Annotated in this window: 59 protein-coding genes, 1 tRNA gene, 1 other RNA gene and 1 pseudogene (2 of these 62 cut by a window edge); 33 read left to right on the plus strand and 29 right to left on the minus strand. The window is 51.8% G+C overall.

Translation table 11 applies throughout. The features are described from left to right. The 3 genes in view from ubiH to FE839_RS10600 are tightly spaced (at most 28 nt apart) and all read right to left on the minus strand, a layout consistent with a single transcriptional unit that may run on beyond the window. A protein-coding gene (ubiH, locus tag FE839_RS10590; RefSeq protein ID WP_138360788.1) for a 2-octaprenyl-6-methoxyphenyl hydroxylase crosses the window boundary here: on the minus strand, positions 1–1,042 show its 5' portion. 137 nt of this gene lie to the left of the window's left edge; the window shows 1,042 of its 1,179 coding nt (coding positions 1–1,042); it begins with the start codon at positions 1,040–1,042; its stop codon lies beyond the left edge, outside the window. After that, entirely contained in the window at positions 1,039–2,355 is a 1,317-nt protein-coding gene (gene pepP, locus FE839_RS10595) for a Xaa-Pro aminopeptidase (protein ID WP_138360789.1), read from the minus strand. Before pepP ends, ubiH begins: the two co-directional genes overlap by 4 nt. A gap of 28 nt (positions 2,356–2,383) precedes the next feature. Beyond that, entirely contained in the window at positions 2,384–2,962 is a 579-nt protein-coding gene (locus tag FE839_RS10600) for a YecA/YgfB family protein (protein WP_138360790.1), read from the minus strand. A gap of 164 nt (positions 2,963–3,126) precedes the next feature. Between FE839_RS10600 and zapA the strand changes: the two genes are divergently transcribed. The 3 genes from zapA to FE839_RS10615 all read left to right on the plus strand — a co-directional run bounded on the left by zapA (position 3,127) and on the right by FE839_RS10615 (position 4,391). Continuing rightward, on the plus strand, positions 3,127–3,456 hold the full coding sequence (gene zapA / locus FE839_RS10605) for a cell division protein ZapA (protein ID WP_004105598.1): 330 nt from the start codon (positions 3,127–3,129) through the stop codon (positions 3,454–3,456). A 41-nt stretch (positions 3,457–3,497) separates the two neighbouring features. Beyond that, positions 3,498–3,681: non-coding RNA, 6S RNA (ssrS, locus tag FE839_RS10610), on the plus strand. A 113-nt stretch (positions 3,682–3,794) separates the two neighbouring features. Next, positions 3,795–4,391: a 5-formyltetrahydrofolate cyclo-ligase gene (locus FE839_RS10615; protein ID WP_138360791.1), complete on the plus strand. Its 597-nt coding sequence runs from the start codon at positions 3,795–3,797 to the stop codon at positions 4,389–4,391. 112 nt (positions 4,392–4,503) lie between these two features. On the opposite strand, the gene serA is transcribed toward FE839_RS10615, so the two are convergent. Next, the gene (serA, locus tag FE839_RS10620; protein WP_138360792.1) at positions 4,504–5,736 is read right to left on the minus strand and encodes a phosphoglycerate dehydrogenase; all 1,233 of its coding nucleotides are present in this window, start codon (positions 5,734–5,736) and stop codon (positions 4,504–4,506) included. Positions 5,737–6,004: 268 nt separating this feature from the next. Continuing rightward, positions 6,005–6,664: a ribose-5-phosphate isomerase RpiA gene (gene rpiA, locus FE839_RS10630; protein WP_138360794.1), complete on the minus strand. Its 660-nt coding sequence runs from the start codon at positions 6,662–6,664 to the stop codon at positions 6,005–6,007. Positions 6,665–6,833: 169 nt separating this feature from the next. Here rpiA and argP point away from each other — a divergent pair, with 169 nt between their 5' ends. Further along, positions 6,834–7,727: a DNA-binding transcriptional regulator ArgP gene (argP, locus tag FE839_RS10635; protein WP_138360795.1), complete on the plus strand. Its 894-nt coding sequence runs from the start codon at positions 6,834–6,836 to the stop codon at positions 7,725–7,727. 187 nt (positions 7,728–7,914) lie between these two features. On the opposite strand, the gene FE839_RS10640 is transcribed toward argP, so the two are convergent. From FE839_RS10640 to tkt, 7 genes are all read right to left on the minus strand, one after another. Continuing rightward, positions 7,915–8,682 (minus strand): oxidative stress defense protein, encoded by a 768-nt coding sequence (locus tag FE839_RS10640; protein WP_138360796.1) that lies wholly within the window; start codon positions 8,680–8,682, stop codon positions 7,915–7,917. Between the two features lie 91 nt (positions 8,683–8,773). Then, a complete protein-coding gene (argO, locus tag FE839_RS10645; RefSeq protein WP_138360797.1) occupies positions 8,774–9,409 on the minus strand; it encodes an arginine exporter ArgO in 636 nt (211 codons plus the stop codon). 189 nt (positions 9,410–9,598) lie between these two features. Beyond that, positions 9,599–10,456 (minus strand): small-conductance mechanosensitive channel MscS, encoded by an 858-nt coding sequence (mscS, locus tag FE839_RS10650; RefSeq protein WP_138360798.1) that lies wholly within the window; start codon positions 10,454–10,456, stop codon positions 9,599–9,601. Positions 10,457–10,644: 188 nt separating this feature from the next. Continuing rightward, positions 10,645–11,724 (minus strand): class II fructose-bisphosphate aldolase, encoded by a 1,080-nt coding sequence (gene fbaA / locus FE839_RS10655; protein ID WP_009654956.1) that lies wholly within the window; start codon positions 11,722–11,724, stop codon positions 10,645–10,647. Positions 11,725–11,821: 97 nt separating this feature from the next. Beyond that, on the minus strand, positions 11,822–12,985 hold the full coding sequence (pgk, locus tag FE839_RS10660) for a phosphoglycerate kinase (RefSeq protein ID WP_138360799.1): 1,164 nt from the start codon (positions 12,983–12,985) through the stop codon (positions 11,822–11,824). A 51-nt stretch (positions 12,986–13,036) separates the two neighbouring features. Then, a complete protein-coding gene (gene epd, locus FE839_RS10665) occupies positions 13,037–14,056 on the minus strand; it encodes an erythrose-4-phosphate dehydrogenase (RefSeq protein WP_138360800.1) in 1,020 nt (339 codons plus the stop codon). A gap of 326 nt (positions 14,057–14,382) precedes the next feature. After that, a complete protein-coding gene (gene tkt / locus FE839_RS10670; RefSeq protein WP_138360801.1) occupies positions 14,383–16,374 on the minus strand; it encodes a transketolase in 1,992 nt (663 codons plus the stop codon). A gap of 277 nt (positions 16,375–16,651) precedes the next feature. Here tkt and loiP point away from each other — a divergent pair, with 277 nt between their 5' ends. Next, positions 16,652–17,410: a metalloprotease LoiP gene (gene loiP, locus FE839_RS10675; RefSeq protein ID WP_138360802.1), complete on the plus strand. Its 759-nt coding sequence runs from the start codon at positions 16,652–16,654 to the stop codon at positions 17,408–17,410. A gap of 111 nt (positions 17,411–17,521) precedes the next feature. Here loiP and speB read toward each other — a convergent pair whose 3' ends face one another. From speB to FE839_RS25085, 4 genes are all read right to left on the minus strand, one after another. Then, a complete protein-coding gene (gene speB, locus FE839_RS10680; RefSeq protein ID WP_138360803.1) occupies positions 17,522–18,442 on the minus strand; it encodes an agmatinase in 921 nt (306 codons plus the stop codon). Between the two features lie 227 nt (positions 18,443–18,669). Continuing rightward, positions 18,670–20,646, minus strand: coding sequence for a biosynthetic arginine decarboxylase (speA, locus tag FE839_RS10685; protein WP_138360804.1), 1,977 nt, complete (start codon positions 20,644–20,646; stop codon positions 18,670–18,672). 8 nt (positions 20,647–20,654) lie between these two features. Continuing rightward, positions 20,655–20,786, minus strand: a complete 132-nt coding sequence (gene yqgB, locus FE839_RS10690) for an acid stress response protein YqgB (RefSeq protein WP_138360842.1) — start codon at positions 20,784–20,786, stop codon at positions 20,655–20,657. Between the two features lie 85 nt (positions 20,787–20,871). Further along, entirely contained in the window at positions 20,872–21,084 is a 213-nt protein-coding gene (locus FE839_RS25085) for a hypothetical protein (RefSeq protein ID WP_421808390.1), read from the minus strand. 502 nt (positions 21,085–21,586) lie between these two features. On the opposite strand from FE839_RS25085, the gene metK reads away from it, so the two are divergent. The 8 genes from metK (at position 21,587) to ruvX (ending at position 28,982) form a co-directional block, all read left to right on the plus strand. Continuing rightward, the gene (gene metK / locus FE839_RS10695) at positions 21,587–22,741 is read left to right on the plus strand and encodes a methionine adenosyltransferase (RefSeq protein ID WP_138360805.1); all 1,155 of its coding nucleotides are present in this window, start codon (positions 21,587–21,589) and stop codon (positions 22,739–22,741) included. Between the two features lie 390 nt (positions 22,742–23,131). Further along, positions 23,132–24,526, plus strand: coding sequence for a sugar porter family MFS transporter (locus tag FE839_RS10700; RefSeq protein ID WP_138360806.1), 1,395 nt, complete (start codon positions 23,132–23,134; stop codon positions 24,524–24,526). A 75-nt stretch (positions 24,527–24,601) separates the two neighbouring features. Next, positions 24,602–25,102, plus strand: coding sequence for a SprT family zinc-dependent metalloprotease (locus tag FE839_RS10705; RefSeq protein ID WP_138360807.1), 501 nt, complete (start codon positions 24,602–24,604; stop codon positions 25,100–25,102). 223 nt (positions 25,103–25,325) lie between these two features. Then, positions 25,326–26,033, plus strand: a complete 708-nt coding sequence (gene endA / locus FE839_RS10710) for a deoxyribonuclease I (RefSeq protein ID WP_138360808.1) — start codon at positions 25,326–25,328, stop codon at positions 26,031–26,033. A 90-nt stretch (positions 26,034–26,123) separates the two neighbouring features. After that, a complete protein-coding gene (gene rsmE, locus FE839_RS10715; RefSeq protein ID WP_138360809.1) occupies positions 26,124–26,855 on the plus strand; it encodes a 16S rRNA (uracil(1498)-N(3))-methyltransferase in 732 nt (243 codons plus the stop codon). Positions 26,856–26,875: 20 nt separating this feature from the next. Then, a complete protein-coding gene (gene gshB / locus FE839_RS10720) occupies positions 26,876–27,823 on the plus strand; it encodes a glutathione synthase (protein WP_138360810.1) in 948 nt (315 codons plus the stop codon). Between the two features lie 179 nt (positions 27,824–28,002). Beyond that, the gene (locus FE839_RS10725; RefSeq protein WP_138360811.1) at positions 28,003–28,566 is read left to right on the plus strand and encodes a YqgE/AlgH family protein; all 564 of its coding nucleotides are present in this window, start codon (positions 28,003–28,005) and stop codon (positions 28,564–28,566) included. Next, on the plus strand, positions 28,566–28,982 hold the full coding sequence (ruvX, locus tag FE839_RS10730; protein ID WP_138360812.1) for a Holliday junction resolvase RuvX: 417 nt from the start codon (positions 28,566–28,568) through the stop codon (positions 28,980–28,982). Before FE839_RS10725 ends, ruvX begins: the two co-directional genes overlap by 1 nt. Positions 28,983–29,077: 95 nt before the next feature. On the opposite strand, the gene FE839_RS10735 is transcribed toward ruvX, so the two are convergent. Then, the gene (locus tag FE839_RS10735; protein ID WP_138360813.1) at positions 29,078–30,058 is read right to left on the minus strand and encodes a type IV pilus twitching motility protein PilT; all 981 of its coding nucleotides are present in this window, start codon (positions 30,056–30,058) and stop codon (positions 29,078–29,080) included. Positions 30,059–30,074: 16 nt separating this feature from the next. Here FE839_RS10735 and FE839_RS10740 point away from each other — a divergent pair, with 16 nt between their 5' ends. The 8 genes from FE839_RS10740 to FE839_RS10775 all read left to right on the plus strand — a co-directional run bounded on the left by FE839_RS10740 (position 30,075) and on the right by FE839_RS10775 (position 36,529). Continuing rightward, on the plus strand, positions 30,075–30,779 hold the full coding sequence (locus FE839_RS10740) for a YggS family pyridoxal phosphate-dependent enzyme (protein WP_138360814.1): 705 nt from the start codon (positions 30,075–30,077) through the stop codon (positions 30,777–30,779). Positions 30,780–30,796: 17 nt separating this feature from the next. Next, positions 30,797–31,363 carry a YggT family protein gene (locus FE839_RS10745; protein ID WP_138360815.1) on the plus strand — a complete coding sequence of 189 codons (567 nt, stop codon included), beginning with the start codon at positions 30,797–30,799 and terminating at the stop codon, positions 31,361–31,363. Beyond that, the gene (gene yggU / locus FE839_RS10750) at positions 31,360–31,650 is read left to right on the plus strand and encodes a DUF167 family protein YggU (protein ID WP_138360816.1); all 291 of its coding nucleotides are present in this window, start codon (positions 31,360–31,362) and stop codon (positions 31,648–31,650) included. Before FE839_RS10745 ends, yggU begins: the two co-directional genes overlap by 4 nt. Positions 31,651–31,662: 12 nt before the next feature. Continuing rightward, entirely contained in the window at positions 31,663–32,256 is a 594-nt protein-coding gene (locus FE839_RS10755) for an XTP/dITP diphosphatase (protein ID WP_138360817.1), read from the plus strand. Next, positions 32,249–33,385 carry a radical SAM family heme chaperone HemW gene (gene hemW / locus FE839_RS10760; protein WP_138360818.1) on the plus strand — a complete coding sequence of 379 codons (1,137 nt, stop codon included), beginning with the start codon at positions 32,249–32,251 and terminating at the stop codon, positions 33,383–33,385. The genes FE839_RS10755 and hemW overlap by 8 nt, the downstream gene beginning before the upstream one ends. Positions 33,386–33,690: 305 nt before the next feature. Next, the gene (locus FE839_RS10765; protein WP_138360819.1) at positions 33,691–34,677 is read left to right on the plus strand and encodes a TRAP transporter substrate-binding protein; all 987 of its coding nucleotides are present in this window, start codon (positions 33,691–33,693) and stop codon (positions 34,675–34,677) included. Between the two features lie 47 nt (positions 34,678–34,724). Next, entirely contained in the window at positions 34,725–35,228 is a 504-nt protein-coding gene (locus FE839_RS10770) for a TRAP transporter small permease (protein ID WP_138360843.1), read from the plus strand. Next, the gene (locus tag FE839_RS10775; RefSeq protein WP_138360820.1) at positions 35,228–36,529 is read left to right on the plus strand and encodes a TRAP transporter large permease; all 1,302 of its coding nucleotides are present in this window, start codon (positions 35,228–35,230) and stop codon (positions 36,527–36,529) included. Before FE839_RS10770 ends, FE839_RS10775 begins: the two co-directional genes overlap by 1 nt. A 105-nt stretch (positions 36,530–36,634) precedes the next feature. Here FE839_RS10775 and FE839_RS10780 read toward each other — a convergent pair whose 3' ends face one another. From FE839_RS10780 to trmB, 3 genes are read right to left on the minus strand one after another with little or no spacing between them, the layout of a single operon-like run. Then, positions 36,635–37,354: a YggN family protein gene (locus FE839_RS10780; protein ID WP_138360821.1), complete on the minus strand. Its 720-nt coding sequence runs from the start codon at positions 37,352–37,354 to the stop codon at positions 36,635–36,637. A gap of 50 nt (positions 37,355–37,404) precedes the next feature. Beyond that, the gene (locus FE839_RS10785; protein ID WP_138360822.1) at positions 37,405–37,731 is read right to left on the minus strand and encodes a YggL family protein; all 327 of its coding nucleotides are present in this window, start codon (positions 37,729–37,731) and stop codon (positions 37,405–37,407) included. Next, positions 37,731–38,450, minus strand: a complete 720-nt coding sequence (gene trmB / locus FE839_RS10790) for a tRNA (guanosine(46)-N7)-methyltransferase TrmB (protein WP_138360823.1) — start codon at positions 38,448–38,450, stop codon at positions 37,731–37,733. The genes FE839_RS10785 and trmB overlap by 1 nt, the downstream gene beginning before the upstream one ends. Before the next feature lie 136 nt (positions 38,451–38,586). Here trmB and mutY point away from each other — a divergent pair, with 136 nt between their 5' ends. The 3 genes from mutY to mltC are packed head-to-tail and all read left to right on the plus strand — an operon-like array spanning position 38,587 to position 41,080. Continuing rightward, positions 38,587–39,645: an A/G-specific adenine glycosylase gene (gene mutY, locus FE839_RS10795; protein WP_138360824.1), complete on the plus strand. Its 1,059-nt coding sequence runs from the start codon at positions 38,587–38,589 to the stop codon at positions 39,643–39,645. Positions 39,646–39,672: 27 nt separating this feature from the next. Continuing rightward, positions 39,673–39,945 (plus strand): oxidative damage protection protein, encoded by a 273-nt coding sequence (locus FE839_RS10800; RefSeq protein WP_138360825.1) that lies wholly within the window; start codon positions 39,673–39,675, stop codon positions 39,943–39,945. Between the two features lie 52 nt (positions 39,946–39,997). Continuing rightward, positions 39,998–41,080: a membrane-bound lytic murein transglycosylase MltC gene (mltC, locus tag FE839_RS10805; RefSeq protein WP_138360844.1), complete on the plus strand. Its 1,083-nt coding sequence runs from the start codon at positions 39,998–40,000 to the stop codon at positions 41,078–41,080. A 179-nt stretch (positions 41,081–41,259) separates the two neighbouring features. Here the strand turns inward: mltC and FE839_RS10810 are convergent, their stop codons facing one another. Next, positions 41,260–43,395, minus strand: a complete 2,136-nt coding sequence (locus tag FE839_RS10810) for an ornithine decarboxylase (protein ID WP_138360826.1) — start codon at positions 43,393–43,395, stop codon at positions 41,260–41,262. Between the two features lie 436 nt (positions 43,396–43,831). Here FE839_RS10810 and FE839_RS10815 point away from each other — a divergent pair, with 436 nt between their 5' ends. From FE839_RS10815 to FE839_RS10825, 3 genes are all read left to right on the plus strand, one after another. Further along, positions 43,832–44,548 carry a DUF554 domain-containing protein gene (locus FE839_RS10815; protein WP_138360827.1) on the plus strand — a complete coding sequence of 239 codons (717 nt, stop codon included), beginning with the start codon at positions 43,832–43,834 and terminating at the stop codon, positions 44,546–44,548. 105 nt (positions 44,549–44,653) lie between these two features. After that, positions 44,654–44,729 (plus strand) — tRNA-Phe (locus FE839_RS10820). A 176-nt stretch (positions 44,730–44,905) separates the two neighbouring features. Next, positions 44,906–46,180 carry a tyrosine-type recombinase/integrase gene (locus FE839_RS10825; RefSeq protein WP_138360828.1) on the plus strand — a complete coding sequence of 425 codons (1,275 nt, stop codon included), beginning with the start codon at positions 44,906–44,908 and terminating at the stop codon, positions 46,178–46,180. 35 nt (positions 46,181–46,215) lie between these two features. Here the strand turns inward: FE839_RS10825 and FE839_RS10830 are convergent, their stop codons facing one another. Genes FE839_RS10830 through FE839_RS10845 form a run of 5 tightly spaced genes read right to left on the minus strand, consistent with a single transcriptional unit; the run spans position 46,216 to position 48,910 of the window. Further along, entirely contained in the window at positions 46,216–47,709 is a 1,494-nt protein-coding gene (locus tag FE839_RS10830) for a relaxase/mobilization nuclease domain-containing protein (RefSeq protein ID WP_138360829.1), read from the minus strand. Beyond that, positions 47,699–48,076, minus strand: a complete 378-nt coding sequence (locus FE839_RS10835) for a plasmid mobilization protein (RefSeq protein ID WP_138360830.1) — start codon at positions 48,074–48,076, stop codon at positions 47,699–47,701. Before FE839_RS10835 ends, FE839_RS10830 begins: the two co-directional genes overlap by 11 nt. Beyond that, positions 48,046–48,342, minus strand: a complete 297-nt coding sequence (locus FE839_RS10840; RefSeq protein ID WP_138360831.1) for a hypothetical protein — start codon at positions 48,340–48,342, stop codon at positions 48,046–48,048. The genes FE839_RS10835 and FE839_RS10840 overlap by 31 nt, the downstream gene beginning before the upstream one ends. Continuing rightward, on the minus strand, positions 48,339–48,515 hold the full coding sequence (locus tag FE839_RS24665; RefSeq protein ID WP_171034863.1) for a hypothetical protein: 177 nt from the start codon (positions 48,513–48,515) through the stop codon (positions 48,339–48,341). The genes FE839_RS10840 and FE839_RS24665 overlap by 4 nt, the downstream gene beginning before the upstream one ends. After that, the gene (locus tag FE839_RS10845) at positions 48,512–48,910 is read right to left on the minus strand and encodes a hypothetical protein (protein WP_138360832.1); all 399 of its coding nucleotides are present in this window, start codon (positions 48,908–48,910) and stop codon (positions 48,512–48,514) included. Before FE839_RS10845 ends, FE839_RS24665 begins: the two co-directional genes overlap by 4 nt. A 636-nt stretch (positions 48,911–49,546) precedes the next feature. On the opposite strand from FE839_RS10845, the gene FE839_RS10850 reads away from it, so the two are divergent. Together FE839_RS10850 and FE839_RS10855 are read left to right on the plus strand one after the other, a co-directional pair. Then, the gene (locus FE839_RS10850) at positions 49,547–49,795 is read left to right on the plus strand and encodes a hypothetical protein (protein WP_138360833.1); all 249 of its coding nucleotides are present in this window, start codon (positions 49,547–49,549) and stop codon (positions 49,793–49,795) included. Between the two features lie 75 nt (positions 49,796–49,870). Next, positions 49,871–50,533, plus strand: coding sequence for a COG3904 family protein (locus FE839_RS10855; RefSeq protein ID WP_138360834.1), 663 nt, complete (start codon positions 49,871–49,873; stop codon positions 50,531–50,533). Between the two features lie 968 nt (positions 50,534–51,501). Here the strand turns inward: FE839_RS10855 and FE839_RS10860 are convergent. Continuing rightward, a complete protein-coding gene (locus FE839_RS10860) occupies positions 51,502–51,705 on the minus strand; it encodes a helix-turn-helix transcriptional regulator (protein WP_040211062.1) in 204 nt (67 codons plus the stop codon). Between the two features lie 526 nt (positions 51,706–52,231). Between FE839_RS10860 and FE839_RS10865 the strand changes: the two genes are divergently transcribed. The 4 genes and pseudogenes from FE839_RS10865 to tnpC form a co-directional block, all read left to right on the plus strand. Continuing rightward, a complete protein-coding gene (locus tag FE839_RS10865) occupies positions 52,232–53,500 on the plus strand; it encodes a tyrosine-type recombinase/integrase (protein ID WP_138360835.1) in 1,269 nt (422 codons plus the stop codon). A 278-nt stretch (positions 53,501–53,778) separates the two neighbouring features. Then, positions 53,779–54,186, plus strand: coding sequence for an IS66-like element accessory protein TnpA (gene tnpA, locus FE839_RS10870; protein ID WP_138360836.1), 408 nt, complete (start codon positions 53,779–53,781; stop codon positions 54,184–54,186). Further along, positions 54,183–54,533 carry an IS66 family insertion sequence element accessory protein TnpB gene (gene tnpB / locus FE839_RS10875; protein ID WP_138360837.1) on the plus strand — a complete coding sequence of 117 codons (351 nt, stop codon included), beginning with the start codon at positions 54,183–54,185 and terminating at the stop codon, positions 54,531–54,533. The genes tnpA and tnpB overlap by 4 nt, the downstream gene beginning before the upstream one ends. A gap of 30 nt (positions 54,534–54,563) precedes the next feature. After that, positions 54,564–55,541 (plus strand): annotated as a pseudogene (tnpC, locus tag FE839_RS10880) (IS66 family transposase); the annotation flags it as partial. A gap of 101 nt (positions 55,542–55,642) precedes the next feature. Here tnpC and istB read toward each other — a convergent pair. Next, the gene (gene istB / locus FE839_RS10890; RefSeq protein ID WP_138360838.1) at positions 55,643–56,398 is read right to left on the minus strand and encodes an IS21-like element helper ATPase IstB; all 756 of its coding nucleotides are present in this window, start codon (positions 56,396–56,398) and stop codon (positions 55,643–55,645) included. A 21-nt stretch (positions 56,399–56,419) separates the two neighbouring features. Continuing rightward, positions 56,420–56,699, minus strand: the 3' end of a protein-coding gene (gene istA / locus FE839_RS10895) for an IS21 family transposase (RefSeq protein ID WP_138360839.1). The gene runs 1,256 nt beyond the window's last position; only the last 280 of its 1,536 coding nucleotides appear in the window; the start codon falls outside the window, past its right edge; the stop codon is at positions 56,420–56,422.

Below are 56,699 nucleotides of genomic sequence, written 5' to 3' on the forward strand. Positions count from 1 at the left end.
CGGTCACGCCAATCGTGGCGGCTTTGTCGTCGGCGCGTCGCGCCTGATAACGGCTCAAAAGCGCATAGTCGCCCGGATCCTGACCAACGGCATGCGCCTGCGCAACCATTTCCGCCAGACTCATCACATCCCGCAGGCCGAGGTTAAACCCCTGTCCGGCAATGGGATGCAGCGTCTGCGCCGCATTACCCACCAGGGCCAGACGATGCGTAACCGTGCGGGTAGCGGCAGTCAGCGATAACGGATAAGCGCTACGCTTTCCGGCGTGAGTTATCTGGCCAAGCCGCCAGCCAAATGCCTGCTGCAGTTCATCGCAGAAACGTTCATCTGACCAGCCGAGCACCTCTTCATGCCGCGACTGCGGATGACACCACACCAGCGAACCGCGCCCCTGCGACATCGGCAGCATCGCCAGCGGGCCATGTCGGGTAAAGCGTTCGAATGCCTGGCCGTTATGCGGCCGAGCGGTACTGACGTTGGCGATAATCGCCAGTTGTTCATAGGGCTGCTGCTGCCAGCTTATCCCGCAGCGCGCCCCCAGAGTGGAGCGCGAACCATCGGCCGCCACCAGCAGTTTACCGTTAAGGGTTTCACCATTGTCCAGAGTAAGACTAACGTCCCCCACGCTGCGGCTAACCTCCGCAACTTTAGCCGGACAGTGCAGCGTGATGCCAGGCGCCTTGCGCAGTTGCGCAAACAGGCGCTGGCCGACATCGTGTAGTTCAACCACCTGACCTAGTGCCGCCAGAGCGTAATCCCGGGCGTCAAGCGTCACAAATCCCGCATGCCCGCGATCGCTGACGTGGACGCGCTGAATGGCCGTCGCGCAGTCGGCAATCTCCTGCCAGATACCGATCCTGGCCAGTTGCTGGCAGGTTCCGGCCGCCAGTGCGATCGCCCGCGCGTCAAAGCCCGGATGCTTCGCGGATTCCGGCGCCGATGCTTCAACCAGATGCACCGGCAGATTACCGCCGGTCAGGCGAGAAATCGCCAGCGCCAGCGTCGCACCGGTCATTCCACCGCCAACGATCAGTACGCTCATAGCTGGCGCGCCGCCGCCATCAGCGCCTCAATATCGTCCGCGTTTTTCACCACACCCGCGGTGAGGTTCTCGTTGCCGTCTTCGGTGATGACAATGTCATCTTCGATACGAATGCCGATACCCCGATACTGCGCCGGAACATCAGCATCCGTCGCAATATACAGACCCGGCTCAACGGTCAGCACCATTCCCGGTTCAAGAATACGCGAGCGGTCGACGTCATAATTCCCCACATCGTGTACGTCGAGTCCCAGCCAGTGGCTCAGACCATGCATAAAGAAAGGACGATGGGCGTTATTAGCCATCAGTTCGTCAATATCCCCTTTCAGTATTCCCAGACGTACCAGGCCGCTAATCATAATCCGCACCACCTGCTGGTTAACCTCATTAATTGAGGTGCCGGGGCGATAAAGCTTCAGCGAGGTTTCCAGAGATTCAAGGACGATATCGTAAATCTTGCGCTGCGCCGGGCTGAATTTACCGTTAACCGGGAAGGTACGGGTAATATCGCCCGCATAGCCACGGTATTCACAGCCGGCATCAATCAGCACCAGATCACCGTCGCGCAGTTCGCTCTCATTCTCGGTGTAGTGCAAAATGCAGCCATTTTCACCGCCGCCCACGATGGTGTTATAAGAAGGGAAGCGCGCGCCGTGGCGGTTGAACTCATGGAGGATCTCACCTTCCAGCTGGTATTCGAACATCCCTGGGCGGCATTTTTCCATGGCGCGAGTATGGGCCAGCGCGGAGATTTCACCGGCGCGTCGCATCACGTCCAGCTCTTCCGCCGACTTAAACAGGCGCATTTCATGCACGACTGGCCGCCAGTCAATCACCGAGTTCGGTGCCTGCAGATTCTGACGCACGCCTTTACGCAGTTTTTCCAGCGCGTTAAACACCAGTTCATCGGCGTATGCATATTCGCCCTGGGCAAAATAAATAGCATCAAGGCCATTAAGCAACTGAAACAGTTGCTGATTAATTTCACTAAACGCCAGCGCGCGATCGACTCCCAGCTTCGCCGGCGCGGCCTCCTGCCCAAGACGACGGCCAAACCAGATTTCAGCGGTCAAATCGCGAACGCGGTTAAACAATACGCTGTGGTTGTGCGTTTCATCGCTTTTAATCAGCACCAGCAGCGCTTCCGGCTCATTAAAGCCGGTGAAATACCAAAAATCGCTATTCTGCCGGTAGGGATATTCCGAATCTGCGCTACGCGTGACTTCCGGCGCGGCGAAAATCAACGCCGCGCTGCCTGGCTGCATCTGCGCCAGCAGAGCCTGGCGACGAGAGAGAAATTCCTGCTGAGTCATGACGCCCCCTGAACAATTTAGTGAATAATTAGTGTAGTGTCGGCTTCTGAACTTCCGGCGCAGTAGGTTTTTGCATTGAAAACGTATCGTGGCACAACAGCGCTGCAACGCGGACGTACTCGATAATCTCTTCAAGGGACATTTCGAGCTCTTCCTGATCCTCGTCTTCGTCGTACCCGAGCTGGGCGATATTGCGCAGATCGTCAATCGCTTCGCCCGCTTCGTCTTTGACTTTATCCAGCTTAGGCTGCGTCACGCCTAACCCAAGCAGAAAATGGTTCACCCAGCCCGCCAGCGCATCGGCACGATCGAACACGCTCACCGCCTCGCCATCCGGCAAGTAAAGCTGGAACAAAAAGCCGTCATCTTCCAGCGAATCACTGGTGGCGGAATGCATGTGACGCAGCGCCTGCGCCAGTTCATGGCCAAAAGCCAGTCCTTCGTTAGTCAGGTCATGCACCAGAGGCTGCCAGCTGCTGTCCTTGTTGCCGCCACACAGGATCCCACAGATTAATCCGTGCATTTCGGCAGGCGTTAATCCCACCCCTTGTTGGTTCAGTAACTGGTCTACATCACTGTAATCAGGCATTTCGTTCTGTATAGACATGCGCATTCGTCATCGTTGGGAGGAATATTCATGATATGCTACCACTTTGGACCCTGGTGAACCAGAATAGGACTTGTATCTCCGAACCAGGGTAGCTATAGTGTCGCCCCTTCGCGGAGCCTCCTTGGCGCGAAGGCCGCGCAGTTAATCAGCAGGAAGGTGGCATGTCTGCACAACCCGTAGATCTCCAGATTTTTGGCCGTTCACTCCGCGTGAATTGCCCGCCCGAACAAAGGGATGCCTTAAACCAGGCCGCTGATGACCTGAATCAGCGGTTGCAAGATTTAAAAGAACGCACTAGAGTCACAAATACTGAGCAGTTGGTGTTCATCGCCGCGTTGAACATCAGCTATGAGTTGACTCAGGAAAAAGCGAAAACCCGCGACTACGCCGCCAGTATGGAGCAGCGTATTCGGATGCTTCAGCAGACCATCGAACAAGCGTTGCTTGAGCAAGGTCGCATAAGCGAAAGACCCGGGCAGAAGTTTGAATAACACTTTGCATTTAACTGTGTTAGAGTAATCGCAAGAACAAAATTTCTCTGAGATGTTTGCAAGCGGGCCAGTCCCCTGAGCCGATATTTCATACCACAAGAATGTGGCGCTCCATGGTTGGTGAGCATGCTCGGTTCGTCCGAGAAGCCTTAAAACCGTGACGACACATTCACCTTGAACCAAGGGTTCAAGGGTTACAGCCTGCGGCGGCATCTCGGAGATTCCCTTCTTTATCGTTCCATTCCCCGACTTCATTTCCGGCTTATGCCATCGTGTATTACACTATGCCTGTTTGTATTGTTTGCTCACCATTGTTTGTACACCAATGAGATTCAGGCATGACGCTATTGTCAGATATCCCGTACACCAGGCAACACATTCGCCAGCAGATCCGCCAGCGCCGACGCGCGTTAACACCGGAGCAGCAAACACTGTTTGCCCTGCAGGCAGCAGACAGAATGATGGTGTATCCTCCTGTTTTGCTTGCGCATACGGTCGCAGTATTTCTTTCGTTTGATGGCGAACTGGATACGCAGCCGCTCATTGACCAACTCTGGCGAGCGGGCAAGCGAGTTTATCTCCCCGTCCTTCACCCTTTCAGTCCGGCCAATCTGCTGTTTTTACACTACCACCCGCACAGTGACCTGGTCGTCAATCGTTTGAAAATCCACGAACCCAGACTTGATGTGCGCGATGTGCTGCCCCTCAGCCAACTGGATGTGCTGATTACCCCGCTGGTGGCGTTCGATGCCGTCGGGCAACGCCTGGGAATGGGCGGCGGATTTTACGACCGGACGCTGCAAAACTGGCGGCAATACCATCTTCAGCCGGTCGGTTACGCCCACGATTGCCAGCAGGTCGAAGCGCTACCGGCAGAGCAGTGGGATATCCCGCTGCCAGCGGTCATCACGCCGTCAAAAACCTGGATCTGGTAAATCGGCTTTAATCGCCAGCAGCGCGTTTGTATGAGCGAGAGAAACGTCAGAATTGCGGTATGAAGCCGAGAGAAGGGCAGGTTGCTGACCTGCCCGCTGGCAACAAAGGGGATTAGAACAGCAGACGAGCGCGAATAGTGCCCGGAATGGCCTTCATCGCCTGCAATGCGGTCTGTGCCACATCTTCTTCCGCTTCGATATCGATAACCACGTAACCCATCTGCGGCGTGGTCTGCAGATACTGCGCCGCGATGTTAATACCCTGGGCCGCAAAGATCTGGTTAATCGAGGTCAGCACGCCCGGACGGTTTTCGTGGATGTGCAGCAGACGGCGGCCACCGTGCAGCGGCAACGACACTTCAGGGAAGTTAACCGCAGAAAGCGTCGAACCGTTATCAGAGTATTTCACCAGCTTGCCCGAGACTTCCAGACCGATATTTTCCTGCGCTTCCTGAGTTGAACCGCCAATGTGCGGAGTCAGGATAACGTTGTCAAATTCGCAGAGCGGGGAGTTAAACGGATCGCTGTTGGTCGCAGGTTCGGTTGGAAATACATCAATCGCCGCGCCCGCCAGATGTTTGCTCGCCAGCACCTCGCACAGGGCCGGGATATCAACGACTGTGCCGCGAGAGGCGTTAATCAGCAGCGCGCCCGGCTTCATCAGCGCCAGTTCTTCCGCGCCAATCATATTTTTAGTGGAGATGTTTTCCGGCACATGCAGACTCACAACATCGCTCATATTCAACAAATCAGAGAGATGCTGTACCTGAACGGCGTTACCTAACGGTAATTTGCTTTCAATATCATAGAAATAGACGTGCATCCCCAGCGATTCGGCCAGGATACCCAGTTGGGTACCGATATGACCATAGCCAATAATGCCCAACTTTTTGCCGCGCGCTTCGAAGCTGCCAACCGCCAGTTTGTTCCACACGCCGCGATGTGCTTTCGCGTTTGCCGCCGGCACTCCGCGCAGCATAAGCAACAATTCGCCAATAACCAGTTCAGCAACGGAGCGCGTATTTGAGAACGGCGCGTTAAACACCGGAATACCGCGTTTTGCCGCCGCATTCAAATCAACCTGATTGGTACCGATACAGAAACAGCCGACGGCAACCAGCTTTTCCGCCGCCGCGAAGATCTCTTCAGTCAGATGAGTACGGGAACGCAGGCCAATAAAATGAGCATCACGGATCGACGCTTTCAGCGCTTCGCTATCCAGCGCGCCTTTGTGAAACTCGATATTGGTGTAGCCCGCCGCGCGGAGATTATCCACCGCTTTTTGATGTACACCTTCAACCAGCAGAAATTTAATCTTGTCTTTTTCCAGTGATACCTTAGCCATTTCCCCGTCCTGTTTTGTCTTAACTGATGTCGTGCGGAACGAAAGTTCTTCTCAGCAACATATCAAAAAAAACTATCGCGGCAATATGAACGTTTGCGCCAACAACCTGAAGAAATATCACTCAGCGGGAAATGACAGAACAAAACACCATAAAGAAAAAGAAAGACAGACTGTTACTCATGATTTGAGAATAAATGTGACATAAGTCACCAAAATGAACCTGATAAAAAAATATTGCCGAGGGAGCAGGTTCACTCCCCCGGTCAGACTATTTCGTGATGGTTTTTACTCCATCGGCGGTGCCGATCAGCGCGATATCCGCGCCACGATTCGCAAACAGGCCGACGGTTACCACGCCCGGAATACCGTTGATGGCATTTTCCAGCGCCACGGCGTCAAGAATCTCCAGGCCATATACATCGAGGATCACGTTACCGTTGTCGGTCACCACGCCCTGACGATACTCCGGACGACCGCCCAGCTTAACCAGCGCACGCGCCACGGCGCTGCGGGCCATCGGAATCACTTCAACCGGCAGCGGAAATGTACCGAGAATATCGACCTGCTTAGAAGCATCGGCGATACAGATAAACTTGTCAGCAACCGAGGCGATAATTTTCTCCCGCGTCAGCGCCGCACCGCCGCCTTTAATCATCTGCATATGGCCGTTAATCTCGTCAGCACCGTCTACATAGATGCCCAGACGATCAACGCTGTTAAGATCAAAAACAGTAATACCGAGGCTTTTCAGTTTTTCGGTTGAGGCATCGGAGCTGGAAACCGCCCCTTCAATCTGCCCTTTCATGGTGCCCAGCGCGTCAATAAAATGTGCCGCCGTGGAACCCGTACCAACCCCAACGATGGTGCCCGGCTGTACATACTGCAATGCCGCCCAGCCTACTGCTTTTTTCAGTTCATCTTGCGTCATGATTATGGTCCGAAATGTAATTGCCTGTGGCGCATTATAGAACACCAGGGGTGTTATTGTCCCTGCGACGAAGATCACACAACGCAGCAGACAATTTTTTCGTCTTCATCAAAAGCAAATTTATGTCATAGTGCGAGTTAACGAAAAGTATTAGGGGTACGTCAGAGCAATGAAACGACCGGACTACAGAACACTACAGGCGCTGGACGCGGTAATCAGGGAACGAGGATTTGAGCGCGCCGCGCAGAAGCTTTGTATCACCCAGTCCGCCGTCTCACAGCGCATTAAACAACTGGAAAATATGTTTGGCCAACCGCTGCTGGTGCGCACCGTACCGCCGCGTCCTACCGAGCAAGGGCAAAAATTGCTGGCCCTGCTGCGTCAGGTCGAGCTGCTGGAAGAGGAGTGGCTGGGCGATGAGCAAACCGGCTCCACGCCGCTGCTGCTGTCGCTGGCGGTCAACGCCGACAGTCTGGCAACCTGGCTGCTGCCCGCGCTTTCCAGCGTACTCTCCGACTCCCCTATTCGCCTCAATTTACAGGTGGAAGATGAAACCCGTACCCAGGAACGTCTGCGCCGCGGTGAAGTCGTCGGGGCAGTCAGTATTCAGCCGCAGGCACTGCCCAGTTGCCTGGTCGACCAGCTCGGGGCTCTCGACTATCTGTTCGTCGCCTCTAAAGAGTTTGCGCAACGCTATTTTCCCAACGGCGTCACCCGTTCGGCGCTGCTCAAAGCGCCGGTGGTGGCGTTCGATCATCTCGACGATATGCACCAGGCTTTCTTACAGCAGAATTTCGACTTACCGCCGGGCAGCGTCCCCTGCCATATCGTGAACTCTTCTGAAGCCTTTGTGCAGTTAGCTCGTCAGGGAACCACCTGCTGTATGATCCCGCATCTGCAGATTGAGAAAGAGTTGAACAGCGGTGAGCTTATTGACCTCACCCCTGGCCTGTTCCAGCGCCGGATGCTCTACTGGCACCGTTTCGCGCCGGAGAGCCGCATGATGCGCCGGGTGACCGATGCGCTGATCAATTATGGGCACAAAGTATTAAGGCAAGATTAGGCCAGGCTTTCAGGGTGGGAGCCATCCAGCCAGTGAATGACGAGTTACAGTAATCTGACTTTATGCAATCGGTTCACATTGGGCGAGGGTTCACGGCGGGCTTTGCTAAACGATTCAGCGTGTCGCCGATATCATGTTGACGCAATGACCATCGGAAAAGCCCGGCATGCAGGCCGGGCAACATAGTCTATTGCGCCGCTTTTGACTCATCAGCAGCTTTTGCTGGCGTGGATGGAGCCGAGGCAGACTGCGCAGGTTGCAGTTCAAACACCACATCCACCTGATCATCAAACTGAATTGTCGCCTGTTCATAGCTTTCCTGAGCAGAAACTGGCGCCGCATCCGCTTTCATCATCCGCACCATCGGGCTGGGCTGGTAATTGGAGACATGATAACGAACGCTATAGACCGGCCCCAGCTTACTATGGAAACCGGCTGCCAGTTCCTGTGCCTGGTGAATAGCATTATCAATCGCCGCTTTGCGCGCTTTATCTTTATACGCGTCCGGTTGCGCAACCCCCAGAGACACTGAGCGGATCTCATTCAGACCCGCTTTTAATGCACCATCTAACAGACCGTTGAGCTTATCCAGTTGCCGTAACGTGACTTCAACGCTACGCACCGCGCGGTAGCCCTTAAGAATGCTTTTACCATTCTGATAATCATAATCAGGCTGAGTACGCAGATTGGCTGAGTTAATATCTTTCCTGCCAATACCGCTCTTTTCCAGGAAAGAAAGATACTGGGCAACACGTTCGTCAGCCTGTTTCTTTGCCGATGCCGCGTCTTTCGCGGAGACGTTAACTTCAATCGCCAGGGTGGCGATATCGGGAACCGCGGCAACGCTGGCGGTCCCTGACGTGACAATATGTGGGCCATTTGGCAATTCATTTGCCTGTGTGGCCATTACGCTAAATCCGAGTGCTGCCGCCAGGGCCATGACTTTTAACTTCACTGTCGTTTCTCCATCTTACATGAGTCGTCCATAAGGTGGACGCATGCCAACCAGCTTAGCGCGTAGATGAGGAAAGTCCATCAGAGAAGGCTTAGTTAAGCAGCGCCTGCACATGCGCAAGGCCATCTTTCGCTAACTGTAGCGCAATCATCCACATTACCAGGCCGACCAGCAGATTGATGACTCTTTGCGCCGTTGCCGTACGCAAACGCGGTGCCAGCCAGGCGGCCAGCAGGGCCAGACCAAAGAACCATAAAAACGAAGCGCTAATGGTACCTAAGGCAAACCAGCGCTTTGGCTCTGCTGCCAGTTGTCCGCCAAGGCTGCCGAGCACCACAAAGGTATCAAGATAAACATGTGGATTCAGCCAGGTCACCGCCAGCATGGTGACAATAATTCTCCAGCGCCCCTGCTTCATCGCTTCCGCGCTGGCCAGTTCCAGATGTCGGCTAAAAGCCGTTTTCATCGCCCCAAAACCGTACCACAATAAAAAGGCGACGCCGCCCCAGGTCACCATCGCCAACAGCCACGGCGACTGCATCAGCAACGCGCTGCCGCCAAACACGCCGGCACAAATGAGCAGCAGATCGCTGATCGCGCAAAGCAGAGCAATCATCAGATGATACTGGCGACGAATACCCTGATTCATCACAAAAGCATTTTGGGGACCGAGCGGCAAAATCATCGCCGCTCCCAGAGCAAGCCCCTGGAAATAATAAGATAACATATGGGATTTTCCGCCAGAGTCGTAAATTCGGACTGACTATAGCGCGGCACGATTATTAGATGAAATTTATATTTTTAATCATTAATAAGTAAAGCTAATAAAAGATTTTTACAGGCGCTTGTCGTCGCAAACAAAAAGGGCCCGCGATCATCAACCGCGAGCCCTTTTCGCTAAAACCTGAAGCGAATATTATTCCGCCTGTTCTTTCACCTTCTTAACGTTCACATCCATTTGCGGATACGGGAAGCTAATTCCGTTGGCGTCAAAATCACGCTTAATACGCTCCAGAATATCCCAGTAAACGCTTTGCAGATCGCTACTTTTGCTCCATACGCGCACCACGTAGTTCACCGATGACGCCCCCAGTTCATGGAGACGAACCGTCATTTCCCGATCTTTCAGGATACGCTCATCAGATGTAATGATATCGGTAAGCAGCTTTTTCACCAGATCCGTATCAGAGTCATATCCAACGCCAATGATAAACTCATTACGGCGAACCGGTTCACGGGAGAAGTTGGTGATATTACCGTCAATAACCTTTTTGTTCGGCACAATAACGATTTTGCCATCCGCGGCACGCAGCGTGGTGGAAAAAATCTGGACGTTAAGTACCGTTCCCGCGGTACCGCCCAGATCAACGTACTCCCCCGCGCGGAACGGACGGAAAACAACCAGCAGCACGCCAGCCGCGAGGTTAGCCAGCGATCCCTGCAGCGCCAGGCCAACGGCCAGACCTGCGGCGCCAAGAACGGCGATAACCGATGCTGTCTGCACGCCTACACGCCCCAGTGCGGCAATCAGCGTAAAAGCAATAACCGCATAACGCGCCAGTGCGGACAGAAAATCGGCGACGGTGGCATCAATGTGTCGCGCCTGCATCAGACGATTCAGAGTATTAGACACAATTCGCGCCACGATCAGACCAACAATAATAATCGCGATGGCCGCGACGATGTTGACGGCATAACTCAGTAATAGTTGCTGATTACGCACCAGCCATGAACCGGCGTGATTTATGCTACCGACAACGTTCAACTCTTCCATTTAACATTCCTTATGGATACCCGGACGGGAAATAAAATAACTAAGCCTGCTAATGGCAGGTAGCTTAAGGGTAAACAATAAGCGTATGTTTTGCCAAATTGATCACATTTTTTCGCGACGTTCTGCCTTGCCCGAAAAATAAAAAAAGCCCGCATCGCTGCGGGCTCCAGACTAAAAAAAGAATTTTGTTACAGAACGTCGATCGCGTTCAGCTCTTTAAATGCCTGCTCCAGACGCGTCACCATTGAGGTCTGAGCGGCGCGCAGCCATACGCGCGGATCGTAGTATTTCTTGTTCGGCTGGTCTTCGCCTTTCGGGTTGCCCAGCTGGCCCTGTAGGTAAGCTTCGTTCGTTTTGTAGTACTGCAGGATACCGTCCCAGGTTGCCCATTGGGTATCGGTATCGATGTTCATTTTGATAACGCCGTAGCTTACGGAGTCTTTGATTTCCTGAGCAGAAGAACCGGAACCGCCGTGGAAGACGAAGTTCAGGCTGTTGTGCGGCAGGTTATGTTTCTTAGAAACATATTCCTGAGAATCACGCAGGATAGTCGGGGTCAGAACCACATTGCCCGGTTTGTAAACGCCGTGCACGTTACCAAAGGAAGCAGCGATGGTGAAACGCGGGCTGATTTTGCTCAGCTCGGTGTACGCGTAATCAACATCTTCCGGCTGGGTGTACAGAGCGGAAGCATCCATGTGGCTGTTGTCCACGCCGTCTTCTTCGCCACCGGTGCAACCCAGTTCGATTTCCAGCGTCATGTCCATTTTGGCCATACGCGCCAGGTATTTAGAACAGATCTCAATGTTTTCGTGCAGCGATTCTTCAGACAGGTCAATCATGTGAGAAGAGAACAGCGGTTTGCCGGTAGCAGCGAAATGTTTTTCACCCGCATCCAACAGACCGTCGATCCACGGCAGCAGTTTCTTCGCACAGTGGTCGGTGTGCAGAATAACCGGAACACCGTAATGCTCAGCCATCTGATGAACGTGGTGCGCGCCAGAGATCGCCCCCAGAATTGCCGCGCCCTGAGGCACGTCAGTTTTCACGCCTTTGCCGGCGATGAACGCCGCGCCGCCGTTAGAGAACTGAACGATAACCGGAGAACGAACTTTTGCTGCGGCTTCCAGAACGGCGTTGATGGAATCAGTACCCACGCAGTTTACCGCTGGCAGAGCAAAGTTGTTTTCTTTAGCAACCTGGAACACTTTCTGAACGTCGTCGCCAGTGATGACGCCCGGTTTTACGAAATCAAAAATTTTAGACATGTTACGTAGTCCTGTATCTGTATCTTCGACCGTTGAAGGAGGTTCGCGAGCTTTTACACGCGCTGAAAAACAGGCGGGTCTCCCCGCCTGAACTGAATTACTGCTTAGCGCGCTCTTCGAGCATAGCTACTGCAGGCAGAACTTTGCCTTCCACGAATTCGAGGAATGCGCCGCCGCCAGTGGAGATGTAGGAGATTTTGTCCGCAATGCCGAACAGGTCGATTGCCGCCAGAGTGTCACCGCCGCCAGCGATGGAGAACGCTTCGCTGTCGGCGATCGCGTTGGCAACAATTTCAGTACCTTTACGGAAGTTCGGGAATTCGAACACGCCAACCGGACCGTTCCACAGAATGGTTTTTGCATTTTTCAGGATTGCAGCCAGTTTTTCTGCGGAGGCATCGCCGAGGTCCAGAATCTGCTCGTCATCTTTGATGTCGCTAACCGATTTCAGGGTCGCGGTTGCTGTTTCAGAAAACTCGGTCGCCACGCGGACGTCAGTCGGAACCGGGATATCGCAGGTGCCGAGCAGGCGTTTCGCTTCATCAACCAGGTCGGCCTCGTACAGGGATTTGCCCACATTGTGCCCCTGAGCGGCAACGAAGGTATTGGCAATACCACCGCCAACGATCAGCTGGTCAGCGATTTTGGACAGGGAGTCCAGAACGGTCAGTTTGGTAGACACTTTAGAACCACCAACGATAGCCACCATCGGGCGAGCCGGTTCTTTCAACGCTTTACCCAGCGCGTCCAGCTCAGCGGCCAGCAGCGGACCTGCGCAAGCGACGTCGGCGAATTTACCGATACCGTGAGTAGAAGCCTGGGCGCGGTGAGCGGTACCGAATGCGTCCATCACAAACACGTCGCACAGCGCAGCATATTTTTTAGACAGCGCTTCGTCGTCTTTCTTTTCGCCTTTGTTGAAGCGAACGTTTTCCAGCACCACCAGTTCACCGGCAGCCACGTCAACGCCATCCAGGTAATCTTTTACCAGGCGAACCGGATTGGAGAGTTTGTCTTTCAGGTAGTTAACAACCGGCAGCAGAGAGAATTCTTCGTTGTACTCGCCTTCGGTAGGACGACCCAGGTGAGAAGTGACCATCACTTTCGCACCCTGTTTCAGGGCCAGTTCAATGGTCGGCAGAGAGGCGCGGATGCGCGCATCGCTGGTTACTTTCCCTTCTTTAACGGGTACGTTCAGATCCGCGCGGATAAAAACGCGTTTACCCGCCAGATCCAGATCGGTCATCTTAATTACAGACATGGTGAATCCTCTCGTTGATTCTTAATAAAGTTTTGCAAGCGCCTGAGCGCCTTACCTGAAACCTTGTGCGGCCATCGCTAACGTGGTGTCAAGCATCCGGTTAGCAAAGCCCCATTCGTTATCACACCAGACCAGCGTTTTGATCAAATGTGCGCCACTCACCCGCGTCTGCGTGCCATCAACAATCGCGCTATGCGGGTCATGGTTAAAATCTATCGAGACTAACGGTAATTCCGTATAGTCAACTATACCATGAAATGAACCCTGTGCTGCTTTTTGCAACAACTGGTTGACTTCACTCGCTTTTACTGGTTTCTTCACCGTCACGCTGAGGTCAATTGCCGTGACATTAATGGTCGGCACGCGAACCGCAATCGCCTCAAAACGGTCGTTAAACTGGGGAAAGATACGCGCGATCCCCGCAGCCAGTTTAGTATCCACCGGGATAATCGATTGACTGGCTGCTCGCGTACGGCGCAGATCCGGATGGTAGGCATCAATGACCTGCTGATCGTGCATCGCGGAGTGGATCGTCGTTACCGTGCCTGACTCAATGCCGTAAGCATCATCCAGCAGTTTAATGACCGGAATAATGCAGTTGGTGGTACAAGAAGCGTTGGAGACGATACGGTGCCCGGCGCGTAGCTCATCATGATTTACGCCAAAAACCACCGTTGCGTCGAGATCGTTGCCGCCAGGATGTGAAAAGAGCACCTTCTTTGCCCCGGCCTGAAGGTGGGCTTCGCCATGTTCACGGCTACCGTAAACGCCGGTGCAGTCAAGCACGACATCAACCGCCAGTTCCCGCCAGGGTAACGCCGTAATGGAAGACTCATGCAACAGGCGAATCGCATCATCGCCAACAAACAGTTGCTCTCTCTCCTGGCGCACATCCCAGGCAAAGCGCCCATGGCTGGTGTCATACTTCAACAAATGCGCGATACCCGCGGCATCCGCCAGTTCGTTAATTGCCACTACGGTGATTTCCGCCCGGCGCCCGGATTCATACAAAGCACGAACCACGTTACGCCCGATGCGACCGAAGCCATTAATCGCAATGCGTATGGTCATAGGTCTCCTGCAAGGCTTTCCCTGATCTGAAGTGGCTGACAGAGTAATCCAGCAACGCCGTGAGGGAAACCTTACCTGTCGCAAACTGCGACTGATTGATTAATTGTCGAACATTTAGCCGACTGAAACGCTTCAGCTAGAATAAGCGAAACAAGGAATAAAAGGAATGATTGTCCAGCTCAATAAGCGATTTATCTGACTTGCGTCACATTTTAAAAGGAATAGTTTATTGGGAAACCATCATTCCTGCGGTACCGTTTATTGCTTTCAGCCAGATAAATGAAAAAAGGCCGCTCTCTCGCGGCCTTAGTGTGGAAACGCATCTGCTACAGCAGCGCTTTCGCCTTAGCAACCACGTTCTCAACGGTAAAACCGAACTCTTCGAACAGTTGCTCCGCCGGGGCTGATTCACCGAAGGTGGTCATGCCGACGATCGCGCCGTTCAGGCCCACGTATTTGAACCAGTAGTCGGCGATACCCGCTTCGATTGCCACGCGCGCAGAGACTGCTTTCGGCAATACCGCTTCACGATAGGCCGCATCCTGCTTGTCGAACGCGTCGGTGGACGGCATGGAAACCACCCGCGCCTTCACGCCTTCGGCGGTCAGTTTTTCGTATGCCGCAACCGCCAGCTCCACTTCGGAACCGGTGGCAATGAAGATCAGTTCCGGCTGACCAGCACAATCTTTCAGTACGTAACCACCGCGGGCGATGTTCGCCAGCTGCTCTTCGCTACGCTCCTGCTGCGCCAGGTTCTGACGGGAGAGGATCAGCGCGGTCGGGCCGTCCTGACGCTCCACACCGTATTTCCACGCCACCGCAGATTCCACCTGGTCGCACGGACGCCATGTGGACATGTTCGGCGTCACGCGCAGGGAAGCCACCTGTTCTACCGGCTGGTGCGTCGGGCCGTCTTCCCCCAGACCGATGGAGTCGTGGGTGTAGACCATCACCTGACGCTGCTTCATCAGCGCCGCCATACGCACCGCGTTACGGGCATATTCCACGAACATCAGGAAGGTGGAGGTGTACGGCAGGAAACCACCGTGTAGCGCGATGCCGTTGGCAATGGCGGTCATACCGAACTCGCGCACGCCGTAGTGGATGTAGTTACCGGCGGTATCTTCGTTGATCGCTTTAGAGCCGGACCACAGGGTCAGGTTAGACGGCGCCAGGTCAGCGGAGCCGCCGAGAAACTCAGGCAGCAGCGGACCAAATGCTTCAATGGCATTCTGCGACGCTTTACGGCTGGCGATTTTCGCCGGATTCGCCTGCAGCTTCGCGATAAATTCATTCGCTTTCGCGTCGAAGTCAGCCGGCATATCGCCTTTCATACGACGGGTAAATTCAGCCGCTTCCTGCGGGAAGGCTTTGGCATAGGCGGCAAACTTCTCGTTCCACGCAGACTCTTTCGCCTGACCGGCCTCTTTCGCATCCCACTGCGCATAGATGTCCGACGGAATTTCGAACGGCGCGTATTTCCAGCCCAGTTGTTCACGGGTCAGCGCGATTTCCGCATCGCCCAGCGGCGCGCCGTGGGAATCGTGGGTACCGGCTTTGTTCGGGGAACCGAAACCGATGATGGTTTTGCACATCAGCAGGGAAGGTTTGTCGGTAACCGCGCGCGCTTCTTCCACCGCACGTTTAATCGCTTCAGCATCGTGACCATCCACGCCGCGCACCACGTGCCAGCCGTAAGCTTCAAAACGCTTCGCGGTATCATCGGTAAACCAGCCTTCAACGTGACCATCAATGGAGATACCATTGTCGTCGTAGAATGCCACCAGTTTGCCCAGTTTCAGGGTGCCGGCCAGGGAACATACCTCGTGAGAGATACCTTCCATCATGCAGCCGTCGCCCATGAACGCATATGTGAAGTGGTCAACAATATCGTGGCCCGGACGGTTGAACTGCGCCGCCAGGGTTTTCTCGGCAATCGCCATCCCGACCGCGTTCGCAATGCCCTGCCCCAGCGGGCCGGTGGTGGTTTCGACACCGGCGGTGTAGCCCACTTCCGGGTGGCCCGGCGTTTTCGAGTGCAGCTGACGGAAGTTTTTCAGCTCTTCAATCGGCAGGTCATAACCGGTGAGGTGCAGCAGGCTGTAGATCAGCATCGAGCCGTGGCCGTTGGACAGTACGAAACGGTCGCGGTCGGCCCAGGACGGATTGTTCGGGTTATGGTTCAGGAAATCACGCCACAGGACTTCGGCAATGTCAGCCATCCCCATCGGGGCGCCCGGGTGACCGGATTTGGCTTTCTGTACTGCGTCCATGCTCAGCGCACGAATAGCGTTAGCAAGCTCTTTACGTGAGGACATTTTGACTCCAGATCGGATAATGAAGGCCGTGCCCGCAACGGCTTGACGACCGCGCGTTTTGGGCTACGCCGGAAAAAAGTGTGAACAATGTAACCTAAGCGGCAAAGCATGTACATGGAGCATCCTTTTGCCGCTTAAGAAATCTCCGGAACAGGTTGTGCTACGCGGTAATCCTCTCGCCCGCCTCTCAAGAGAGTATTTATAATTTGCGCAGGATATGGCAGGTCAGCCATAGCCATTTTTCGAATAAATAACCATAAGATTGTGGAAGATAAAAATGAAAATTCACTCAACTATTTTTGCCCTTGGGATCGCCGCAGCCCTCACCGGATGCCAGAACATGGATTCCAGCGCCCTGCTCAGCTCAGGAGCGGGAGCCTATCAGGCCTGGTCGCTCAGCGATGAGCAGGTGAAAGCGTTAAGCGATAAAGCCTGTCAGGAGATGGATGCCAAAGCCACCATCGCGCCTGCGGGGAGCCAATACAGTAAACGGCTGACTAAAATCGCCGCCGCGCTGGGGGACAATATCAACGGCCAGCCGGTGAACTACAAGGTATACCAGACCAAAGACGTTAACGCCTTCGCCATGGCTAACGGCTGCATCCGCGTATACAGCGGACTGATGGATCTAATGAACGACAACGAAGTCGAAGCAGTGATCGGCCACGAAATGGGCCACGTCGCGCTTGGGCATGTGAAGAAAGGAATGCAGGTCGCATTAGGCACTAACGCCTTGCGCGCGGCGGCGGCTTCCGCTGGCGGCGTTGTCGGCAGCCTGTCGCAGTCCCAGCTAGGCGATCTTGGTGAAAAGCTGGTGAATTCTCAGTTCTCTCAACGTCAGGAGTCGGAAGCGGACGATTACTCTTACGATTTGCTGCGTAAGCGCGGGATTAGCCCTGCCGGGCTCGCCACCAGCTTCGAGAAACTGGCCAAACTGGAAGCCGGTCGCCAAAGTTCAATGTTTGACGATCACCCGGCGTCTGAAGCGCGCGCTCAGCATATTCGCGAACGCATGGCTGCGGACGGAATTAAGTAATGATTCCCCCCATTCCGCAACGCTATTGGGCGGAATGGGGGAAGTCAGACGGACTCCGGACCTACAGCCGGAACGCCGTCCCTGCTCAAACCGGCAAGCCAAATAACCCGATTACTCGCCTTTCTTCGCCGCCTGGATATACAGCATTTCCAGCGCTAGCGTCGCTGCCGCCAGCGCGGTGATCTCCGATTGATCGTAGGCAGGCGCGACTTCTACTACGTCCATCCCCACAATGTTCAAATCCTTCAGGCCGCGCACCAGTTTGATCGCACGATCCGACGTCAGGCCGCCAATCACCGGCGTACCGGTACCCGGCGCGAACGCGGGATCGAGACAGTCGATATCAAACGTCAGATAGACCGGCATATCGCCAACGATCTGTTTCACCTGCGCGATCACGTCGTCCGCGGTACGATCGTTGACCTGGCCCGCGTCCAGCACCGTGAAGCCGTTATCTTTATCAAACTCGGTACGGATACCGATCTGCACGGAATGATGAGGATCGATCAGACCTTCGTTCGGCGCGGTATAAAACATGGTGCCGTGGTCAAACTCGCAGCCGTTCGCGTAGGTATCGGTGTGGGCATCAAAGTGTACCAGCGCCATTTTGCCGAAGTGTTTAGCATGCGCGCGCAACAACGGCAGAGTCACGAAATGGTCGCCGCCGAAGGAGAGCATACGCTTCCCGGCCGCCAGCAATTTCTCCGCATGGGCCTGCAGCTTTTCGCTCATTTCACGCGCATCGCCGAAAGCATAAACCAGGTCGCCGCAGTCAACTACGTTCAGGCGCTCACGCATGTCGAAGTTCCACGGGAAGCGGTTGTGCTCCCACGCAAGGTTGGTCGAAACCTGGCGGATCGCCGCCGGTCCGTGACGGCCGCCCGCACGCCCGGAAGTCGCCATATCAAACGGAACGCCGGTAATGACCCAGTCGGCATCGCTGTCGTACGGCTGGAAATTCAGCGGCAGACGCAGGAAGCCAAATGCGTTAGATACCAGCGAGTTATCATATTGATGACCTAAGGTGCTCATGTCCTGACCTCTTTTAAAGTCGATACATTAAAAACAGATGAAAAAAAATCCCCTCCGCGTCGTTAAACCCGACGAGGAAGGGATTAATTAGTAAATCGCTTATTGGGGCGAATTATCGCCGGTAATACATGCGGGTTCAAGTGAGTATAGCACTCTGCCGGATGGCGCCGCCTTATCCGGCCTGCATTCACAGGCCCGGTAAACGCAGCGCCACCGGGCACCGACGGCTACTCATCTTCCAGGTAAGTATACCCGTACAGACCCGCTTCGAACTCTTCAAGGAACTGTTGCTGTAAATCCGCATCCAGATCGGTATTTTTCACCTGATCGCGGAACTGAGTCAGCAGCGTGCTCGGCTCCAGCTGCACGTATTGCAGCATATCCGCCACGGTATCCCCTTCATCAGACAATTCAACTTCGACGCTGCCATCAGGGAAGACAAACACGTCCACGGCTTCCGTATCGCCGAACAGGTTATGCATATTGCCGAGAATTTCCTGATAGGCGCCGACCATAAAGAAGCCCAGCATCGGCGGGTTGTCTGGATCATATTCCGGCATCGGCATGGTGGTCGCAATACCGTCACCATCCACATAGTGGTCGATCGCGCCATCGGAATCGCAGGTAATATCCAGCAGCACCGCACGACGTTCCGGCACCTTGTTCAGCCCTTCCAGCGGCATCACCGGGAACAGTTGATCGATACCCCAGGCGTCCGGCATCGACTGGAACAGGGAGAAGTTGACGTAAATTTTATCCGCCATTCGTTCCTGCAGTTCGTCGATGATCGGGCGATGGGCGCGGTTGCTCGGATCAAGCTGTTTCTGTACTTCATGGCACATATTCAGATACAGCTGTTCGGCCCAGGCGCGCTCCTGAAGATTAAAGGTGCCGGAGGAGTAGCCGATATGAATATCGTGCAAATCCATCTGGCTATCGTGCAGCCATTCCCGCAGCGAGCGGCGATTGCCGGTTTCGTGCATTTCCTGCCAGGTTTCCCACATACTTTGCAGCGGACGGGCGGCATCTTCCGCTGGCGGGGTGGCCTCGGTATATTCGTTACGCTCAACGCCGATAATATTGGAGACCAGCACCGTGTGATGCGCGGTGACTGCGCGACCGGACTCAGTAATCACCGTCGGATGCGGCAGGCCGTTCTCTTCACAGGCATCGCCAATCGCCCAGATAATATTGTTGGCATATTCGTTCAGACCGTAGTTCACCGAACAGTCAGACTGCGAACGGGTGCCTTCATAATCAACGCCAAGACCGCCGCCAACATCGAAGCACTGAATATTGACGCCCAGCTTATGCAGTTCGACATAAAAGCGTGCGGACTCGCGGACGCCGGTGGCGATATCGCGAATATTGGCCATCTGCGACCCCAGGTGGAAGTGCAGCAGTTGCAGACTCTCCAGGTGCCCTGCCGAGCGCAGGATCTCAACCAGCTGCAGAACCTGCGTTGCCGCAAGGCCGAATTTTGATTTTTCGCCGCCGGAGGATTGCCATTTACCGGAACCCTGAGAAGCCAGACGCGCGCGGACGCCAAGCCGCGGCACCACGTTCAGGCGCTCGGCCTCCTCCAGCACGATGGCGATTTCCGACATTTTTTCGATGACCAGATAGACCTTATGGCCCATCTTTTCACCCACCAGCGCCAGGCGGATATATTCACGGTCTTTATAACCGTTGCACACAATCACGCTGCGGGTCATGCCCGCATGCGCCAGCACCGCCATCAGTTCAGCCTTGGAGCCCGCTTCCAGCCCCAGCGGTTCGCCGGAGTGGATCAGCGATTCAATAACCCGACGATGCTGGTTAACCTTGATCGGATAAACCAGAAAGTAGTCGCCGTTGTAGCCATAGGATTCCCGCGCGCGCTTAAAAGCCGCGTTGATGGAGCGCAGGCGGTGCTGCAGAATCTGCGGGAAACAAAATAGCGCAGGCAGGCGCTGGCCCTGCGCTTCACGCGCTTTTACCAGCTCAGCGAGGTCAACGCGCGCTTGCGGGACGTCAGGGTCAGGGCAGACGCTGATATGGCCCAGTTCGTTAACGTCGTAGTAGTTATTACCCCACCAGGCAATATTATAAGTGCGTAGCATCTTGCTGACTTCCTGGGAGCTCATCGCAACCTCCTGCATGGAACGTAGTACACCGTGCTCGCCTGCTGACGAAGGCGAAAACAAAGGCATGTCGTCAGACATAGCGAACCTCAAATTTTATTAACAAGTGTAAAACAGTTGACTACTATCGCAATCCGAAGACGCGATAACAACCCATAAACAGTCCCTGATCCCAGCGGATAGTGCTGGACCTGTGACTGTGCGACCGGTTTCTTATTCATATCATCGTACAACACGTCGCCGAACAGCGTATGACAGTCCGGAGAAACCACGAGAAAACCCTTGCTATCGCAAGAGCGCCCTTGTTCAGTTTTCGGCTGGCCGACCGGCCCTGGAATCCTGAGAAGCGCCGAGATGGGTAGAACATCGGCAGGTTTGCATGAGAAAGATGCAGAATGATGCAGGACAGTGACGCGCGACGATACGACGCGGCGAGCCAGGTGAAAAACGTGGGTTCATTATCTGTGAGCACCTCCACACTGCCCCGATACGGGCCAGCGACAAGCCAAAGCGATACATTCCTGACAGACAGCGCAAACGCCATTGCGGGGCGCTGTAAATACAGACTGCTTAGCCTATTCCACCAGGCGTTATTGTTGCAGGCCGTTTGAGCACTGCCCGGGTTCAAAAATAGCCCCAATGGGATAGGCTCTTAACCCGGCTGGAAGTGACGCCACGAACTGCGTGCCCGTGCGCTTTTTTCGTGCGCTTTTTTAATGAGCCGCGCGCGGCGATTTATACCGAGAAGCGCGGTAAAAAGCAAAATAAAAATATGTACGCTGTCAGGTTTTATCAGCAAAACTGCCCTCCCCCTTTTTTCCATAAATGCGACCAATATCAAAAAAGGCTGGAAATGGGCTCAAGAACTGACCTAAAATAGCCATCCAGAAGTTAATCCGTCTATACTGATTAACACTCAGACTGCTCGTGTCACTACCTGCAAGCTTTGGTATAGTCATCCGTCAAAGCCTCTTCACACAACAGTATGAGCTACCCGAATAGTCTACAGGTGAAATTAAATATGGCAAAACACCTCTTTACGTCCGAGTCCGTATCAGAAGGGCATCCAGACAAAATTGCTGACCAAATCTCCGACGCCGTGCTGGATGCGATCCTCGAACAGGATCCAAAAGCACGCGTAGCATGTGAAACCTACGTTAAAACCGGCATGGTTCTGGTTGGCGGTGAAATCACCACCAGCGCATGGGTGGATATCGAAGAGATCACCCGTAATACGGTCCGTGAAATTGGCTACGTGCATTCCGATATGGGCTTTGACGCCAATTCTTGCGCGGTGCTGAGCGCGATCGGAAAACAATCTCCGGATATTAACCAGGGCGTTGACCGCGCCGATCCGCTGGAACAGGGCGCGGGCGACCAGGGCCTGATGTTTGGCTACGCGACCAACGAAACCGATGTGCTGATGCCAGCGCCGATCACCTACGCGCACCGTCTGGTGCAGCGTCAGGCTGAAGTTCGCAAGAACGGTACCCTGCCGTGGCTGCGCCCGGATGCGAAAAGCCAGGTCACCTTCCAGTATGACGATGGCAAAATTGTCGGTATTGACGCGGTCGTGTTGTCTACCCAGCACGCTGAAGAAATTGACCAGAAATCGCTGCAGGAAGCGGTGATGGAAGAGATCATTAAACCGATTCTGCCTACCGAGTGGCTGAATACTTCCACCAAATTCTTTATCAACCCGACCGGCCGTTTTGTTATCGGCGGCCCGATGGGCGACTGCGGACTGACCGGGCGTAAAATCATCGTTGATACCTACGGCGGTATGGCTCGTCACGGCGGCGGCGCTTTCTCAGGTAAAGATCCATCTAAAGTGGACCGTTCAGCGGCTTACGCTGCACGCTATGTTGCGAAAAACATCGTTGCCGCTGGCCTGGCTGACCGTTGTGAGATTCAGGTTTCTTACGCTATCGGCGTGGCTGAACCGACCTCTATCATGGTTGAAACCTTCGGTACTGAAAAAGTGCCTTCTGAACAGTTGACCCTGCTGGTACGCGAATTCTTCGACCTGCGTCCGTACGGCTTGATTCAAATGCTGGATCTGCTTCACCCTATCTACAAAGAGACTGCGGCATACGGTCACTTTGGTCGTGAACACTTCCCATGGGAAAAAACCGACAAGGCAGCTCAACTTCGCGATGCCGCTGGCCTGAAATAACCCCATTCCCGCACGCTTAAGGCCAGCCATGCGCTGGCTTTTTTTTGCAACAATCCTCATTCGCAACTGTTCAACTGTCCTGTAGTTTCCCTTGAAACAAGCACTTAAATGAAAGCGATTACATTAGATACAGATTCAATCTCTTATCAAGGCCGACGTGAAATGTAACAACACTCCGCAGTGTTACACAATATTTCAGAGAATGCTGATTAGCGTTTTTAATAAACTAAGCCATACTATATCAACTAATTGATTTAAATAAATTTATATTGATTACGTTTCTTTACCTTAGTGTAATCGATTACACGGTCGTGATTTTTATCACATTTTTTTACTGCGGACTTCCCTACCCTACCCGGAGACGAATCACTCACTCAACTGGAGGGCGTTATGCCTGACAACAAAACACAAGGGCGCGCAAACAAGACGATGACGTTCTTCGTCTGCTTCCTCGCCGCACTGGCTGGCCTGCTATTCGGTCTTGATATTGGTGTCATTGCAGGTGCCTTACCCTTTATTGCCAATGAATTTCAGATAAGCGCTCACACCCAGGAATGGGTAGTGAGTTCCATGATGTTCGGCGCCGCTGTCGGTGCGGTCGGCAGTGGCTGGCTCTCCTTTAAACTCGGGCGTAAAAAAAGCCTGATGATTGGCGCAATCCTGTTCGTTGCCGGTTCGTTATTCTCTGCCGCCGCACCGAACGTTGAAGTACTGCTGATCTCCCGCGTCCTGCTCGGTCTGGCTGTCGGCGTAGCCTCCTACACGGCCCCCCTGTATTTGTCGGAAATCGCGCCGGAAAAAATTCGCGGCAGTATGATTTCGATGTACCAGTTGATGATCACCATTGGTATTCTCGGCGCTTATCTTTCCGATACCGCCTTCAGCTACAGCGGCGCATGGCGCTGGATGCTCGGCGTGATTATTATCCCGGCGGTACTGCTGCTGATTGGCGTTATCTTCCTGCCAGACAGCCCGCGCTGGTTTGCGGCTAAACGTCGCTTTGTCGATGCCGAACGCGTTCTGTTGCGCCTGCGCGACACCAGCGCAGAAGCAAAACGCGAGCTTGATGAGATCCGTGAAAGTCTGCAGGTAAAACAATCCGGTTGGTCGCTGTTTAAAGAGAACAGCAACTTCCGCCGCGCGGTATTTCTCGGCATCCTGTTACAGGTGATGCAGCAGTTCACCGGTATGAACGTTATCATGTACTACGCGCCGAAGATTTTTGAACTGGCGGGCTACGCGAATACCACCGAACAGATGTGGGGAACCGTCATCGTTGGTTTGACCAACGTTCTGGCCACCTTCATCGCGATCGGCCTGGTCGACCGCTGGGGCCGCAAACCGACCCTGATCCTCGGGTTTATCGTCATGGCCGTCGGCATGGGCGTACTGGGCAGCATGATGCATATCGGGATTCACTCCGCCATGGCACAGTACTTCGCGGTCCTGATGCTGTTGATGTTTATCGTTGGCTTCGCCATGAGCGCCGGCCCGCTTATTTGGGTACTGTGTTCCGAAATCCAGCCGCTGAAAGGACGTGATTTCGGTATTACCTGCTCAACGGCGACCAACTGGATCGCCAACATGATCGTTGGCGCCACCTTCCTGACCATGCTGAACTCTCTGGGAAGCGCCAACACCTTCTGGGTCTACGGCGGGCTGAACGTTCTGTTCATTTTCCTGACCCTGTGGCTGATCCCCGAAACCAAAAACGTTTCACTGGAACATATTGAACGTAACCTGATGAAAGGCCGCAAACTGCGTGAAATCGGCGCCCGCGACTAGTCTGACACGCTTCCTCTCTGCGGGGAGGAAGCTTCTTCTTGCTCTCCCTTCCGTGGCGCATTATCCTCTGGCGCTATGAAAACACCCCGAATTCCGATTGCTCTTCAACAGGCTGTCATGCGCAGCCTGCGGGAGAATCTGGCCAAAGCAAACCTCAAACTGGGGCGTAACTATCGAGAGCCGGTACTGGTTTATCAGCAACGCGGAGCCGCCGCCGGTACCGCCTGGCTGGAAAAAAACGAAATTCGTCTTAACCCGGTACTGCTTCTGGAAAACCAGCAGGCGTTTATCCGTGAGGTCGTGCCCCATGAGTTAGCCCACCTGCTGGTGTGGAATCACTTTGGCCGCGTCGCGCCGCATGGTAAAGAGTGGAAATGGATGATGGAAAGCGTATTGGGCGTTCCGGCCCTGCGCACCCATCGTTTCGAACTTGCGTCAGTGCGGCAAAATACCTTTACTTACCGCTGCCAGTGTCAGCAGCACCAGCTAACCGTCCGCCGCCATAACCGTGTGGTACGGGGCGAAGCGGTTTATCGCTGCACCCGCTGTGGTGATGTCCTGGTCGCTGAAGAGTAATCCCCCGAATACCTCGCCTCACTCATTCACGTTTTAACAGCAAATCATGCACCCCGGGCTATTCCTGAGTATCACAACAACAAATGAGTGGCCGTATCACATCCAGCCAGCGACGTGGTCGTTACCAGGATTTCGGGTATAACTGGAAATTTTCTGCGCTGACTGATTGCATCCGGCAATCGTATTCGTTACGTTGCGGGCTCGTTTTACTACGGAGTTCACAATGTCCCGTATTCATATTTTTGCTGTCGCATTGCTCAGCGCGACGGCGTGTGCCCCGCTTGCGGCGGAAGGAATCCACAGTTTTTCCCAGGCCAAGGCCGCAGGCGTCAAAGTTAACGCCGATGTTCCCGGCGATTTCTACTGTGGCTGTAAAATCAACTGGCAGGGTAAAAAAGGCATTATCGACCTGCAATCCTGTGGTTATAGAGTGCGTAAAAATGAAAACCGCGCCCATCGGGTCGAGTGGGAACACGTGGTTCCGGCCTGGCAGTTTGGCCATCAGCGCCTGTGCTGGCAGGAGGGTGGCCGGAAAAACTGCGCTAAAGATCCGGAATACCGCAAAATGGAAAGCGATATGCATAATCTGCAGCCAGCGGTCGGCGAAGTAAATGGCGATCGCGGCAACTTTATGTACAGCCAGTGGAACGGTGGTGAAGGCCAATATGGCCAGTGCGCGATGAAAGTGGACTTCAAAGACAAAATCGCCGAGCCGCCGGTTCGCGCCCGAGGGGCTATCGCCCGCATCTATTTTTATATGCGCGACCGCTATAAGCTAAATCTCTCTCGTCAGCAAACCCAACTGTTTACCGCATGGAATAAGCAATACCCGGTCACCGCCTGGGAGTGCGAGCGCGACGAGCGTATTGCGAAAATTCAGGGCAATCATAATCCGTACGTCCAGCAGGCTTGCCAGGCGCGAAAGAGCTAACCTACACTAGCGGCAATTGTCAATTTGCAGCGTCACGCTTCCCCCGGCACGGGGGGAGACAGCATCTGCGCGAAGAACGGAATATCAAGCATGCGCATTCCTCGTATCTATCATCCAGAACCGCTCGCAACGGGTAGCCATATCGCCCTCTCCGACGATGCGGCTAACCATGTCGGCCGTGTGCTGCGTATGGGCAAAGGGCAGATAATTGAGCTTTTTGACGGCAGCAATCAGGTCTTCGAAGCGGTTATTGTCGAGGCAGGTAAAAAAAATGTTCTGGTGGCGGTGCAGAGCAGCACAATCGATAACCGCGAATCACCGCTGCATATCCATTTAGGCCAGGTTATGTCCCGTGGCGAAAAAATGGAGTTCACGATTCAGAAATCGATTGAACTGGGTGTAAGCCTCATAACGCCACTGTTTTCCGAACGCTGCGGCGTTAAACTGGACGCTGAACGTTTGCAAAAGAAGATCCAGCAGTGGCAAAAAATCGCCATTGCCGCCTGCGAGCAGAGTGGCCGCAACGTGGTGCCGGAGATTCGCCCGGCCATGCCGCTTGAAGCCTGGTGCGCGGAGCAGGATGAAGGACTTAAGCTCAATTTGCACCCGCGCGCCAGCGCCAGGATTAACACGCTGCCGTTGCCGGTCGAGCGCGTTCGCCTGCTGATTGGTCCGGAAGGCGGCCTTTCCGCGGAAGAGATAGCAATGACCGCTCGCTACCAGTTTACTGATATCCTGTTAGGACCTCGCGTTCTGCGTACAGAGACAACTGCGCTCACTGCCATTACCGCCCTGCAGGTGCGTTTTGGCGACTTAGGTTGAAGCGTTAACGGAGAAGAATAATGATCAAGCTCGGCATCGTGATGGATCCCATCGCAACCATCAACATCAAAAAAGACACCAGCTTCGCCATGTTGCTGGAAGCGCAGCGTCGCGGCTACGAACTCCATTACATGGAGATGAACGATCTGTACTTAATCAATGGCGAAGCCCGCGCCCGTACACGCAAGCTGAGCGTCGAGCAGAATTACGATAAATGGTACGAATTCAACGGCGAACAGGACCTGCCGCTGGCGGACCTTAACGTGATTCTGATGCGTAAAGACCCGCCGTTTGATACCGAGTTTATCTACGCGACCTATATTCTGGAACGCGCCGAAGAGAAAGGTACGCTCATCGTCAATAAGCCGCAAAGCCTGCGCGATTGTAACGAAAAGTTGTTTACCGCCTGGTTCTCCGAACTGACGCCGGAAACGCTGGTTACCCGCAATAAAGCGCAGTTGAAAGCATTCTGGGAAAAACATGGCGATGTCATCCTCAAGCCGCTGGACGGTATGGGCGGCACGTCGATTTTCCGTGTTAAAGAGAGCGATCCTAACCTCGGCGTCATTACCGAGACGCTAACCGAGTTGGGCAGCCGATACTGCATGGCGCAGAACTATCTGCCCGCCATTAAAGATGGCGATAAGCGCGTGCTGGTGATTGACGGCGAGCCGGTTCCATACTGCCTGGCCCGCATCCCGCAGGGCGGCGAAACCCGTGGCAACCTTGCGGCTGGCGGTCGTGGCGAAGCGCGTCCGCTGACCGAAAGCGACTGGTCCATCGCCCGTCGCGTTGGCCCGACGCTAAAAGCCAAAGGCTTAATCTTCGTTGGTCTGGATATCATCGGCGATCGCCTGACGGAAATTAACGTCACCAGTCCGACCTGCGTACGCGAGATCGAAGCGGCATTCCCGATTTCCATTACGGGTATGCTGATGGATGCCATCGAAAAGCGTCTTAATAAATAAAGGGCAGATTCAGGCTATGGGGTAACGCCTGTAGCCTGAAGATAGCTGAAAGAGATTCAATTTCAGATTATAGACAGGCGACACCCCTGAAGCCTGCAAGATAAAGTTGAATCGACACTTTCATACTTTACCCGCATACTGGGTGCTGCTTTTTTGAACCAGGAACAGAACCTCTGACAATGAATTTACAGCATCACTTTCTAATTGCCATGCCTGCTCTTCAGGACCCGATTTTCCGCCGCTCGGTAGTCTATATCTGCGAGTATAACGATGACGGCGCCATGGGCATTATTATCAATAAGCCGATGGAAAATCTGCAGGTTGAAGGGATCCTGGAAAAATTAAAAATCACGCCTGAGCCGCGCAACCCTGAGATCCGTCTGGATAAACCGGTGATGCTGGGCGGCCCGCTGGCCGAGGATCGGGGCTTTATTCTGCACACGCCCCCCTCTGATTTTTCTTCCAGCATCCGTATTTCTGATAACACGGTGATCACCACCTCCCGTGATGTCCTGGAAACGCTGGGGACGGACAAACAACCGGCCAACGTGCTGGTCGCGCTGGGCTATGCTTCCTGGGAAAAAGGCCAACTGGAGCAAGAAATACTGGATAACGCCTGGCTAACCGCGCCGGCCGATCAGAATATTTTGTTCACCACGCCGATAGCAGACCGCTGGCGCGATGCGGCAAAACTGATCGGTATTGACATCGTGACCATGCCAGCCGAAGCGGGGCATGCATAATGAGCGGGACCTTTCTGGGTTTTGATTTCGGCACCAAAAGTATTGGTGTCGCCGTTGGGCAACGCATTACCGGCACCGCCCGCCCCCTTCCCGCATTAAAAGCCCAGGACGGTAAACCCGACTGGAACGTTATCGAAAAACTGCTGCAAGAGTGGCAACCTGACGCCGTTATCGTCGGCCTGCCGCTTAATATGGACGGCACGGAGCAGCCGCTGACCGCGCGAGCGCGTAACTTTGCCAATAAGATACATGGCCGCTTCGGCGTACAGATAACACTGCATGATGAGCGCCTGAGCACGGTTGAAGCCAGAGCCGGATTATTCGAACACGGCGGATTCCGGGCGCTCAATAAGGGGCGAGTTGATTCAGCCTCTGCCGTCATCATTCTTGAAAGCTATTTTGAACAAGGGTTTTAAGCCTGTTATATAGGCATATGCGGGCGTCATCGCACGATATCGGGCTCCTGCGCGCTACCGCGTGCAAGCTTAAGATATCTGAATATAACAACCGACTACAAACGCCCCTCAGCCGTACGTTGCTGAAAGCTTTGTGTAAAGGTTTGCATGCCAGATTGTTGCCCGGTTTGCATCACGCCGGGCAGTTGATGCGTTTTTCCCTCACGGATTAAATTCGCTACCGCCGGGGTATTGACCAGCAGTTCGTACAGCGCAACCCTTTTGCCAGCGGTATCCGGAAGCAGTTTTTGCGCCAGCACCGCACACAGGCTCCCCGCCAGTTGGCTACGAACCTGCTCTTTCTCCTGAGCCGGGAAGACATCGACCAGCCGCTCGACCGCCTGTGCCGCACCGCGCGTATGTAACGTCGCCATCACCAGATGGCCGGTCTCCGCCGCGGTTAATGCAAGACGGATCGTCTCTTTGTCGCGGAGCTCACCCAACAAAATAACGTCCGGATCCTGGCGTAACGCGACGCGCAAAGCGGCAGCAAAAGAGGAACAGTGACGGCCGATTTCCCGTTGCTGAATCAGGCAGCGCTCGCTACGATGAATAAATTCCACCGGATCTTCCAGCGTTAAAATATGGCCATCAAGACGCTGATTAAGGCTACCCACCATCGCTGCCAGTGTGGTTGATTTACCGCTACCTGTGGCTCCGGTCACCAGAATAAGCCCACTCTCTTCGTTGAGCAGTTCTGTTAAGGCTACCGGAACGCCAAGCTCGTCCAGTAACGGACAGGTTTCCGCCAGCAGACGCAACACCAGCGACAGGCCGCGGGTATGGGCAAATGCGCTGGCACGAAGACGCGGCCCGCCCGCCGGAGCCAGGGCGAAATCTACTTGCCCGCTGTTCTGCCACTGAACCAGTTGATCATCGCTGAGCCAGTCATGAAGGATCTGGCCGATGTCCGGCGCAGCGAATGGCGCGGGCTCCAGCTTTCCCTGACGACGCCAGCGTGGTGCCGAAGCATTACACAGGTGTAGATCGGAGACATTATGCTTTACACTAAGGGCCACTATTTCTTCCAGTTCCATAACTCATCCTCGGTATATGAACGATATTGCGCATAACCTGGCACAGGTCCGGGACAAAATCTCCGCCGCCGCCGTACGCTGCGGTCGTGCTCCAGAAGAAGTTACGTTGCTTGCAGTGAGTAAAACAAAACCGGCGAGCGCGATCGAAGAAGCGATAGCCGCAGGTCAGACTGCATTTGGCGAAAACTATGTTCAGGAAGGGGTGGAGAAAATCCGCCATTTTCAGGAAACTGGCGTAACCGGGTTACAGTGGCACTTTATTGGCCCGCTGCAGTCCAACAAAAGCCGTCTGGTGGCGGAGCACTTTGACTGGTGCCATACCGTCGATCGCCTCAAAATCGCCGTTCGCCTTAACGAGCAGCGTCCGTCGCATGCGCTGCCTCTCAATGTGCTGATTCAAATCAACATTAGCGATGAGCAGAGCAAGTCGGGCATTCCGCCTGAAGAACTGGACGCGCTGGCGGCGGAAATCGCTGAACTGCCGAATCTGCGGCTGCGCGGTTTAATGGCGATTCCGGCGCCAGAGTCAGAATATGTAAGGCAGTTTGCCGTCGCCCAACAAATGGCGGTAGCATTTGCCCGGCTAAAAGCGCACTACCCTACCGTCGATACCCTGTCTTTGGGGATGACGGATGATATGGAAGCCGCTATCGCGGCGGGAAGCACTATGGTGCGCATCGGAACCGCAATTTTCGGCGCACGCGACTACAGCAAAAAATAAGGAACCTGAGGAACGCCATGAAGACGTTGACTTTCCTGCTTTCAACGGCCATTGAACTTTATACAATGGTCGTGTTGTTACGCGTCTGGATGCAGTGGGCGCGCTGCGATTTTTATAATCCGTTTTCGCAGTTCGTGGTCAAAGCGACGCAGCCTGTCGTTGGCCCCTTGCGCCGCATCATTCCGGCAATGGGGCCGCTCGATAGCGCCTCCCTGCTGGTTGCATTTATTCTTTGCGTCGTGAAAGCCATCGTCCTGTTTATGGTCGTGACTTTCCAGCCCATTATCTGGATTTCTGCGCTGCTGATCCTCATTAAAACCGTGGGCTCGCTGATTTTCTGGGTGCTGTTGCTGATGGCCATTATGAGCTGGGTAAGCCAGGGCCGCAGCCCGGTGGAATATGTTCTTATGCAACTGGCTGACCCGCTGCTGCGCCCGATCCGCAGAATGCTGCCATCAATGGGTGGGATTGATTTCTCCCCGATGGTGCTGGTTCTGCTGCTGTACATTATCAATATGGGTATCGCCGAACTGTTGCAGGCTACCGGCAACATTCTGCTTCCGGGACTGTGGATGGCGCTATGAGTGCCGTTGAAGTCCGCGCTGACGGGCTGGTTTTGCGGCTGTATATTCAGCCTAAAGCCAGCCGAGACAGCATCGTTGGTTTACATGGCGACGAGCTGAAAGTCGCCATTACCGCTCCCCCCGTTGACGGCCAGGCCAATGCCCATCTGGTTAAATTCCTCGCCAAACAGTTTCGCGTAGCGAAAAGCCAGATTGTTATTGAGAAGGGCGAACTGGGCCGTCACAAACAGATAAAAATCATTCATCCGCAGCAGATCCCGGCCGGGATCGCCGCGCTGACAGAATAAACAGGATTGATTATGCAAAAAGTTGTTCTCGCCACCGGCAATCCCGGAAAAGTGCGTGAGCTGGCCTCGTTACTGGCAGATTTTGGCCTCGATATCGTCGCTCAGACCGATCTGGGCGTCGATTCCGCAGAGGAAACCGGTCTGACGTTTATTGAAAATGCCATTCTGAAAGCGCGCCATGCCTCGCAAGTTACCGGACTGCCGGCCATCGCCGATGACTCCGGGCTGGCCGTCGATGCGCTGGGCGGCGCGCCTGGCATCTATTCCGCGCGCTATGCCGGCGAAGATGCGACCGACCAACAGAACCTGGAAAAGTTACTCGCTGCGTTGAAGGACGTGCCGGACGATAAACGCCAGGCCAAATTCCACTGTGTGCTGGTTTATCTGCGCCACGCGGAAGATCCGACGCCGCTGGTCTGCCACGGCAGTTGGCCCGGCATCATCGCACGCGAAGCCGCAGGCAGCGGCGGCTTTGGCTACGACCCAATTTTCTTTGTTCCGACGGAAGGGAAAACCGCAGCTGAACTGACCCGCGAAGAGAAAAGCGCGATTTCCCACCGCGGGCGGGCGCTGAAACTGTTACTGGACGCCTTACGTAATGGCTAATTTGCCGCCTCTCAGCCTCTATATTCACATCCCGTGGTGCGTGCAAAAATGCCCGTACTGCGATTTTAACTCGCACGCGCTGAAAGGCGACGTGCCGCACGACGATTACGTTCAGCATCTTTTGAACGATCTGCGGGCTGACGCCCATTATGCGCAGGGGCGAGAAATTGGGACGATTTTTATCGGCGGCGGTACGCCGAGCCTGCTCTCCGGCCCGGCAATGCAAACCCTGCTTGATGGCGTTCGCGAGTCTCTGCCGCTGGCGGCCGATGCGGAAATCACCATGGAAGCCAATCCTGGTACCGTGGAAGTGGATCGTTTCGTGGAGTATCAGCGCGCGGGCATCAACCGTATCTCTATCGGCGTCCAGAGCTTTAGCCAGCAGAAGCTCCAGCGTCTCGGGCGCATTCATGGCCCGCAGGAGGCGAAACGCGCGGCAAACCTGGCAAGCAGTCTGGGGCTGCGCAGTTTTAACCTTGATTTAATGCACGGCCTGCCCGATCAGTCGCTGGAGGAGGCGCTGGACGACCTGCGCCAGGCCATTGAGCTCAGCCCACCGCATCTCTCCTGGTATCAGTTGACCATTGAGCCCAACACCCTGTTTGGCTCGCGTCCGCCGGTATTGCCGGATGACGATGCCCTGTGGGATATCTTCGAGCAGGGGCATCATCTGCTAAGCGCGGCGGGCTACCAGCAATATGAAACTTCCGCCTATGCTAAGCCGGGTTATCAGTGCCAGCATAACCTGAACTACTGGCGCTTTGGCGACTATCTGGGCATCGGCTGCGGCGCGCACGGGAAAGTGACCTTCCCGGACCGGCGGATTTTGCGGACGGCAAAAACCCGGCATCCGCGTGGCTATATGGCAGGTCGCTACCTTGAACGCCAGCATGATGTGGAAGCTGAAGATAAACCGTTCGAGTTTTTTATGAACCGTTTTCGCCTGCTGGAAGCGGCGCCGCGCGATCAATTCAGCCGCTACACCGGGCTTGATGAGCGCACCATCCGCCCACAGATTGATGCGGCGATTGCCCAGGGCTATCTGACGGAAGATAAGCGCTGCTGGCAGATTACCGGGCACGGTAAGCTGTTTTTAAATTCTCTCCTCGAATTATTCCTTCACGAATAATCCCTTTAATTTATATCCCGCGATAAAAATAGGGCGGGATATTTCATTGCTCGCTTTTTCCGATACGTCAATATTATTATTTTCGAATCATTCGTGCGAAATTTACAATAAAAAATGAAACAAACTTATTTACCCAATAATAAATATGAGATTAAGCACAAAACCATGCATTTCATTGCGTCACTGAAAAAATTTGTGAGTCAGATAGCTTAAAGATGTCAGACAGCCAGGATAACATGTCATACAGAAAGAAGGAAATATGCTCAAGATATTGACCAATTAACCTATGTGCATGGAGCCGATTCATGAAAAAATTCTCTTTCCCTTGTTCACTGGCGTGCGTATCTCTGCTTGCCCTACTCTCTTCAGGTGCCGGCGCGGCGGAGAAAATTACGTTAAAACTGGCGCATAACCTTGAGCGCAGCCACGTTGTTCATCAGGCTTTTGAAAAGATGTCCAAAGAGGTTAACCAACTTTCCGGCGGTAATATGAAGATACGTATTTACCCCAGTAGCCAGATGGGTAGCGCGCGAGAAACCATGGAGCTATTACAAAATGGCGCCCTGGATATGACCAAAGGTTCTGCCAGCGATCTGGAGTCATTTGATAATATCTACGCGATTTATAACCTGCCGTTTCTGTTTAAAGACCAGATGCATTTTAATAAAGTTGTCTTCGGTGAAGTGGGCAAGGAAATAATGGCGTCCACTAAAGACAAAGGGTTCTTTGCGCTTGCTGCTTATGTTGCCGGTACACGAAGTTTTTATGCCAAAAAGCCCATCACCAAACCGGAAGATTTAAAAGGACTGAAGATCCGCGTCCAGGCCAGCCCGACAACGCTCAGGATGATTGAATTAATGGGAGGGTCGCCAACCCCCATCTCCTTTGGCGAAGTCTATACCGCCATGCAGCAGGGCGTCGTGGATGGTGCGGAAAATAACGTTCCTTCCTGGGTTCAGACCCGCCATATCGAAATCGCTAACGTTTTCTCCGAAGACGAACATGCCTCAATCCCGGATTTCCTCGTTATCTCCAGTCGCACCTGGGACAAGCTCACGCCAGAGCAGCAACAAATCCTGACCAAAGCGGCTAAATCCTCAGAAGTTTATCAACAACAGCTGTGGGAAAAGATCGATGCCGACACCCGCGCAGAGGCAAAAGCCATGGATGGCGAAATTGTTAAAGTCGATAAAGCGCCGTTCCGTGCGGCCGTACAGCCGCTGTTTGATGACTTCAAAAAAGACCCGAAACAGGCTGCTCTGCTGGCCAAATTTGAAGCTGCTGCCGAATAAAACTTTAATGGGCCGGCAACTGGCCCGTTTTCATCGGGGAATCAATGATGATACTTAACCGCATAAAACTGGCGGTGGATCGCACGATCGCCGCATTCTCTGTCGCCGTCATGGTAGCGCTGGTTGTCTGCGTCGTCTGGCAGGTATTCAGTCGTTACGTATTAAACGCGCCAAGTACCCTGACCGATGAACTGGCCCGCTTTTTAATGATCTGGGTCGGCCTGCTGGGTGCAGCTTACACTGTTGGCGCTCAGCGTCATCTGGCTATCGATTTGCTTGCGATGACGCTGTCGCCCCGCAAACAGGCATTTCTCAGCGTAATCATTAATTTACTGATCTTTATTTTTGCCGGATCAGTGATCGTCACCGGCGGCCTGAAGCTGATTGAAAAAACACTGTCAACCGCCCAGGTCTCAGCGGCAATGCAGATTCCGATGGGTTATGTTTATCTGATCCTGCCGCTAACTGGCATCATCATGATGTTTTACGCGTTATGTTTTATTAGCAGCGGTCTGAAAAACATGAAGCACGCTGAAGCGGGAGCACACTAATGGATAGCTATATTGCACTGACGCTGTTCGGTTCTTTCTTTGTGCTGGTCTTTATTGGCGTACCTATCTCCTTTTCTATTGGTATCGCCACCGTGGGCTCGATGCTAATGATGTTCCCCTGGGATATCGCGGCAATCACCGTTTCTCAGCGCCTGGCGAACGGACTGGATAACTTCGCCCTGCTGGCTATCCCGTTCTTTATCTTTGCCGGTACGCTAATGAACAGCGGTGGAATCGCTATACGCTTAATTAATCTGGCGCAGGTGATGGTTGGGCGCGTCCCGGGCTCTCTGGGTCATGTCAACGTGCTGGCGAACATGATGTTCGGCTCCATTTCAGGTTCGGCTGTCGCCGCTGCCGCTGCGGTGGGTGGAACGCTGAATCCTATCCAGACGCAAAAAGGTTATGACCCGGCCTTCTCTACGGCGGTTAACGTCTCATCCTGCATCACGGGCCTGTTAATTCCACCATCAAACGTGCTGATCGTCTTTTCGCTGACGGCGGGCGGCGTCTCGGTCGCATCGCTATTTATGGCAGGTTATCTGCCCGGCATTCTGATGGGCCTGTCGATCATGACTGTCTGCGCCATCATTGCTAAGCGTCGCAACTACCCGGTCTCTGAACGCCCGACCTGCGCCCAGGCGGTAAAAGCGTTTTTCGACGCGTTGCCCAGCCTGCTGCTGGTTGTCATCGTAATGGGCGGGATCCTCGGCGGCATCTTCACGGCAACAGAAGCCTCCGCTATTGCCGTCGTGTATACCTTTATCCTGTCGGTCCTCATTTATCGGGAAGTGAAATGGCGGGATCTGCCAAAGCTGATTCTTGAATCCGTGGTGATGACCTCTATCGTGCTGCTGCTGATTGGTTTCTCGGTCGGCATGTCGTGGGCAATGACCAATGCCGATATTCCCTACATGATAAGCGACGCGCTGATGGGGGTTTCTGAAAACCCGGTGGTGATTCTGCTACTGATTAATATCGTGCTCTTAATCGTCGGGATCTTTATGGATATGACTCCGGCGGTGCTGATTTTCACGCCAATCTTCCTGCCAATCGCCGAGGATTTAGGTATGGATCCGGTGCATTTCGGCATTATGATGGTCGCTAACCTGTGTATCGGTCTGCTGACGCCCCCAGTGGGGAGTGCGCTGTTTGTCGGCTGCTCGATTTCCGGCGTTAAAATTCAGCAATTGATCAAGCCGCTATTGCCGTTCTACGCGGCCCTGCTGATTGCCCTGATGATGATTGTCTATATTCCGCAGATCTCGCTGTTTATTCCGCAGATACTGGGGCTGATGTAACCTGTTTCTATGACTCAGGATGCTTTATCAGCAGCCGACAACAACGGAAAGGATAAACACAGAACCTGATTTTGCTACCTGCAGGCGCAGGTAGCGGAATAAAGATTATTTTAGCGACCCCACCAGCGCTTTGCGGCTCTCCTCCAGGGAAACCACGCGATTACAGACATCCTTACCAAACTGCTGGAAATCTGCCTCCTGGTTTTTCCACTCTTCCTGAATCGCCGTTTGCAGGCCGCCCAGGCTGCCGAGGATCCCCTGCAGCGGGTTACCGCCGCCTTTTAGGACCGCTTTCGCCCCCATCTCGTTGATGCTGTCCTGCAGGATGCCGCCCATGGTCTGGTTCACCAGTTGCTGGCCGTCGGCGCGCACCTGATCGATGGCTTTATAATGAAAAGTCAGCCCGTCGCTGCGATGTTCAATAATACGCCCCATCTGCGCTTTCAGTTGCGCATCCAGCTTCGTCAGGCGGCTATGCATGCTACTGCTGGCGCCCACCTGTTCAGTAATAATTTTATCCAGCGCGGCGCGGCTTTTTTCAACCCGCGAACGTGCGCCTTCATCAATCCACGGCAGACTGCTGCGCAGGCTGGCCTGATAGTCCTGAGCCTGCTCGCGCTGAGCGGCATTCAGGGAATACGCTTTTCCGTTAAAGCTCAAGTTGCCGTCCGGTTTAATCACCAGATCGCCGTGTTCGCCTTTCACCTGCACCTGCTGCGGGCTAAGGATGACATCGTCACGCGGCGTGACGCTACACTGGTAGTCCGCATGCGCGGACAAAGCGGTGACGGAAAGCGCCACGGCCAACAGCGTTTTGCGCATCATTTTACTCCCTTAAGACAAAACGGGCCGGCAGTTGCCGACCCTTGTCAAACTTAGTCCCACCAGATATCAAAAAGTTCGCTGGTGCGAACATCGGCAAGGCCGCGCGCCTCCAGCCACTGACGTACAAGGGTCTGATGCTCCTCGGTACATTTGCCGATTTCCTGCATGCAGATTAAACCTTCCCAGGAGAGATAGCCGCTGCCGTCAAAAGCCAGCTTATTGGGCTCAATCACTTGATCAATCAGATCGTTAACGGTCTGGTCGATCTGCTCTTCGCTTGTCCCTTCCGCAAAGCGCCACGCCACGGAAAAACCCACTTCCTGAAACTCGTCGATATGCATTTTTTTACGCAGACGACGGCTACGATTCGTTGCCATTATTTCACCCTCTCGAACATTAAGTCCCATACGCCGTGGCCAAGACGATGACCACGCTGTTCAAATTTGGTTACCGGACGTGATGCCGGGCGCGGTACATAGTCGTTGTTCTCAGACAGATTACGGTATCCCTCAAGTGAAGACATCACTGCCAGCATATGTTCGGCATATTGCGCCCAGTCGGTCGCCATGTGGAAAACACCGCCCAGTTTCAGCTTACTTTTTACCAGTTCGGCAAAAGGCGGCTGAACGATACGCCGCTTATTATGCCGCGCTTTGTGCCATGGATCGGGAAAAAACAGCTGCACCATATTCAGGGCGTTATCCGGGATCATCGTATGCAGGACTTCAACCGCATCGTGACACATGACGCGCAGGTTTTGCACACCCTCTTCTTCGGCGGAAGCCAGGCAGGCGCCAACGCCCGGTGAATGCACTTCTATGCCGAGAAAATTCTGTTCCGGTTTCGCCTTCGCCATGGCCACCAGCGAAGCGCCCATACCGAAACCGATCTCCAGGGTGACCGGCGCTTCACGGCCAAACAGGGCGGCGAAATCGAGCGGCGCATCGTTGAATTCAACGCCCATCACCGGCCAAATGTTATCCAGCGCATGCTGCTGACCCTTCGTCAGGCGCCCCTGACGACGGACGAAGCTGCGAATACGGCGCAGCGGGCGACCGTTTTCATCGAATTCCGGGGATATGACGTCGTTTTTCATAAAAGTTAAGTCTGCTTGTGAGAGTGTTCGGAAAACGGGCATTATCCAAAGTTACCCGGCGGATGCAAGGGTTTACAGTCTCTCGCCCTTGTGCTGCAATCTGCCACCTTATAATCGCAATCCCGGAGCTGTAGCTTTGACTTTTCTCGCCGCGCAATTTTCAGCCCAGGTACTGGACTGGTACGACAAATACGGGCGTAAAACCCTGCCCTGGCAAATCGGCAAGACGCCTTACAAAGTATGGCTCTCCGAGGTGATGTTGCAACAAACGCAAGTGGCGACGGTCATCCCCTATTTCGACCGCTTTATGGCACGTTTTCCAACGGTTAACGACCTGGCTAACGCGCCTCTTGATGAGGTCCTGCATCTGTGGACCGGGCTGGGCTATTACGCCCGCGCGCGCAATTTGCATAAAGCGGCGCAGCAGGTCGCAACGCTGCATGGCGGCGAATTCCCGCAAACTTTTGATGAGGTCTCCGCATTGCCCGGCGTTGGACGCTCCACCGCAGGGGCGATTTTGTCCCTTTCCCTCGGTCAGCATTATCCGATTCTTGATGGTAATGTGAAACGCGTGCTCGCACGCTGCTATGCTGTCAGCGGCTGGCCGGGGAAAAAAGAGGTTGAGAAGCGGCTGTGGGATATCAGTAATGAAGTCACGCCAGCCAAAGGTGTGGAACGTTTTAACCAGGCGATGATGGATCTCGGCGCGATGGTATGTACCCGCTCAAAGCCAAAATGCGAGCTTTGTCCATTGAATAACGGCTGCCTGGCCTACGCAAATCATTCATGGACTCAATATCCTGGGAAAAAACCGAAACAGACGCTTCCGGAACGTACCGGTTATTTTCTGCTAATGCAGCACGGCGATGAGGTATATCTCTCTCAGCGTCCACCGGTGGGTCTGTGGGGAGGATTGTTCTGCTTCCCGCAGTTTGAGGATGAAGATGCACTGCGTGAGTGGCTGGCGCAACGTCAGATTAAGGCAGATAATCTGACGCAATTAACCGCGTTCCGCCACACTTTCAGCCATTTCCATCTGGATATTGTGCCGATGTGGCTTACAGTACATTCATCCAGCACATGCATGGATGAAGGGAACGCACTCTGGTATAACTTAGCGCAGCCGCCATCCGTCGGCCTGGCGGCCCCCGTGGAGCGCCTGTTGCAACAGTTGAAGGCCGGGGCACCGGTTTAGCTCTCTGGCGATTAAAGAGGATTAATAATGAGCAGAACGATTTTTTGTACTTTCCTGCAGCGCGAAGCCGATGGTCAGGATTTCCAGCTGTATCCGGGCGAGATTGGCAAACGTATCTATAACGAAATCTCCAAAGAAGCCTGGGCACAATGGCAGCATAAGCAGACCATGCTGATCAACGAGAAAAAACTCAGCATGATGAATCCGGAGCACCGCAAACTGCTGGAGCAGGAGATGGTCAAGTTCCTGTTCGAAGGTAAAGACGTACACATCGAAGGCTATACGCCGCCAGAAAAATAATAAGGGCCTGCAGGCCCTTTCTCACACAAACACAACTTGCACTCCCGGAATGATGAAAAAATACTTAGCGCTAGCGCTGATTGCGCCCCTGCTCGTTTCGTGTTCCAGTTCGCCAAAAAAAGACACCGGGTATAACGAGGCGTGGGTGAAGGACACCAACGGCTTCGATATCCTGGTTGGTCAGTTCGCCCATAACATCGAGAACATTTGGGGTTATAACGAAGTGCTACTGGCCGGGCCGAAAGACTACGTTAAATACACCGACCAGTATCAAACCCGCAGCCACATTAACTTTGATAAAGGGACCATTACCGTCGAAACCATTGCCGGTACCGACCCGGCGGGTCGTCTGCGCCAGGCGATCGTTAAAACCCTGCTGATGGGCGACGATCCTAACTCCATCGACCTCTATTCCGACATTGATGATATTCAGATTTCGAAAGAGCCGTTTCTTTATGGTCAGGTGGTGGATAACACCGGCGAGTCAATTCGCTGGGAGTGGCGCGCCTCGCGCTTTGCCGACTATTTACTGCAAAACCGCCTGAAAAGCCGCAGGAATGGCCCACGGATGATCTACAGCATCACCATTAACCTGGTGCCGAACCACCTGGACAAACGCGCGCATAAATACCTTGGGATAGTGCGCCAGGCATCACAGAAATATGGTGTTGATGAGTCGCTTATTCTGGCGATTATGCAAACCGAATCCTCCTTTAACCCCTATGCGGTCAGCCATGCCGACGCCCTGGGGCTGATGCAGGTGGTTCAGCACAGCGCCGGTAAGGACGTGTTCCGTTCGCAGGGGAAATCAGGCCTGCCGAGCCGCAGCTATCTGTTCGACCCGGTCAATAACATCAACACCGGCACGGCTTATCTGGCGATGCTAAACAACGTCTATCTGGCCGGTATTGAGAACCCAACTTCACGCCGTTATGCGGTGATTACCGCGTATAACGGCGGCGCGGGCAGCGTGCTGCGTCTCTTCTCCAGCGATAAGACTCAGGCTGCGAATATCATCAATACCATGACGCCGGGCGATGTTTATCAGACCATCACCAGCCGTCATCCCTCCGCGGAGTCGCGCCGCTATCTGTACAAGGTCAACACCGCGCAAAAAGGCTATCGTCGTTATTAATCCCCCAAACGCCCTTGTCTCCTCAAGGGCGTTGAGACTGATGACAAACCTGTATCAGACATTGTGCTCGTATTTCCGTCGGCGGCGACCAACGCACTTTATCAGCAATCTGAGCGCCCTTGTCTCCTCAAGCGCCTTCTTCTGCTGGAACCGCCAGAGTTACCAGCGCTTATCCGGCGTTAACACAGCACATACCCATACAGCCGCTTGATACCATCCGCATCCGTTTCGCTGTAAACCCCCTGCAGCTCTGGCGAAAAGCCCGGCAGCATATTGACGCCTTCCTCCAGCGCCAGGAAATAGCGCAGCACCGCGCCGCCCCAGATTTCACCGGGTACGACGCACAGCACCCCCGGTGGATACGGTAATGCGCCTTCCGCCGCAATCCGCCCCTCGGCTTCACTTAAGCGCACCAGTTCAACGTTACCGCGAATAAACTCACCGTTGGCATCCTGGGGATTCATCACCGCACGCGGGAAACTCTGCTTGCGGAACATCTCTTTCTGCAGGCTCTTCACGTCAAAGCTCACGTACAGGTCATGCATCTCCTGACACAGTTCGCGAATGGTGTAATCCCGATAGCGCACCGGATACTTGTTATAGATGGTCGGCAACACGTCGGCCAGCGGGCTATCGGACTCAATATGTTGCTCAAATTGCCCAAGCATCGCCACCAGTTGCGCCAGCTTCTCTGTGCTCTCGGCGGGCGTCAGCAGGAACAGAATTGAGTTGAGATCGCATTTTTCCGGCACAATACCGTTCTCACGCAGGTAGTGTGCCAGAATGGTCGCCGGAATGCCGAAATCGGTGTATTCACCGCTTTGCGCATCAATACCTGGTGTGGTGAGCAGCAGTTTGCAGGGATCGACGAAGTATTGATCGCTGGCGTAACCTTCAAAACCGTGCCAGCGCGCCCCCGGCTCAAAGCTGAAGAAACGCCGCTCGCGGGCGATGGCTTCGGTGGGATGATCCTGCCACGGACGCCCTGCCACCACTGGTGGAATAAACGGCTGGATCATTTTACAGTTGGCGATAATCGCTTTACGCGCCTCGATTCCCAGCGCCACGCACTCGGCCCACAGGCGCCGCCCACTCTCCCCTTCGTGAATTTTGGCATTCACGTCCAGGGCTGCGAAGAGCGGATAAAATGGACTGGTTGAGGCATGCAGCATAAAAGCGCTATTCAGCCGCTTATGCGGGCAAAAACGCGCCTGGCCGCGCAGGTGATTGTCTTTTTTATGGATCTGCGAGGTTTGCGAGAAGCCGGCCTGCTGTTTATGCACCGATTGAGTCACAAAAATGCCGGGATCTTCCGGCGTCAGATCCAGCAGCAACGGCGAGCAGTCAGCCATCATCGGGATAAATTGTTCGTAGCCGACCCATGCGGAATCAAACAGAATATAATCACACAGATGACCAATCTTATCGACCACCTGCCGCGCATTGTAAATTGTACCGTCATAGGTACCGAGCTGAATCACCGCCAGACGGAACGGCCGCGGCATATCGGTTTTTTCCGGCGCCACCTCACGAATCAAATCACGCAGGTACTTTTCATCGAAGCAGCGGTCATCAATACCGCCAATAAAACCGAACGGATTGCGCGATGCTTCAAGATAAACCGGTGTCGCGCCGGCCTGGATCAACGCGCCATGATGATTTGATTTATGGTTGTTACGGTCAAATAACACCAAATCGCCGCGGGTCAGTAATGCGTTGGTGACTACCTTGTTCGCCGCTGAAGTACCGTTAAGCACGAAATAGGTTTTATCAGCGTTGAAGACTTTCGCCGCGAACTTCTGCGCGTATTTGGCTGAACCTTCATGGATCAGCAAATCGCCGAGTTTAACGTCCGCATTGCACATATCAGCGCGAAAGAGATTGTCACCAAAGAAGTCGAAGAACTGGCGCCCCGCCGGATGCTTCTTGAAAAACGCGCCATGCTGATGGCCGGGGCAGGCAAAGGTGCTATTATTCATTTCGACATACTGCGTCAGAGTATCGAAGAAAGGCGGCAGCAAATTCTCTTCATAGTTACAGGCCGCAGTTTCCAGTTCCAGCCACTCCTGCTCTTTACCGCGAATGATCCCCGCCACGCCTTCCGGTTTTTCGTGTTCAGTTTCACTGAACAGGTAGACCGGCAGGTTGAAGCCGGTACGTTTTAACAACGAAAGGATGCCGCTGCGGCTGTCTGCTGTGGTGATAACGACTGCCGCCACATCGGTAAAATCGGTGCTGTCCAGCGCCACCACGAGGCGATGGGTGGACAGGCGGGATACCAGCTCGTGGCTGGCGGCAATGTGCATTGATTTCATGAGCGCGAATACCCGTTTCCGGAGAGTAAAAGGCTTCGGCCAGGCATCTACGCGCTGGCCAACGAAATGTCAGGGCCTGACTGGATCCCAGCTCCGACCGCCAGACATCAGTAAAAGCAGACCGTGTCCGCTCTTACTGTTGTCCTGCAGTGAGCATGCGTTACGCTCACCGCATGGTGGATAGGGGATGAAAAGTAAGGGTAGCAAGACGAGGCAACCTGCGCATCTGTACGCAGCGGCAACGGCGATGTAATAGCGATGTCATCATCCCGGCGGCCTTATCTCTTAAGGGGAGAAAATTCGCGCAATCATGTCACCTTTATAGGGGTCGCGCAAGATGAATTACCTATGCCGTCATACCACAGAGGCGCGAGCCTTCACTGTATAATCGCGCCATAATACCGCATCATTAGAAATCATTAACAGGAGTTGTATTTTGATTACAGGGCCATTTATTAACGCCAGCGCAGTCCTTTTGGGCGGCATGATTGGCGCACTGTTAAGTCAGAGATTACCAGAGCGGATTCGTACATCAATGACCTCTATTTTTGGTCTCGCCTCGTTAGGTATCGGGATTCTGCTGGTCAACAAGTGCGTTAACCTACCAGTGATGGTGCTTTCAACGCTGGTGGGTGCGTTGCTGGGTGAAGTGTGCAATATGGAAAAGGGCATTAATACGCTGGTCAGCAAGCTACAGCAGTTGCTTACGCGCCAAAAAGGGCAGAAAAAGGCGTCGACGCACGAGTCCTATATTCAAAGTTATGTCGCCATCATCGTGCTATTTTGCGCCAGCGGCACCGGGATTTTCGGCGCGATGCGCGAAGGGATGACCGGCGACCCCAGCATCCTTATTGCTAAGGCGTTTCTTGACTTCTTTACTGCCATCATTTTCGCCTGCACCCTGGGAATGGCCGTTTCCGCCATTTGCGTACCGATGCTGCTGATTCAGTTAGCGCTGGCGACCTGCGCGTCATTGATTATGCCGCTGACCACACCGATGATGATGGCGGATTTCACCGCCGTCGGGGGAATGTTGCTGCTCGCGACAGGTTTGCGTATCTGCGGGATTAAAATGTTCGCAGTGGTGAATATGCTGCCCGCGCTGGTGCTGGCAATGCCGATTTCCGTCGCCTGGACAGCATTATTCGCCTGATGATGCGTGCTTTGGATTCAATGTGATGATAGATTGTTCAGTCTGCTACAAAATAGATAAATTTCGTTGACGAGGTGCGGCGAATCAGGTTTAATGCGCCCCGTTGCCCGGATAGCTCAGTCGGTAGAGCAGGGGATTGAAAATCCCCGTGTCCTTGGTTCGATTCCGAGTCCGGGCACCACTCATTTAGAAACGGACGTCTACTGACGTCCGTTTTGCTTTCTAAAATCAGTTAGTTACCCCATCTCGTTGTCTACTCTCATCTACTGAAATCTACCTACAGCTATACTGTTTTGATGGTATATTTGCTGGCACATCCAGTTCGATGAGTTTTGTACCATCAATGGAGGCTCAACGATGGCTCTGACTGACATTCAGATTAAAAACGCAAAAACCCCAGAAAAGAAGATCAAGCTCACTGATGGTGCAGGTATGTATCTTCTCCTTCATCCTAACGGTTCAAAGTATTGGCGTATGCAATACCGGTTCGACGGTAAGCAAAAAACCTATGCAATTGGTGTCTATCCCTCCGTATCCCTCGCAGAAGCTCGTACAAAGCGTGATGAGGCCAGAGCGATGATTGCCGCAGGTGTAGACCCCTCTGAAAAAAAACAGGCTGTAAAGGCTCAGGAGAGCGGTTATTTTACGTTTGAAGCTGTAGCGCGTGAATGGCACAAAAAAATGTCTGTTGCTGAGAGGTGGATACCGAAACACAGTGAGCGCATTTTAAACAGTCTCATCAATCATCTTTTCCCTGCCATAGGTTCACGTGATGTTAAGACGATAAAAACTCGTGATCTGCTTTTACCCTTACGTAAAATTGAGGCTAAAGGCCAACACGAAACCGCTTCACGTTTAAAACAGCGTATTACGGCTATTATGCGTTATGCTGTCCAAGAAGATATGATTGAACACAACCCGGCGGATCAACTTGATGGAACCCTGACCCCACCGAAACGCAAACATTATCCGGCTCTTAAACTTGATCAAATACCAGACTTATTAAGCCGTATTGATGCTTATAAAGGCCGCAGGTTAACTGTATTAGCTTTAAAGCTCACTTTATTAGTTTTCATTCGATCGAGTGAACTACGCTTTGCCAGATGGCCGGAAATCGACTTTAAAAATGCTCTATGGGTTATTCCACCGGAAAGGGACGAGATCGAGAACGTTAGATTTTCCGAGCGTGGTTCTAAAATGCGTATACCACATTATGTACCTTTGAGCCACCAATCCATTGAAATATTAAAAGAACTAAAAGAGATCAGCTATGATATAGCTGACGGTGAAGGATTAATTTTTATTGGTTGCCACGATTATTGTAAGCCCATGAGCGAAAACACCATTAATAAAGCTTTACGTCAGGTGGGGTATGACACCCAAAAAGATATATGCGGTCATGGTTTTCGTGCTATGGCCTGTAGTTCATTGGTAGAGTCTGGAATATGGACTGAGGATGCTATAGAAAGACAAATGAGCCACAAGGAGCAAAATAATGTCCGTGCTGCTTATACTCACATAGCACAGCATATTACGCAACGCAGGCTTATGCTTCAATGGTGGGCTGATTATTTGGACGCAAACAAAGAAAGGCATATTATGCCGTTTGATTTCGCCAGAATAAATAACTGATTACCTAAAACAATAAAAGAGGCTTAAAGCCTCTTTTATCGTGGTTTAAAACTTCTTGGTTTTAAATTCTGCTCGTCTTCCTGCTGTGGTGTTGTTTCATTTTTTGGCTTTTCTTTCTTAAGAGCTTCTTTTAACTTCGATTTAAATCTATTTTCATCCATACTCAACCCTAACGGCTTTTTCTTTATTTCTTCTTTAACTATTTTTTCTTTGTTTTTTGGCTGAATAACTGGTTTTTTTATTCCAAGTCTATCTCTTATCTCTTCGATCTTAGTTGCTCTACTATTGAAACGGCTACCGCTCTTGAGTCTAAATTTATTTGTGGCTGTTGTGGCTGTTTCTGCATGATCAAGTATCCTACTGATAGAACTGCCACTAAATGTATTGCTCCCACGATTAAAGCTACTTTTAGTATAAGTTTTGATTGGTTCTTTATTGTATTGTTTTTTAACTCTGTTGAGTATTTGTGCAGCTTTATGTGTTGCTCTTCTAACTTTTGGGCTTGTTGGTCTATTGTATTTTTCGCTGAGTTTAAAGCTGTTGTGGTTGCTTCTAATGAGTTGTTCACTCTTGTTAGTGTCTGTTGCGTCTGATTTAATGCTGTGCTGACTGACTCCGATAATATCATCATCGTTTCTGATAATGGTTCTATCGTCATTGATATTTGGTTCAACAAGTGATCGTCTAATACTATTTTCGTCATCTGTTTTTCTTGCTGCGAATCTTCTAACGAGTTCATCATCTCTATTTTTGTCATATTTCACCTTTGTTTTAATAGTGTTCCAGCTAAATTTTTTACCTAATGAAGATCCCTTAAATGCTATGTCATTTACACTGAATGAAACCCCCGCCACGTTGCCAGTGCTGGCAACATTGAACTGAGGTTCAATGCCTACGGCCTGCATTCTGTCTATAAAAGTCTGCAGATCTGGTTTACCCAACATAGCTGCCTGTAGCGCGTTCTGAAGCACTATACGCGCTGGTTTCTCACCTTTCCTTAATGCCTGCTCAATTTCGTTTTTCGTAGGAGCTGATACATCTGATTTTTGACCTTTAAGCCCCTGCGTAATAGTTAAGCCGTGCCTTTTCTCTAAACGTTCACAAGCTGCTATTGTATTAAATGCTGAGTGCTGACCATGCCAGACTGAACCATCAACGCCAACACGATTAACTACAATGTGAATATGGTCTTTACCATTATCATTATCATTATCATTATCATTATGGCGCACACAAATATATTGATGTTTTTCAATATCAATATTGATTTCTTTCAAATAATCTTTCGCTATCTCTTCCCATTTTTCAGCCGTTAAATGCTCAGTATCAGGCAAGGATAAAAATGCGTGAAAGACTGGTTTTTTAATATCTGTTCTAAATTTCCCTACTGCTTTAAACTCATCAGTTAAATCACTAACATTATTTTTATCTGCTGACATATTGCTACATATGAAATCATGATCATCTTTTAATATATACTTAACTCTGTTTTTAAATGATTTCCCATGCTTCCCTACATTACCCTTCATAGTTTAGATCCTTCTGTATTTCCAACAGCCTTTTACTTACCTGCTTTATCAAAAAGTTTGTTTCAGAGACTTTGATATTATCAAAATCATTATTTGAGTTTAATTTTTTTGCTACTTGATTTAAGTTATTCCCTAATGATGAAAGCTGTATATAAGTCTTCTGGTTAAGTTCTGGCATTTTTCTTTTTATAACGGGTTTAGAGTTTAAAATCTCTTTTCTAATGTAATGACCTCTTTCAAGGCCGGAGGCTTCAACTAATGATTTTAAATATTCAAACTCTGCTTTGTTTACTCTGAACTGTATAGATATATCTCTGCGTTCTTCGTGATTTAATTCTATACGTCCTCTTTTTCTGTCTGTATCCATATTTTATTACCCCCTGTAGTAAACATATAATCTCTTATAGCTTTTATATAGTCTTCATCATTTTCATCAATCAACGATTTTAGAAGATCATCAGCTTTATTTTCTTGTATATACCTATGAGCCACGAAATAACATAGTCTTTGTTCATCACTATTTATTTCACTAAAAGGTATATCTTTATCTTGTTCTATGTAGTAAAAAAATCTGGCTAATAACTCAAACTTCATTTTTAAACTCATTTGTTTTCCTATGTCATCATCAATCATATTCTATTGCTCCTTTTATATTTTATAAGGGCTTTTTTATCTATCATTTTTCTAACATCTGATATTGCTTGCTTTGCTTCGCTTGATGTGTTTGTCTTACCCATACAACTACGGATCATAAACGCCCCTAAAAGAATACAAAGAAGCATCATTCCCACCGATACGATCATCATAATATTTCTCCACTGTATTTATTAGACATATCAGAATAGATTAAATTAAGTTCGGTATATTGTTCATCAGTATCGTTATTACATATGAAATCATATATCCTCTTGATTATTCCTTGCTCTACAAAATAATCCGTATATACATCAAAAAGACTATCTCTATTAACATCTAACTCTGCGTTCGCTTGTATGTGAAAAAAGCATCTTTGATATAAAATATCACTTAATGCATTAATAGCTTTGTGCTCATCATGGTAAATGTATTTTAAATCAAAATACATCTTTAATGCTTTTTTATATTGTTCATCATTTAAATAAAAAGCATTACTTTCTAAGAAGTAATCTTTATCTGTATATACAGCTAACCTACTATCGAAATTTTCAAAATCTTCATGCATATTAAATGCTCCTATATAGTTATAATATCCAATGTAAAACTACCGGGTTTTACCGCTTCCCCTTGATAGGGGAAATAAGCGGAAAGGTAGATCTTTTTCAACCCTACGAGCAAAGCGAGATAGGGCAATCCGAAGGATTGGGTAAATACCGGCTACGGGATTACACCTTGCCTCAGTTTCCGAAAAGCTAAAAATAAAGCTGAACTCAACCTATATTTAAATAAATAACCGATAATAAGATCTAGTCAATAGCGGCTACATAAATAAATACACTGCACGCCGAATAAAAAGCAAATAAAAGATAGGGTAAATAATATATTGTCTGTTGGTAGCCGTGCGTAAATTTTACTGTGGTGGTCAAATCGTCAAGTGCTAAATCGTGGGGTCCCGCCTTGCGGGTTCCGATTTAGTGCTTGAAGACGCAATGAATAAATAAACTTGTTATGGGTGATGGTTCACGTAGGGAGCCATCGCCATGTAAAACGGATTTTTTATTTTTCATTATGTTGTACCTTCTTATGAAAGTGGGTAACATAATGCGTTATGTGCCGTATGTTTACAGAGTTAAAACTGTACATTCATCCAGCTCCATGCTATTTTTTCTTAACCATTAAGAAGATATCAACAGGAGAAAAAATGGAACATCCTGAAATTATCCCATCAGACTGGATAGATGTAGCAGGCTGTGCTTGCGTAGTCATGAGAGTCTATCCTAAGAATTCACCATTCGGAGTTTGTAAGGTCGTTTTTAATAAAGTTAAACCAACTACCCGTGATGTTGACTGGAATGGTGAAAAATGGTTTTTCCCTCAGCGTCCTGATTTTGGAGGATATGGCAGAGACGACGATCCATATGTACGACAATTAAAAAAAGGTAGATATTGATATGGATGTCATAAACAAACCTTTTTTTATAAAATTAAATAGTCGGCAGATAATATAAAAGCGAAGAAGGCATTTATGAAGAATATACTCTTTATTTGCTTGATGATCTTATTTTCATTCAACACACATGCTTTAGAACATATCAATTGGGATTTTCAAAAAGATGGATCTTTCTGCCCGTTATTAGGGTATAAAATTTGCACAATGCATGTTTACACTGGTGATATAATCAAAGGTGATGCAAATCGATTGGATGACTATATTGGTAAACTTGCCAAATTAGAACCATCGACAAGAATAGGTATTATTCAAATTAGCTCTAATGGTGGTGATGTTGAGGAAGCATTACGTATAGGTAGAATTCTTCGTAAAAACCGAATTCAAGTTCTTATCCCAATGGATTCACATTGCTATTCATCATGTGTTTTATTACTTGCAGGTGGTGTAGGCCGATTTCCCTTTGGAGACGTTGGAATCCATTCGTTTTATAGTATGAGTTCTCAAAAGCCAAATGCTGACTATGAACAAGAAGAGAAAATCTATGCCGCTACCGAAAAATCCATAAGGGATTATCTCAATGAAATGAGAGTTTCAGGATCCGTAATGGATGCTATGTTAAGGGTACCATCATCAAAACTGGAGATTCTTGATATTGATAAATTACAGGAGTTTGGGCTTTTTGGTATAGATCCTGTTTTCAATCAATACTTGTTATCCAATAACTATCTAAATAAATAACAATATTATTCGATCGGTTAAACCTATATTAAAATAAAAAAGAAGTTGGGATCCTCCCGACTTCTTTTCAATCAATTATTAATTTAATGAAAATATTTTTATTTAATTTTTTTGTACTAGTAGTACTAGAATTTTATTAGATTAGGTTCTGGGGTTTTTAGATGGCGACTTTCAGTCGTAGTAGTTTTCCGTCAGGAAAACTTAGTTTTTCTTTAAGCATTCCCCCCCTACCCCCCACGCCAAAAATGGAAAGATAGAAGATGCTCATTGCGTCTTGAAAATATTCAGAACGTTTCCATTCTGATACTTCCCCCACGACCCACGCAAACAATACCATTGTTATTTTAAAACACTTCTCGTTTTACTAAAGAAGCTATACTAAACTAATGTTCTAAAAAACTTTAGGTATTGCGATTCAGGTTGGCAGCTACGTATCATCCGGCACTGCCACAATAACATAAGAACCGCCAATCACTTGAGGAACCTTCATTCTTATACCTGATACAGCAGGTTTTAACGTTATTGCTTTTGAGGATTAAAAAGGATTCTGGAAATGGTATTTAAAAGACTTGTAAAAAGTTGGGATTTAGATTTGACAAATATAAGTTGATTAGATAATACTTTATTTATATTTGTAATCACGTTCTCGTATAACTGATTACAAGACTTAAAAAAGTCAGCGAAAACTTTTTTAGTCCTTAAAAAGTCAGATTGATAATCTGGCTTTTTTTGTATCTTCATTCTTTATAGATCTCTATATATTACCTGTCAAGTATGAATCAATAATATTTTTAGCACCATGATCAATTAGACAAAACCAATAAATAAAAAAGGCCAGATAAAAATCCAGCCTTTTATTTTAAATGTATAATGCTTTTCATATATTGCCTTAAAACGCTCTGTATGCGATTTTGAGACGTTTACACTGGAAGCGGTGTAATCATATAAATAGTATATAGTAATGGTTTTTACGCAGCTTGATTACGCGAATAAAAAATCTTTTCATCAATCCACGCATCAACTTCACTTTCAATGAATGCGATAGACCGTTCACCAGTTTTTACAGGTGATGGGAAACTATTATTTTTAATCAGTCGATAAATCCAAGCCCTGCAAAATCCGGTACGGTCGATTACTTCAGAAATGCGGATCAGTTTTGTTTTTTCTTTCATATATTTCTCCATTGTTGTTTTGATGGAGTGTATTATTCGAATATCGCTTATGACGATCAATACCTATTTTTGGGATTTTCATGGCTTTTTGGAAGGGAACAGAGGAAAAATACAATAAACCAATTAAAAACAATTAGTTATTATTTTTATCAAAAAGTGCCTTTTTATTTGACAACACAATGCTCACTCTATCTTAAAAATGATGTTAACTGATGTCTACTACTGTAATCAGTTGTTTTTTAATTGACTTTTCTTACTCTCCCTATCAAAATGATGGCACATTTAGATGGCATAAAAATTTAAATGTATAAAAAATCTTTTATTTACAATATGGTATAATATAGGTCGATTCCGAGTCCGGCACCACTATTCTTTTTTTATGCCTTCCTATGAGTTCCTATATTGTTGCTATTCAATAGGTTGGCGTAAAAAGTCTTTCCGATACGTTTTGATTTATCCCTTCGTATCCGGAAAATTTGGGGTCAGATTGCGGGTCATTCAGTTCGACAACTGGAGTGACCCTCACATGTTAACTGACAGCAAAATCCGCTCAGCAAAACCTCTCGTAAAATCATACAAACTCACTGATTCTCAAGGCTTGTACCTGACGGTATCGACCAGCGGCGCTAAGTTGTGGTATTTCCGCTATCGTCTCGATGGTAAAGAAAGCCGTCTGGCTTTTGGCCCCTACCCTCAAACTACGCTGGCGGAGGCTCGCGAAAAGCGCGACGCTGCCCGCAAGCTGCTGGCATCCGGCATCAGCCCTTCTCAGCTTCGCAAAACGAACAATCCCCCCGTTGATGAATCCTGCACCCTTCAGTATGTCGCTCTGGCGTGGCACACCAGCAGTCTTAAACTCTGGTCGGAAGCCCACGCCGATAAAATTCTCACCTGTCTGAAACGCTACGTTTTCCCTGGGATTGGCGCGATGGACATCGCAAAGATTGAAACCCGCCATCTGGCGCAACTTGTTAAGGACATCGACGATAAAGGTGTGCATGACGTTGCCGGACGGGTGCGCCAGCATCTGACCAAAATCATGCGTCATGCCGTACAGCAGGGCATAATCAAATACAATCCGGCTTACGATTTGGATGGCGTCGTGACCCCGGTAGCGACCCAACATCACCCCGCCCTGCCGCTGAAACGCCTGCCGGAGCTGCTTGAGAAGATTTGTAATTACAAAGGCAGGGAACTGACCCGTCTGGCGCTGGAGTTGAATCTGCATGTATTTCTGCGCTCCAGTGAACTACGTTTTGCCCGCTGGGATGAGTTCAACCTGAGAGCACATATCTGGACCGTACCTGCCCAGCGTGAGGCCGTAAAAGGCGTGAGGTTCTCAGAGCGTGGCGCAAAGATGAAAGATGAACACCTGGTGCCGCTATCGCAGCAGGCGGTTGCCCTGCTGAAACAAATTCAGGCGATTTCCGGCGAATCGGTCTTCGTTTTTCCGGGCGCACATACCCTGGACAAGCCGATGAGTGAAAATACCATCAACAAGGCGCTGCGCGTGATGGGCTATGACACCAAAACCCAAGTATGCTGCCACGGCTTCAGGACCATGGCCTGTAGCGCCCTGAACGAGTCCGGGCGCTGGTCAAAGGATGCCATTGAGCGGCAGATGAGCCACAAAGAACGCAACGGCGTTCGGGCCGCCTACGTGCATAAAGCGGAGCATCTGGAAGCCAGAATCGAAATGATGCAGTGGTGGTCGGATTATCTGGATGAATGTACAGAGGGGCATGTTGCGCCTTACATATATGCACGGCAGCATAAAATAACTTCTGTTGTCTGAATATCCAGACAACTACAACCGGTATCACGTAATATTTATGGAAAATAGGCATAAATCATAGACGGGTTAATGCAGCACTGACGAGTAAAACGCAGATGGTGACAGGCGTTATCACAGGCAGCATACCTTACCCATGGCGGACATGGTTGCCTGAGCATCATCAACAATACCAGCGATTACCTTACCTGTTTTGTAAGCGGCATCTCATTGCCGTCTGTTGCAATTGCCAATGATTGACGATGATGGAGTCCTCTTATAAACGTTAATGGACTCTATCAATGTCAGAATCTCCTCATCGCCGTCGGGTTCGTGCATCCTACACCATGGGCTTCAAACTGGATCTTATCGAAAAGTCGTATCAGCCCGGCGCCTGCGTTGCCCAACTCGCGCGCGAGCATGGGATCAATGACAATCTGCTGTTCACATGGCGGCAACGCTACCGCCATCTTTTGCCTGATGAGATACAACGCCCACTCAAAAAACCAGACTCTGTCATCCCTGTTGTGGTATCTGATATGACCCGGTCACCCCGTACAGAACCGCGCGATGAACCAACTACTCCGGCTTACCGTGAGGTCATGACCTGCGAGGTGACTGTCGGCGGTGCCATTCTGCGTTTGTCGGGCGACTTATCGCCCGCTATCCTGAAAACACTGCTCCGCGAACTGACCGGGAGGGGACGATGATATCCCTGCCCTCGGGTACCCGTATCTGGCTGGTTGCCGGTGTCACGGACATGAGAAAGTCCTTCAACGGGCTGGGCGAGCAGATACAACACGTGCTGGATGAGAACCCGTTCTCCGGCCACCTGTTCATCTTCCGTGGCCGCCGGGGAGACACCGTGAAGATACTGTGGGCGGATGCGGACGGCCTGTGCCTGTTCATCAAACGCCTTGAGGAAGGCCAGTTCGTCTGGCCCGCCGTTCGTGACGGTAAAATCGCCATTACCCGCTCGCAGCTGGCGATGCTGCTCGATAAGCTGGACTGGCGTCAGCCCAGAACATCCCGCCTTAACTCGCTGACCATGTTGTAAAAAAAACATGAGCGCATTATAAATGGGGGCATGGATCAGGACTATCTCGCCCGTATCGCCGCGCTGGAAGAAGAGCTTCGCTGCAAAGACAGTCAGCTCAGTCTCGTTGCAGAGACTGAGGCCTTCCTGCGCTCAGCGCTGGCCCGTGCCGAAGAGAAGATCGAGCAGGACGAGCGTGAAATAGAGCACCTGCGCGCGCAACTGGAAAAACTGCGCCGGATGATGTTCGGCACCCGCTCTGAAAAACTGCGCCGCGAGGTGGCGCAGGCCGAAGCGCTGCTGAAACAGCGCGAACAGGAGAGTGACCGTTACAGTGGTCGGGAGGACGATCCGCAGGTTCCCCGCCAGTTGCGCCAGTCGCGGCACCGTCGCCAGTTACCGGAACACCTTCCCCGTGAGACACGCCGTCTGGAGCCGGAAGAGACAAACTGCCCGGAATGTGGCGGTGAACTGGGGTATCTGGGTGAGGTCAGTTCGGAACAACTGGAACTGGTGACCAGCGCCCTGAAAGTGATCCGAACGGTACGGGTGAAAAGAGCCTGCACCCGGTGCGACTGCATCGTGGAAGCATCAGCACCTTCACGCCCCATCGACCGGGGCATCGCCGGGCCGGGGCTGCTGGCCCGGGTGTTAACGGGCAAGTACTGCGAGCACTTGCCGCTCTATCGCCAGACCGAAATCCTGGCCCGTCAGGGGGTTGAGCTGAGCCGTGCGTTGCTCTCCAACTGGGTGGACGCCTGCTGCCGGTTGATGGCGCCGCTGGATGAAGCCCTGTACAAATACGTAATGGATACACGCAAACTTCATTCGGATGATACTCCGGTGCCGGTGTTGGCGCCGGGCAGGAAAAAGACAAAAACCGGGCGTATCTGGACGTACGTACGGGATGACCGGACTGCCGGTTCGTCAGATCCGCCTGCGGCATGGTTCGCGTTCTCGCCGGACCGGCAGGGAAAGCACGCGGAGCAACACCTTCGCCCCTTCCATGGAGTGCTGCAGGCGGATGCCTGCGTATTCCGCTCTGAACGATCACGGATTGGCATCGAAGTTCGATCACAGTTTCGCATCTGTTCGATCAGCCGGGATGCGCTAACTTTCTCTGCTGCTTTTTAACCTGGTTTCTTCTCGCTTTCCACTCCCTTCCGGCATTTCCTCATCGACTCTCCCTGTAACACTAACCGGTGAGCGGTATGCACCAGCCGGTCCAGGATCGCATCAGCCGTCGTCGGGTTCTCCATCAGCCCGTGCCACTTGTCCACCGGGAACTGGCTGACCACTATCGTGCTGCTCTGACCGTAACGGTCCTCCACGATTTCAAGCAGGTCATTGCATTGCGCCGTCGTCAGCGGCTCAAGACCCAGATCGTCAAGGATCAGTACCTGCACTTTCTGCAGCTGTTTCAGATGCTTCAGCCAGCTCCCGTCAACGCGACCCTGCGCCAGCAGTTCCAGCAGACGACCTGTGCGCCAGTACTGAACGCTGTGTTTTTGACGGCACGCCTGTTCGCCCAGGGCATTCGCCACCCAGCTTTTCCCGCACCCCGTCGGGCCCGTTATCAGCAGGCTTTTTTTGTGCGTGATATAGTGACCGTTCAGCAGTTCACGCATCTGCTCCGCCCTCAACCCTCGCGATACCGGGTAATGCAGCCCCTCCGGGGCCGCATGGTACTTCAGGTTCGCGTTCTTCCTCAGCCGCGCCACGCGACCGTTTTCTCTGTTCAGCAGCTCGTCATCGACCAGCAGCGTCAGACGCTCCTCGAACGACAGCTCGTCGTACGTCTGCGGGGTTTCACGATGACGTATCAGGCTACCCGCCATCGCCGGAAGCTTCAGCTGCGTCAGTTTGGTTAACAGGTTATCGCTCATCTCTTTTTATTCCTTTATCTGTCAGTGGTAGTAGCCCGGACCGCGCACGTTCTCATGCGCCAGCGACAACGGTGAGGGTGATTCACTTTCACCGGCCAGCGGCAGAGCCTGCTCCTCGCGGTGGTGGCGCAGCAGGTTGTCGATGAAGCGGCGGTCAGGGCTTTTGTAGTGCCAGGCCACGCCGCAGGCTTTTTCCAGCCGCTCTCTGCCGTATTTCTTCTGCAGCGCGATGAGGCCCAGCACCGCGCGGTAGGCCAGCTCCGGATGCGCCTTCGCCTTCAGCATCGCCTCAACGACTCGG

This window comes from Klebsiella indica, assembly GCF_005860775.1.
In the GTDB taxonomy this organism is placed as follows: domain Bacteria; phylum Pseudomonadota; class Gammaproteobacteria; order Enterobacterales; family Enterobacteriaceae; genus Klebsiella; species Klebsiella indica.

Coding starts and splice junctions, on each gene's coding strand:
- pepP (WP_138360789.1), bottom strand. CDS start 2,355: ATGACTCAGCAGGAATTTCTCTCTCGTCGCCAGGCTCTGCTGGCGCAG.
- FE839_RS10600 (WP_138360790.1), bottom strand. CDS start 2,962: ATGTCTATACAGAACGAAATGCCTGATTACAGTGATGTAGACCAGTTA.
- zapA (WP_004105598.1), top strand. CDS start 3,127: ATGTCTGCACAACCCGTAGATCTCCAGATTTTTGGCCGTTCACTCCGC.
- FE839_RS10615 (WP_138360791.1), top strand. CDS start 3,795: ATGACGCTATTGTCAGATATCCCGTACACCAGGCAACACATTCGCCAG.
- serA (WP_138360792.1), bottom strand. CDS start 5,736: ATGGCTAAGGTATCACTGGAAAAAGACAAGATTAAATTTCTGCTGGTT.
- rpiA (WP_138360794.1), bottom strand. CDS start 6,664: ATGACGCAAGATGAACTGAAAAAAGCAGTAGGCTGGGCGGCATTGCAG.
- argP (WP_138360795.1), top strand. CDS start 6,834: ATGAAACGACCGGACTACAGAACACTACAGGCGCTGGACGCGGTAATC.
- argO (WP_138360797.1), bottom strand. CDS start 9,409: ATGTTATCTTATTATTTCCAGGGGCTTGCTCTGGGAGCGGCGATGATT.
- mscS (WP_138360798.1), bottom strand. CDS start 10,456: ATGGAAGAGTTGAACGTTGTCGGTAGCATAAATCACGCCGGTTCATGG.
- fbaA (WP_009654956.1), bottom strand. CDS start 11,724: ATGTCTAAAATTTTTGATTTCGTAAAACCGGGCGTCATCACTGGCGAC.
- pgk (WP_138360799.1), bottom strand. CDS start 12,985: ATGTCTGTAATTAAGATGACCGATCTGGATCTGGCGGGTAAACGCGTT.
- epd (WP_138360800.1), bottom strand. CDS start 14,056: ATGACCATACGCATTGCGATTAATGGCTTCGGTCGCATCGGGCGTAAC.
- tkt (WP_138360801.1), bottom strand. CDS start 16,374: ATGTCCTCACGTAAAGAGCTTGCTAACGCTATTCGTGCGCTGAGCATG.
- loiP (WP_138360802.1), top strand. CDS start 16,652: ATGAAAATTCACTCAACTATTTTTGCCCTTGGGATCGCCGCAGCCCTC.
- speB (WP_138360803.1), bottom strand. CDS start 18,442: ATGAGCACCTTAGGTCATCAATATGATAACTCGCTGGTATCTAACGCA.
- speA (WP_138360804.1), bottom strand. CDS start 20,646: ATGTCTGACGACATGCCTTTGTTTTCGCCTTCGTCAGCAGGCGAGCAC.
- yqgB (WP_138360842.1), bottom strand. CDS start 20,786: ATGAATAAGAAACCGGTCGCACAGTCACAGGTCCAGCACTATCCGCTG.
- FE839_RS25085 (WP_421808390.1), bottom strand. CDS start 21,084: ATGTATCGCTTTGGCTTGTCGCTGGCCCGTATCGGGGCAGTGTGGAGG.
- metK (WP_138360805.1), top strand. CDS start 21,587: ATGGCAAAACACCTCTTTACGTCCGAGTCCGTATCAGAAGGGCATCCA.
- FE839_RS10700 (WP_138360806.1), top strand. CDS start 23,132: ATGCCTGACAACAAAACACAAGGGCGCGCAAACAAGACGATGACGTTC.
- FE839_RS10705 (WP_138360807.1), top strand. CDS start 24,602: ATGAAAACACCCCGAATTCCGATTGCTCTTCAACAGGCTGTCATGCGC.
- endA (WP_138360808.1), top strand. CDS start 25,326: ATGTCCCGTATTCATATTTTTGCTGTCGCATTGCTCAGCGCGACGGCG.
- rsmE (WP_138360809.1), top strand. CDS start 26,124: ATGCGCATTCCTCGTATCTATCATCCAGAACCGCTCGCAACGGGTAGC.
- gshB (WP_138360810.1), top strand. CDS start 26,876: ATGATCAAGCTCGGCATCGTGATGGATCCCATCGCAACCATCAACATC.
- FE839_RS10725 (WP_138360811.1), top strand. CDS start 28,003: ATGAATTTACAGCATCACTTTCTAATTGCCATGCCTGCTCTTCAGGAC.
- ruvX (WP_138360812.1), top strand. CDS start 28,566: ATGAGCGGGACCTTTCTGGGTTTTGATTTCGGCACCAAAAGTATTGGT.
- FE839_RS10735 (WP_138360813.1), bottom strand. CDS start 30,058: ATGGAACTGGAAGAAATAGTGGCCCTTAGTGTAAAGCATAATGTCTCC.
- FE839_RS10740 (WP_138360814.1), top strand. CDS start 30,075: ATGAACGATATTGCGCATAACCTGGCACAGGTCCGGGACAAAATCTCC.
- FE839_RS10745 (WP_138360815.1), top strand. CDS start 30,797: ATGAAGACGTTGACTTTCCTGCTTTCAACGGCCATTGAACTTTATACA.
- yggU (WP_138360816.1), top strand. CDS start 31,360: ATGAGTGCCGTTGAAGTCCGCGCTGACGGGCTGGTTTTGCGGCTGTAT.
- FE839_RS10755 (WP_138360817.1), top strand. CDS start 31,663: ATGCAAAAAGTTGTTCTCGCCACCGGCAATCCCGGAAAAGTGCGTGAG.
- hemW (WP_138360818.1), top strand. CDS start 32,249: ATGGCTAATTTGCCGCCTCTCAGCCTCTATATTCACATCCCGTGGTGC.
- FE839_RS10765 (WP_138360819.1), top strand. CDS start 33,691: ATGAAAAAATTCTCTTTCCCTTGTTCACTGGCGTGCGTATCTCTGCTT.
- FE839_RS10770 (WP_138360843.1), top strand. CDS start 34,725: ATGATACTTAACCGCATAAAACTGGCGGTGGATCGCACGATCGCCGCA.
- FE839_RS10775 (WP_138360820.1), top strand. CDS start 35,228: ATGGATAGCTATATTGCACTGACGCTGTTCGGTTCTTTCTTTGTGCTG.
- FE839_RS10780 (WP_138360821.1), bottom strand. CDS start 37,354: ATGATGCGCAAAACGCTGTTGGCCGTGGCGCTTTCCGTCACCGCTTTG.
- FE839_RS10785 (WP_138360822.1), bottom strand. CDS start 37,731: ATGGCAACGAATCGTAGCCGTCGTCTGCGTAAAAAAATGCATATCGAC.
- trmB (WP_138360823.1), bottom strand. CDS start 38,450: ATGAAAAACGACGTCATATCCCCGGAATTCGATGAAAACGGTCGCCCG.
- FE839_RS10800 (WP_138360825.1), top strand. CDS start 39,673: ATGAGCAGAACGATTTTTTGTACTTTCCTGCAGCGCGAAGCCGATGGT.
- mltC (WP_138360844.1), top strand. CDS start 39,998: ATGAAAAAATACTTAGCGCTAGCGCTGATTGCGCCCCTGCTCGTTTCG.
- FE839_RS10810 (WP_138360826.1), bottom strand. CDS start 43,395: ATGAAATCAATGCACATTGCCGCCAGCCACGAGCTGGTATCCCGCCTG.
- FE839_RS10825 (WP_138360828.1), top strand. CDS start 44,906: ATGGCTCTGACTGACATTCAGATTAAAAACGCAAAAACCCCAGAAAAG.
- FE839_RS10830 (WP_138360829.1), bottom strand. CDS start 47,709: ATGAAGGGTAATGTAGGGAAGCATGGGAAATCATTTAAAAACAGAGTT.
- FE839_RS10835 (WP_138360830.1), bottom strand. CDS start 48,076: ATGGATACAGACAGAAAAAGAGGACGTATAGAATTAAATCACGAAGAA.
- FE839_RS10840 (WP_138360831.1), bottom strand. CDS start 48,342: ATGATTGATGATGACATAGGAAAACAAATGAGTTTAAAAATGAAGTTT.
- FE839_RS24665 (WP_171034863.1), bottom strand. CDS start 48,515: ATGATGATCGTATCGGTGGGAATGATGCTTCTTTGTATTCTTTTAGGG.
- FE839_RS10845 (WP_138360832.1), bottom strand. CDS start 48,910: ATGCATGAAGATTTTGAAAATTTCGATAGTAGGTTAGCTGTATATACA.
- FE839_RS10850 (WP_138360833.1), top strand. CDS start 49,547: ATGGAACATCCTGAAATTATCCCATCAGACTGGATAGATGTAGCAGGC.
- FE839_RS10855 (WP_138360834.1), top strand. CDS start 49,871: ATGAAGAATATACTCTTTATTTGCTTGATGATCTTATTTTCATTCAAC.
- FE839_RS10860 (WP_040211062.1), bottom strand. CDS start 51,705: ATGAAAGAAAAAACAAAACTGATCCGCATTTCTGAAGTAATCGACCGT.
- FE839_RS10865 (WP_138360835.1), top strand. CDS start 52,232: ATGTTAACTGACAGCAAAATCCGCTCAGCAAAACCTCTCGTAAAATCA.
- tnpA (WP_138360836.1), top strand. CDS start 53,779: ATGTCAGAATCTCCTCATCGCCGTCGGGTTCGTGCATCCTACACCATG.
- tnpB (WP_138360837.1), top strand. CDS start 54,183: ATGATATCCCTGCCCTCGGGTACCCGTATCTGGCTGGTTGCCGGTGTC.
- istB (WP_138360838.1), bottom strand. CDS start 56,398: ATGAGCGATAACCTGTTAACCAAACTGACGCAGCTGAAGCTTCCGGCG.